This window comes from Achromobacter ruhlandii (assembly GCF_002082135.1).
GTDB lineage: Bacteria > Pseudomonadota > Gammaproteobacteria > Burkholderiales > Burkholderiaceae_B > Achromobacter > Achromobacter ruhlandii.
This window is the reverse complement of sequence record NZ_CP017433.1, coordinates 5,538,869-5,595,306: the sequence shown is the minus strand read 5'-3', so window position 1 is coordinate 5,595,306 and position 56,438 is coordinate 5,538,869. Positions and strand designations below refer to the sequence as shown.

49 protein-coding genes (2 of these 49 running past the window's edge) are annotated in these 56,438 nt (G+C 66.5%); 20 read left to right on the top strand and 29 right to left on the bottom strand.

What is annotated here, in order from left to right; translation table 11 throughout:
• The 3 genes from AruCF_RS25395 to dnaJ form a co-directional block, all read left to right on the top strand.
• Window positions 1-159, top strand: partial view of a thioredoxin family protein gene (locus AruCF_RS25395; RefSeq protein ID WP_049071728.1) — the 3' portion only. The gene continues 246 nt to the left of window position 1, outside the view; 159 of the gene's 405 nt are visible here — the last part of the coding sequence; its start codon lies off the left edge, out of view; its stop codon occupies window positions 157-159.
• Window positions 160-240: 81 nt separating this feature from the next.
• Window positions 241-2,166, top strand: a complete 1,926-nt coding sequence (gene dnaK / locus AruCF_RS25390) for a molecular chaperone DnaK (RefSeq protein WP_049071730.1) — start codon at window positions 241-243, stop codon at window positions 2,164-2,166.
• A 109-nt stretch (window positions 2,167-2,275) separates the two neighbouring features.
• Window positions 2,276-3,403, top strand: coding sequence for a molecular chaperone DnaJ (dnaJ, locus tag AruCF_RS25385; RefSeq protein WP_049071732.1), 1,128 nt, complete (start codon window positions 2,276-2,278; stop codon window positions 3,401-3,403).
• A gap of 127 nt (window positions 3,404-3,530) precedes the next feature.
• Here dnaJ and AruCF_RS25380 read toward each other — a convergent pair whose 3' ends face one another.
• The 5 genes from AruCF_RS25380 to AruCF_RS25360 all read right to left on the bottom strand — a co-directional run bounded on the left by AruCF_RS25380 (window position 3,531) and on the right by AruCF_RS25360 (window position 11,466).
• Window positions 3,531-6,041, bottom strand: a complete 2,511-nt coding sequence (locus tag AruCF_RS25380) for a TonB-dependent siderophore receptor (protein ID WP_053085991.1) — start codon at window positions 6,039-6,041, stop codon at window positions 3,531-3,533.
• 135 nt (window positions 6,042-6,176) lie between these two features.
• Complete coding sequence (locus AruCF_RS25375; RefSeq protein ID WP_049071737.1) at window positions 6,177-7,181, bottom strand: FecR domain-containing protein; 1,005 nt, start codon at window positions 7,179-7,181, stop codon at window positions 6,177-6,179.
• A gap of 14 nt (window positions 7,182-7,195) precedes the next feature.
• On the bottom strand, window positions 7,196-7,708 hold the full coding sequence (locus tag AruCF_RS25370) for a sigma-70 family RNA polymerase sigma factor (protein WP_198512763.1): 513 nt from the start codon (window positions 7,706-7,708) through the stop codon (window positions 7,196-7,198).
• A 327-nt stretch (window positions 7,709-8,035) separates the two neighbouring features.
• A complete protein-coding gene (locus AruCF_RS25365; protein WP_049071739.1) occupies window positions 8,036-8,425 on the bottom strand; it encodes a DUF4148 domain-containing protein in 390 nt (129 codons plus the stop codon).
• Window positions 8,426-8,712: 287 nt separating this feature from the next.
• Complete coding sequence (locus tag AruCF_RS25360; protein WP_049071742.1) at window positions 8,713-11,466, bottom strand: M16 family metallopeptidase; 2,754 nt, start codon at window positions 11,464-11,466, stop codon at window positions 8,713-8,715.
• Between the two features lie 111 nt (window positions 11,467-11,577).
• Between AruCF_RS25360 and AruCF_RS25355 the strand changes: the two genes are divergently transcribed.
• The 3 genes from AruCF_RS25355 to AruCF_RS25345 all read left to right on the top strand — a co-directional run bounded on the left by AruCF_RS25355 (window position 11,578) and on the right by AruCF_RS25345 (window position 13,501).
• Window positions 11,578-12,177: a GNAT family N-acetyltransferase gene (locus AruCF_RS25355; RefSeq protein WP_049071744.1), complete on the top strand. Its 600-nt coding sequence runs from the start codon at window positions 11,578-11,580 to the stop codon at window positions 12,175-12,177.
• A 293-nt stretch (window positions 12,178-12,470) separates the two neighbouring features.
• The gene (locus AruCF_RS25350; RefSeq protein WP_049071745.1) at window positions 12,471-12,851 is read left to right on the top strand and encodes a hypothetical protein; all 381 of its coding nucleotides are present in this window, start codon (window positions 12,471-12,473) and stop codon (window positions 12,849-12,851) included.
• A gap of 92 nt (window positions 12,852-12,943) precedes the next feature.
• The gene (locus tag AruCF_RS25345) at window positions 12,944-13,501 is read left to right on the top strand and encodes a GNAT family N-acetyltransferase (RefSeq protein WP_049071746.1); all 558 of its coding nucleotides are present in this window, start codon (window positions 12,944-12,946) and stop codon (window positions 13,499-13,501) included.
• 40 nt (window positions 13,502-13,541) lie between these two features.
• Here the strand turns inward: AruCF_RS25345 and AruCF_RS25340 are convergent, their stop codons facing one another.
• A complete protein-coding gene (locus AruCF_RS25340) occupies window positions 13,542-14,714 on the bottom strand; it encodes a vWA domain-containing protein (protein ID WP_049071748.1) in 1,173 nt (390 codons plus the stop codon).
• Between the two features lie 19 nt (window positions 14,715-14,733).
• Window positions 14,734-15,615, bottom strand: a complete 882-nt coding sequence (locus tag AruCF_RS25335; RefSeq protein WP_049071749.1) for an AAA family ATPase — start codon at window positions 15,613-15,615, stop codon at window positions 14,734-14,736.
• A 178-nt stretch (window positions 15,616-15,793) separates the two neighbouring features.
• On the opposite strand from AruCF_RS25335, the gene AruCF_RS25330 reads away from it, so the two are divergent.
• Window positions 15,794-16,144: a c-type cytochrome gene (locus AruCF_RS25330; RefSeq protein WP_049071752.1), complete on the top strand. Its 351-nt coding sequence runs from the start codon at window positions 15,794-15,796 to the stop codon at window positions 16,142-16,144.
• Window positions 16,145-16,158: 14 nt separating this feature from the next.
• Window positions 16,159-16,521, top strand: coding sequence for a c-type cytochrome (locus tag AruCF_RS25325; RefSeq protein WP_049071754.1), 363 nt, complete (start codon window positions 16,159-16,161; stop codon window positions 16,519-16,521).
• Window positions 16,522-16,596: 75 nt separating this feature from the next.
• Here the strand turns inward: AruCF_RS25325 and AruCF_RS25320 are convergent, their stop codons facing one another.
• On the bottom strand, window positions 16,597-17,022 hold the full coding sequence (locus AruCF_RS25320; RefSeq protein ID WP_049071755.1) for a DUF1841 family protein: 426 nt from the start codon (window positions 17,020-17,022) through the stop codon (window positions 16,597-16,599).
• A gap of 205 nt (window positions 17,023-17,227) precedes the next feature.
• Between AruCF_RS25320 and icd the strand changes: the two genes are divergently transcribed.
• The 4 genes from icd to AruCF_RS25300 all read left to right on the top strand — a co-directional run bounded on the left by icd (window position 17,228) and on the right by AruCF_RS25300 (window position 22,872).
• Entirely contained in the window at window positions 17,228-18,484 is a 1,257-nt protein-coding gene (icd, locus tag AruCF_RS25315) for an NADP-dependent isocitrate dehydrogenase (RefSeq protein ID WP_049071757.1), read from the top strand.
• A gap of 218 nt (window positions 18,485-18,702) precedes the next feature.
• Window positions 18,703-19,680 (top strand): glycosyltransferase family 9 protein, encoded by a 978-nt coding sequence (locus tag AruCF_RS25310; protein WP_049071758.1) that lies wholly within the window; start codon window positions 18,703-18,705, stop codon window positions 19,678-19,680.
• 131 nt (window positions 19,681-19,811) lie between these two features.
• Window positions 19,812-21,083 carry an O-antigen ligase family protein gene (locus AruCF_RS25305; RefSeq protein ID WP_083036951.1) on the top strand — a complete coding sequence of 424 codons (1,272 nt, stop codon included), beginning with the start codon at window positions 19,812-19,814 and terminating at the stop codon, window positions 21,081-21,083.
• A gap of 244 nt (window positions 21,084-21,327) precedes the next feature.
• On the top strand, window positions 21,328-22,872 hold the full coding sequence (locus AruCF_RS25300; RefSeq protein ID WP_049071761.1) for a methyl-accepting chemotaxis protein: 1,545 nt from the start codon (window positions 21,328-21,330) through the stop codon (window positions 22,870-22,872).
• Here AruCF_RS25300 and dapA read toward each other — a convergent pair.
• The 9 genes from dapA to kdpF all read right to left on the bottom strand — a co-directional run bounded on the left by dapA (window position 22,850) and on the right by kdpF (window position 33,559).
• Window positions 22,850-23,749 (bottom strand): 4-hydroxy-tetrahydrodipicolinate synthase, encoded by a 900-nt coding sequence (dapA, locus tag AruCF_RS25295; protein ID WP_049071763.1) that lies wholly within the window; start codon window positions 23,747-23,749, stop codon window positions 22,850-22,852. The two genes, AruCF_RS25300 and dapA, sit on opposite strands and share 23 nt — an antisense overlap.
• Before the next feature lie 3 nt (window positions 23,750-23,752).
• Window positions 23,753-24,076, bottom strand: coding sequence for a hypothetical protein (locus AruCF_RS25290; protein ID WP_235432742.1), 324 nt, complete (start codon window positions 24,074-24,076; stop codon window positions 23,753-23,755).
• Between the two features lie 141 nt (window positions 24,077-24,217).
• Window positions 24,218-24,979, bottom strand: a complete 762-nt coding sequence (locus tag AruCF_RS25285; protein WP_049071766.1) for a TorF family putative porin — start codon at window positions 24,977-24,979, stop codon at window positions 24,218-24,220.
• A 333-nt stretch (window positions 24,980-25,312) separates the two neighbouring features.
• Window positions 25,313-26,005: a two-component system response regulator KdpE gene (kdpE, locus tag AruCF_RS25280; protein WP_049071769.1), complete on the bottom strand. Its 693-nt coding sequence runs from the start codon at window positions 26,003-26,005 to the stop codon at window positions 25,313-25,315.
• Window positions 26,006-26,014: 9 nt separating this feature from the next.
• Complete coding sequence (locus AruCF_RS25275) at window positions 26,015-28,801, bottom strand: DUF4118 domain-containing protein (protein ID WP_049071771.1); 2,787 nt, start codon at window positions 28,799-28,801, stop codon at window positions 26,015-26,017.
• Between the two features lie 51 nt (window positions 28,802-28,852).
• On the bottom strand, window positions 28,853-29,461 hold the full coding sequence (gene kdpC, locus AruCF_RS25270; protein WP_049071772.1) for a potassium-transporting ATPase subunit KdpC: 609 nt from the start codon (window positions 29,459-29,461) through the stop codon (window positions 28,853-28,855).
• Window positions 29,462-29,491: 30 nt separating this feature from the next.
• Window positions 29,492-31,651, bottom strand: coding sequence for a potassium-transporting ATPase subunit KdpB (gene kdpB / locus AruCF_RS25265; RefSeq protein WP_049071774.1), 2,160 nt, complete (start codon window positions 31,649-31,651; stop codon window positions 29,492-29,494).
• A 22-nt stretch (window positions 31,652-31,673) separates the two neighbouring features.
• Entirely contained in the window at window positions 31,674-33,470 is a 1,797-nt protein-coding gene (gene kdpA / locus AruCF_RS25260; RefSeq protein ID WP_049071775.1) for a potassium-transporting ATPase subunit KdpA, read from the bottom strand.
• Window positions 33,470-33,559 (bottom strand): K(+)-transporting ATPase subunit F, encoded by a 90-nt coding sequence (kdpF, locus tag AruCF_RS25255; protein WP_049071776.1) that lies wholly within the window; start codon window positions 33,557-33,559, stop codon window positions 33,470-33,472. Before kdpF ends, kdpA begins: the two co-directional genes overlap by 1 nt.
• 735 nt (window positions 33,560-34,294) lie before the next feature.
• Here kdpF and AruCF_RS25250 point away from each other — a divergent pair.
• Together AruCF_RS25250 and AruCF_RS25245 are read left to right on the top strand one after the other, a co-directional pair.
• Window positions 34,295-34,570 carry a DUF4212 domain-containing protein gene (locus tag AruCF_RS25250; RefSeq protein ID WP_049071777.1) on the top strand — a complete coding sequence of 92 codons (276 nt, stop codon included), beginning with the start codon at window positions 34,295-34,297 and terminating at the stop codon, window positions 34,568-34,570.
• Complete coding sequence (locus AruCF_RS25245) at window positions 34,570-36,663, top strand: sodium:solute symporter family protein (RefSeq protein ID WP_049071778.1); 2,094 nt, start codon at window positions 34,570-34,572, stop codon at window positions 36,661-36,663. Before AruCF_RS25250 ends, AruCF_RS25245 begins: the two co-directional genes overlap by 1 nt.
• Window positions 36,664-36,730: 67 nt before the next feature.
• Here AruCF_RS25245 and AruCF_RS25240 read toward each other — a convergent pair whose 3' ends face one another.
• Genes AruCF_RS25240 through trxB form a run of 3 tightly spaced genes read right to left on the bottom strand, consistent with a single transcriptional unit; the run spans window position 36,731 to window position 38,689 of the window.
• Window positions 36,731-37,060, bottom strand: coding sequence for a DMT family transporter (locus AruCF_RS25240; RefSeq protein WP_049071779.1), 330 nt, complete (start codon window positions 37,058-37,060; stop codon window positions 36,731-36,733).
• A complete protein-coding gene (locus AruCF_RS25235) occupies window positions 37,057-37,743 on the bottom strand; it encodes a Smr/MutS family protein (protein ID WP_049071782.1) in 687 nt (228 codons plus the stop codon). Before AruCF_RS25235 ends, AruCF_RS25240 begins: the two co-directional genes overlap by 4 nt.
• Window positions 37,730-38,689: a thioredoxin-disulfide reductase gene (gene trxB / locus AruCF_RS25230; RefSeq protein WP_049071784.1), complete on the bottom strand. Its 960-nt coding sequence runs from the start codon at window positions 38,687-38,689 to the stop codon at window positions 37,730-37,732. Before trxB ends, AruCF_RS25235 begins: the two co-directional genes overlap by 14 nt.
• A gap of 42 nt (window positions 38,690-38,731) precedes the next feature.
• On the opposite strand from trxB, the gene AruCF_RS25225 reads away from it, so the two are divergent.
• Together AruCF_RS25225 and lolA are read left to right on the top strand one after the other, a co-directional pair.
• Window positions 38,732-41,110 carry a DNA translocase FtsK gene (locus AruCF_RS25225; RefSeq protein ID WP_104010435.1) on the top strand — a complete coding sequence of 793 codons (2,379 nt, stop codon included), beginning with the start codon at window positions 38,732-38,734 and terminating at the stop codon, window positions 41,108-41,110.
• Entirely contained in the window at window positions 41,110-41,745 is a 636-nt protein-coding gene (gene lolA, locus AruCF_RS25220; RefSeq protein ID WP_049071788.1) for an outer membrane lipoprotein chaperone LolA, read from the top strand. Before AruCF_RS25225 ends, lolA begins: the two co-directional genes overlap by 1 nt.
• 526 nt (window positions 41,746-42,271) lie before the next feature.
• Here lolA and AruCF_RS25215 read toward each other — a convergent pair.
• From AruCF_RS25215 to AruCF_RS25175, 9 genes are all read right to left on the bottom strand, one after another.
• Window positions 42,272-42,706 carry a RidA family protein gene (locus tag AruCF_RS25215; protein WP_049071790.1) on the bottom strand — a complete coding sequence of 145 codons (435 nt, stop codon included), beginning with the start codon at window positions 42,704-42,706 and terminating at the stop codon, window positions 42,272-42,274.
• A gap of 1 nt (window position 42,707) precedes the next feature.
• Entirely contained in the window at window positions 42,708-44,189 is a 1,482-nt protein-coding gene (locus tag AruCF_RS25210; protein WP_049077501.1) for an N-acyl-D-amino-acid deacylase family protein, read from the bottom strand.
• A 14-nt stretch (window positions 44,190-44,203) separates the two neighbouring features.
• Window positions 44,204-45,076, bottom strand: a complete 873-nt coding sequence (locus AruCF_RS25205) for a MurR/RpiR family transcriptional regulator (RefSeq protein ID WP_049071791.1) — start codon at window positions 45,074-45,076, stop codon at window positions 44,204-44,206.
• A gap of 31 nt (window positions 45,077-45,107) precedes the next feature.
• Window positions 45,108-46,109: an ABC transporter ATP-binding protein gene (locus tag AruCF_RS25200; RefSeq protein ID WP_049071793.1), complete on the bottom strand. Its 1,002-nt coding sequence runs from the start codon at window positions 46,107-46,109 to the stop codon at window positions 45,108-45,110.
• On the bottom strand, window positions 46,106-47,113 hold the full coding sequence (locus AruCF_RS25195; RefSeq protein WP_049071794.1) for an ABC transporter ATP-binding protein: 1,008 nt from the start codon (window positions 47,111-47,113) through the stop codon (window positions 46,106-46,108). The genes AruCF_RS25200 and AruCF_RS25195 overlap by 4 nt, the downstream gene beginning before the upstream one ends.
• Window positions 47,114-47,115: 2 nt before the next feature.
• Window positions 47,116-47,985 carry an ABC transporter permease gene (locus tag AruCF_RS25190; protein ID WP_049071796.1) on the bottom strand — a complete coding sequence of 290 codons (870 nt, stop codon included), beginning with the start codon at window positions 47,983-47,985 and terminating at the stop codon, window positions 47,116-47,118.
• 120 nt (window positions 47,986-48,105) lie between these two features.
• Window positions 48,106-49,047, bottom strand: a complete 942-nt coding sequence (locus AruCF_RS25185) for an ABC transporter permease (protein WP_049071797.1) — start codon at window positions 49,045-49,047, stop codon at window positions 48,106-48,108.
• An 85-nt stretch (window positions 49,048-49,132) separates the two neighbouring features.
• The gene (locus AruCF_RS25180) at window positions 49,133-50,692 is read right to left on the bottom strand and encodes an ABC transporter substrate-binding protein (RefSeq protein WP_049071798.1); all 1,560 of its coding nucleotides are present in this window, start codon (window positions 50,690-50,692) and stop codon (window positions 49,133-49,135) included.
• A 149-nt stretch (window positions 50,693-50,841) separates the two neighbouring features.
• Window positions 50,842-52,110, bottom strand: a complete 1,269-nt coding sequence (locus tag AruCF_RS25175) for an amino acid deaminase (protein ID WP_049071799.1) — start codon at window positions 52,108-52,110, stop codon at window positions 50,842-50,844.
• A 231-nt stretch (window positions 52,111-52,341) separates the two neighbouring features.
• Between AruCF_RS25175 and AruCF_RS25170 the strand changes: the two genes are divergently transcribed.
• The 4 genes from AruCF_RS25170 to AruCF_RS25155 form a co-directional block, all read left to right on the top strand.
• Window positions 52,342-53,133 carry a deaminated glutathione amidase gene (locus AruCF_RS25170; protein ID WP_080977323.1) on the top strand — a complete coding sequence of 264 codons (792 nt, stop codon included), beginning with the start codon at window positions 52,342-52,344 and terminating at the stop codon, window positions 53,131-53,133.
• A gap of 135 nt (window positions 53,134-53,268) precedes the next feature.
• Window positions 53,269-54,609, top strand: a complete 1,341-nt coding sequence (locus tag AruCF_RS25165) for a replication-associated recombination protein A (RefSeq protein WP_049071800.1) — start codon at window positions 53,269-53,271, stop codon at window positions 54,607-54,609.
• A gap of 42 nt (window positions 54,610-54,651) precedes the next feature.
• Window positions 54,652-55,998, top strand: a complete 1,347-nt coding sequence (gene serS, locus AruCF_RS25160; protein WP_049071801.1) for a serine--tRNA ligase — start codon at window positions 54,652-54,654, stop codon at window positions 55,996-55,998.
• Between the two features lie 299 nt (window positions 55,999-56,297).
• Window positions 56,298-56,438, top strand: the 5' portion of a protein-coding gene (locus AruCF_RS25155; RefSeq protein WP_080977324.1) for a hypothetical protein. Its footprint extends 108 nt past the window's final position; only the first 141 of its 249 coding nucleotides appear in the window; its start codon is at window positions 56,298-56,300; its stop codon lies beyond the right edge, outside the window.

Sequence of the window (56,438 nt, the reverse complement as noted above, 5' to 3'; positions counted from 1 at the left end):
GGCCGCCGCTTTTCCCTGCATGGCGTCCCCACTTTTGTGCTTTACCGGGCCGGAAAGCGGCTCGGCCGCATCACCGGTTGGCCCGGATTGCCCCAGTTCACGGCGGCCATCCGGCGCCTGCAGGAAACGCCGGCGGAAAATTCCAGCCAGGCGTCTTGAAAAACCCTGCGGGCAGCCCCAGTTATGTGGGGACAGGAAATTTCTCTCCAATTTCATAGATCTATCCAAGGTAACCCGACCATGAGCAAAATTATTGGCATCGACCTGGGCACGACCAACAGCTGCGTGGCTGTCATGGACGGCGGTCAGGTCAAGATCATCGAAAACGCCGAAGGCGCCCGTACCACCCCCTCGATCGTCGCCTACATGGACGACGGCGAGACCCTGGTGGGCGCGCCCGCCAAGCGCCAGGCAGTGACCAACCCCAAGAACACCCTGTACGCGGTGAAGCGCCTGATCGGCCGCAAGTTCGAGGAAAAGGCGGTGCAGAAGGACATCAACCTGATGCCCTACGCCATCGTCAAGGCCGACAACGGCGACGCCTGGGTGGAAGTGCGCGGCAAGAAGATGGCGCCTCCCCAAGTGTCGGCCGACGTGCTGCGCAAGATGAAGAAGACCGCCGAGGACTACCTGGGCGAAGAAGTCACCGAAGCCGTCATCACGGTGCCGGCGTACTTCAACGACAGCCAGCGCCAGGCCACCAAGGACGCCGGCCGCATCGCCGGCCTGGAAGTCAAGCGCATCATCAACGAGCCGACCGCGGCCGCGCTGGCCTTCGGCCTGGACAAGACCGAAAAGGGCGACCGCAAGATCGCCGTCTATGACCTGGGCGGCGGCACGTTCGACGTGTCCATCATCGAAATCGCCGACGTCGATGGCGAAAAGCAGTTCGAAGTGCTGTCGACCAACGGCGACACCTTCCTGGGTGGCGAAGACTTCGACCAGCGCATCATCGACTACATCATCGGCGAGTTCAAGAAGGAACAAGGCGTCGATCTGTCCAAGGACGTGCTGGCCCTGCAGCGCCTGAAGGAGGCCGCCGAAAAGGCCAAGATCGAGCTGTCGTCGGCTCAGCAGACCGAGATCAACCTGCCGTACATCACGGCCGACGCCTCGGGTCCGAAGCACCTGAACCTGAAGATCACGCGCGCCAAGCTGGAAGCGCTGGTCGAGGAACTGATCGAACGCACCATCGAACCCTGCCGCGTGGCCATCAAGGACGCCGGCGTGAAGGTTTCCGACATCGACGACGTGATCCTGGTCGGCGGCATGACCCGCATGCCCAAGGTCCAGGAAAAGGTGAAGGAATTCTTCGGCAAGGATCCGCGCAAGGACGTGAACCCCGACGAAGCCGTCGCCGCTGGCGCCGCCATCCAGGGTTCCGTGCTGTCGGGCGACCGCAAGGACGTGCTGCTGCTGGACGTCACCCCCCTGTCCCTGGGTATTGAAACCCTGGGCGGCGTGATGACCAAGATGATCCAGAAGAACACGACCATCCCGACCCGGTTCTCGCAGACCTTCTCGACCGCTGATGACAACCAGCCGGCCGTGACGATCAAGGTGTTCCAGGGCGAGCGCGAAATCGCCGCGGGCAACAAGGCCCTGGGCGAGTTCAACCTCGAAGGGATCCCGCCGTCGCCGCGCGGCATGCCGCAGATCGAAGTCACGTTCGACATCGATGCCAACGGCATCCTGCACGTGTCGGCCAAGGACAAGGGCACCGGCAAGGAAAACAAGATCACCATCAAGGCCAACTCGGGTCTGTCGGAAGACGAGATTCAGCGCATGGTCAAGGATGCCGAGGCCAACGCCGAGGAAGATCACCGCGTCGCCGAGCTGGCCCAGGCCCGCAACCAGGCCGATGCGCTGGTGCACGCCACCCGCAAGTCGCTGACCGAATACGGCGACAAGCTCGAGGCGTCCGAGAAGGAAAGCATCGAGGCGGCCATCAAGGCGCTGGAAGACACGCTGAAGGACGGCGACAAGGCCGCCATCGACGCCAAGGTCGAAGCCCTGTCGACCGCCTCGCAGAAGCTCGGCGAAAAGATGTACGCCGACATGCAGGCGCAGCAAGCGGCCGGCCAGCAGCAGGCCGCCGACAACGCGAAGCCGGTGGACGACAACGTCGTCGACGCCGACTTCAAGGAAGTCAAGCGCGACCAATAATGGCCGGGCGCTGACCTGCCTCTGCCGCCCGGTAGCCGGAGAAATCCGCCTACCGGGCGAACTCATTCTGTAGCACTGAAAAGAAGGCTCTCCCCCGAGCCCACCGATCATGGCAAAACGCGACTATTACGACGTCCTGGGCGTGGCGAAAAACGCTTCGGACGACGAACTCAAGAAGGCCTATCGAAAGCTGGCCATGAAATACCATCCGGATCGCAATCCGGACAGCAAGGAAGCCGAAGAGAAGTTCAAGGAAGCCAAGGAAGCCTACGAGGTCCTGGGCGATGAACAGAAGCGCGCCGCGTACGACCGCTATGGTCACGCGGGCGTCGATCCCAACGCCGCCGGCATGGGCGGCGGCATGGGCGGCGGGTTCGCCGACGCCTTCGGCGATATCTTCGGCGAGATCTTCGGCGGTGGCGGCGGTGGCCGCCGCGGCGGCGGTCCGCAGGTCTATCGCGGCGCCGACTTGAAGTACGCGCTGGAGATCACGCTGGAGCAGGCCGCGGCCGGCTTCGACACCGAGATCCGCGTGCCCAGTTGGGAAAACTGCGACACCTGCCACGGTTCCGGCGCCAAGCCCGGCACATCGCCCAAGACCTGCCGCACGTGCGGCGGCTCCGGCGCGGTGCGCATGCAGCAGGGTTTCTTCAGCGTGCAGCAGACCTGCCCGACCTGCCATGGCAACGGCAAGGAAATCACCGATCCGTGCACGGCCTGCGATGGCGTCGGCCGCATCCGCCGCAACAAGACCCTGCAGGTCAAGATTCCGGCCGGCATCGACGATGGCATGCGCATCCGCTCCAGCGGCAATGGCGAGCCGGGCATCAACGGCGGCCCGCCGGGCGATCTGTATGTGGAAATCCACATCAAGCAGCACAAGATCTTCCAGCGCGACGGCGACGACCTGCACTGCGAGTTGACCATCCCGTTCACCACGGCGGCGCTGGGCGGCGAACTGCAGGTGCCGACCCTGGGCGGCAAGGCCGAGATCTCGATTCCCGAAGGCACGCAGTCCGGCAAGACCTTCCGCCTGCGCGGCAAGGGCATCCGAGGCGTGCGCGGCAGCTATCCGGGCGACCTGTACTGCCACGTGGTGGTCGAGACGCCGGTGCGCCTGAGCGACGACCAGAAGAACATCCTGCGCCAGTTCGAGGCCTCGCTGAACGACGGGGGCGACCGCCACTCGCCGCAAAGCAAGTCCTGGACCGACCGCGTCAAGGAATTCTTCAGCTGAATCGGCTGAACTGAATCCGCCGCCAGCCGGCGGACCACGGCCCAGGGCCCGGATGCGATCCGGTCCTGGGCCGTTTGCTTTGGCGTCGTACCGATGACGCCCGGCGTTGGCGTCGCGCCGGCGCCGCCTAGAAGTCGCCGCGCAGGGTCAGCATGACATTGCGCGGCTCGCCATAGAAGTTGCCGTTGTTGCTGCCCACACTGGTGTAATACGTCTTGTCGAACAGGTTGTTCAGGTTGACCGAGGCGGCCCAGTGGTTGTTGATCTGGTAGCGGGCGTAGGCGCTCCAGATGGCGTAGCCGGGGCTGTTGACGCGGATCGTGCCGGCGTCGTAGCTGCTGGTCTGGGCATTGACGCCGCCGCCCAGGGTCCAGCGGTGCGCGGCGCCCGCCAGCTTATAGGTGGTCCAGACGCGCAGCATGTGCTTGGGCGTCAGCGAATTCAGCGGCTTGCCCTGGTTGGTCTCGTCTTCCAGATAGCGCGTGGTGTTGAAGGTATAACCGGCGAACAGGTTCCAGCCGCGCAGGATTTCACCGCTGATCTCCGCGTCCACGCCCTGGCTGCGGACCTTGCCGGCCGCGATCGAGCAATACCAGCCGGCGTCGCAATCGGGGCTGCTGCGGTAGTCGGTCTGGGCCCGGTTCTTCTGGTCGACGCGGAACAGCGCGATGGCGGTGTTGATGCGGCCGTCCAGCAGTTCGCCCTTGAGGCCGATTTCGTAGTTGGTGCCCAGCAGGGGATCGAGCGGCCTGCCGCTGCTGGACTTCTCGCTTTGCGGCTTGAAGATATCGGTGTAGCTGGCGTATGCCGTCCATTGCGGGCTCAGGTCATAGAGCAGCCCGGCGTAGGGCGTGAACTTGCCGTTCTCGCGGCTGCCGTAGGTCGAGTTCTCGCTGTAGCGGCTGCCTGTGGTGCGGGTGTCCCAGATCGTGTCGTACCAACTGACGCGCCCGCCCAGCACCAGCTTGAGCGGATCGTCCAACTGCAGGCGGGCGGCGCCGTACACGCCGTACTGCAGGCCGCGGCCGTCGCGGTGCTCGCGGAAGTTGGCGTAGAGCTGGCCCTTGGTCGGCTCCGGAATCGAGCCGGGCCGGTAGTCATAGACGTTGCCGACCCAGTAGTCGTTGATGCTGCCGTAGTCGGTGTTGACATCGTTGCGCGCGTAGTTGGCGCCCAGCACCAGTTCGTGGGTACGGCCGAAGGCGTCGATCTTGCCCAGCAGGTTGGCGTCCACGCCGGTGATGCCGATGTCGGCTTCGGTGATGTCCGCCGCTGTCGCGCTGATGTTCGTGCCGGCGGCGGCCTCGCGGATGGGGCTGTTGAACTTCATGTCGTGGCGTTCGCGCAGGTGGATGGCGGCGACACGACCCTGCCAGTTGTCGTTGAAGCGGTGCGACAGGTCGAAGTAGAACGTCTCGGTGGTGGACTTGCGGCGATTCCAGTCGGCGCCCATGTAGTACGCGCGCGACACGTCCAGGGGCGAGCCGTCGTCATAGGCGGGGAAACCGCGCATGTTGGGGCGGCCGCGGCTGGTTTCGGAACTGAAGCCGATGCTGGCGCGCGTGTCGGGTGTCAGGTCGTATTCGAGGGTGCCGTAGAAGGTCTGGTCGCGATTGTTGGCGTAGTCCACATACGAGCCGCGGGTCTCGTAGTCCACCACTGCGCGGCCGCGCAGGGTGCCGGATTCGTTCAGCGGGCCGCCTCCGTCGACCTGCATGCCATAGTGGTCCCACTGGCCGGCCTTGGCGATGACGCTGAAGCCCGCTTCGGGCAGGGCGCGCTTGCGTACCAGGTTGACCGCGCCGCCCGGTTCGCCGCCGCCTTGGAGCAGGCCGGCCGCGCCGCGCAGCACTTCGACGCGGTCATAGATGGCGGTGCCGCCGCCGAAATTGCTGGCGCGGCCGTACATGCTGCGATCGAGCGGGATGCCGTCGTATTGGTAGGAGGTATTGCGAAAGCCGCGCGAATACACGTACTTGCCGGCCTGGGGGCTTTGCTGCAGGGTGATGCCGGTGGTGTTGGCAAGGGCGTCGTAAATTGAGGTGAGCGACTGTTCGTCCAGCCGTTGGCGCGTCACGACGCTGATGGACTGCGGAATGTCCCTGAGCGATTGCGCGCCTTTGGCGATGCTGGTCGCGCCGCTGGTGTAGGAGCCCGAGCCCTCGGTCGTCACCTCGTGGCTGCCCAGCACCATTACCGGCTCCAGCACCGAGGCGTCGCCTTGCGCGAGCGGCAAGCGGCGCAACAGGTAGCCGCCGGCCGGCGCCGGCACGGCTATCAGGCCCGTGCCGGACAGCAGTTGGCGCAGCCCTTGGTCGATCGGATAGCGGCCTTGCAGGCCGGCGGTGTCGCGGCCCGCTGTCAGTTCGGGATCGGCGGCGACATTGATCTGTGCGGCCCGCCCGAAGGCGCCGAGCGCGACGTCCAGCGAACCCGGCGCGATGGTGAAGGCGATCTCGGCGACGGGCGCGGTTTGCGCCTGGGCTTGCGCCCCCGTCGTCAGCACGGCGGCGCCGGCCATGGTCGGCAGGGCGCGCAATGCCAGGGTCAGCGCGGAAACGAGGAAGGGCTGCGGACGCGCGCGGCGCGCGGGGGATGGGCCGCGCCGGGATGCGCGCGGGTGTTGCGGTGTGGCCATGATGGTCGGAGGTCCTGTCTCGTGGAAGGGCGAAGGGAACGCGTGCGCCTCGCGTCCGTCTACCTGTCTTTCGAACGAGACTGGAAAATCTGCCGGGCGGTTACAAATTTGTTTTCTGCGCGGGCCGGCCGCGGATCAGGCCGGCACCACCGTCACCCAATACCGCGTGCGGTAACGTACCCGCACTCCCAGCACGCGCGCCAGCAGCGCCAGGGCCTCGTCGGTATCGTCCAAACGGAAGGCGCCCGTGACCAGCTTGCCGGCCAGTTCGGACTCGCACTGCACCAGGCCCTGCCGATAACGGCCGAGTTCGGCCAGGAACCGATCCAGTCGCATGCGATTGGCGACCAGCATGCCGTCGGTCCAGGCCGCGGCGGCGGTGTCCAGCGGCGCGACGGTGGATGGGCCGGCCGGGCCGAACAACGCCTGTTCGCCGGCCCGCACCACGCGCTCGACCCCGCCGGCGCGGATCGCCACCGCGCCTTGTTGCACCGCGACCAGGCTCTGGCGGCCGTTGTCGGCATGGTCACGCACGATGAAGCGGGTGCCCAGCGGCACCAGCTCGCCATTGCGGGTAACTACCTTGAAGCCGCGGCCTTCGGGGTCGGGCGCGGTGGTGACCTGGATCTCGCCTTCGCGCAGCAGGATGCGGCGCTCCTGGCGTGTGAACTGGACGTAGAGATTGGTGCCGGTGTTCAAGGCCAGCGCGCTGCCGTCGGACAGGGTGACCTGGCGCTGTTCGCCGACGGCGGTCTGGTAGCGGGCGCCACCGGTCCAAAGCGCCTGCGGATCGCGGCACAGCCACAGCGCCGCGCCGCCGGCGCCGATGCCCGCGAACATCCATTTGAGACTGCGGCGGCGCGCCTGGTCGGCGCCGGCCGCCAGCACCGTTCTGGACGCCGCGCCGGTGGGCGCGCGACTGCCGACCCGGTTGAAATCCCGGCTCATGGCGCTGAGCCGTTGCCAGGCCAGTTCGTGGCTCGGATCGGCCTGACGCCATTGGTCACAGGCGCGGCGGGTGCGCTCGTCGGCATCGCCATGCAATCGCACCAGCCATTCAGCGGCCTGCGCCACCACGCTGGCGTGCACCGCCACGCGCTTGTCGGCCCGCGGTGGGGCAATCAGGGGTTGTGTGCTCATGGTCGGCGCGGCGCTCAGGCGTACATCACCTGGTAGCAGCGCTGCCAGGTTTTGATCATGTCTTTCTGCACTACGTTGACCGACACCCGCAGCGCCCGGGCGATCTGCTCGTACGGCATGCCGTCGAGCTGGGCCATGAGGAAGGCGGCGCGGGCGCGCTGCGGCAGGCCGTCGATCATGGCGCTCAAGGTGTCGAGCGCTTCGAGCACCAGCGCCAGTTCCTCGGGCGAGGGGGAGACGGGTTCGGGCTGCTGGGCCAGCGCATCGAGGTAGGCGCGTTCCAGCGACGCGCGCCGGAACTGGTCGATGGCCAGCCCCTTGGCGATGGTGGTCAGATGCGGGCGCGGCGCCAGCAGGATGGGGCGGATGTCCTGCCGCAGCACCCGTTCGAAGGTGTCGTGAGCCAGGTCCGCCGCGTTGTCGCGGTCGCCGTTGAGTTTGCGGCGCAGGAACGACAGCAGCCAGCCATGGTGATCACGGTAGAGGTCCGTGATGGGATCCGGCGGGGCGATGGGGAGGCAACTCAAGGCGGACTCATTTATTTGCTAATGAGAATTATTATATTGAATTGCGACAATCACGCATCCGCATCGCCATCGGACGGACGAAAAAAACCGCGGCTTGCGCCGCGGTTTCACTGCAGGTACTACAACTTCTTGCTTCAGACTTCGTACTGCTAACCGTACTGCTAACTACAGGTGCTGCCTCTTCCAAAACAGACTTCGTACTGCTGACTACGGATGCTGCTGACTACAGGTACTGCTACTTCCACTGCTAGGTCCGCCGCTGTAACCTGAAAAAACCGACCCCGAGCCATGATGCCACCCGAGGCCGGCCGGGCTACAGCAAGCAGCTCACCGGGTGATCGGCGGGTATTCGAGTTCGCCGAACGTGTATTGGCCGCTGGCCTTGGCCTGGGCAAGTTCCTGCTGGACTTCGGCGCGCGACTTGACGCCGGCCGCGGCCGCCTTGACGGGCGGGTACTGCAGTTCGCCGAAGGTGTATTCGCCGCTGGTCTTGGCTTGTTGCAACTGGGCCTGCACTTCCTGCGAGCTCAGGCTGGTGGCCTGGGGCAGGGCGGGCGGGTAGTCCAGTTCGCCAAAGGTGTATTGGCCGCTGACCTTGGCCTGTTGCAGTTCGGTCGCCACCTGGGCGCTCGACTTGGCTTGCTCGACACCGGCGGCTTGCGCGCCGGCGCCAGCCAGGGCTAGGGAAATCAGAAGGGTAGTCGTCAGGGTTTTCATAATGACCTCCAATGTTGTTGGACGGGGCCGAATCCGGCGGCCCTCCGTCGTGGTTCGTTGTTTGTTCCCGATGACTGAATTGTGCGCGTCATCCCACCTGGGATAAACCCGTATATCCTGAAAACATCTTTCCAAATGGATGGGTAATAAATATTTGGATAAGAAATTTCCCCGTCTATGGCATGGTTATGCGGTTGCTCCGTCCCCACGATGGGTGCGCGATGCGCTTGGCGGCAAAAAAAAGCCCCTGCCTGGGCAGGGGCTGGGGATGCCAGGAAGACGTAGCGTCAGGGCGTCTTTTTCTTGAAGTCGCCGGCGACCGCGGTGCTGAAGCCGTCGGGGCGCAGGTACTTGCGCAAGGCGGCGTTGACCGTGTCGGGCGTGAGCGCGCTGATCTTCTTGTCCATCTCGGCCGACCATTCGAAGGTGCGGCCGCGCTGCAGGTAGTCGAGCCAGGTGCCGGCCAGCACGTCATCCTGGGCGCGGGCCAGGTTGCGGTAGTTCAGCAGCGCGGTGATACCGTCGGAAATTTCCTTGTCGCTGAAGCCGTCCTTGAGCACGCGGGCCAGTTCCTCGCCGATGGCCTTTTCCAGGCGCTCGCGGTTCTGCGGCGCGTAGATGGCGTACATGGTCCAGCTGGCGCTGGGCTCGAACGACGAGACCGACAGCGAGCTGCGCACGTTGTAGGACAGGCCTTCAGTCTCACGCACGCGGTTCCACAGGCGCGAGGTTTCCGAGGCGCCGAACAGGTAGTTGGCCAGGTACAGCGCCGGATAGTCGGCGTCGCTGTCCTGCAACTTCAGGGGCATGCGCGAGATGTAGAACGCATTGGCCTTGTCCGGGGTCTCGATGTCGAACTGCTTGGCGGGGATGTCGCGGTACGGATTGCCGACACGGGTGTAGGCGGGGGCGCGCTTCCAGCCGGCCAAGCCGTCCTTGACGGCCTTTTCGACGGCTTCGGGTTCGAAATCGCCCACGGCCGAATATTCGATCTTGCCGGCGCCATAGAACTTGGCGTGGAACTTGACCAGCGCATCGCGGTTCAGCGCGCGGACGCCGGCCAGCGATTCCTCGAACGTCGGCACGTAACGCAGGTCATCGGCGGGCCACGGATTGTCCTGGCGGGCCAGGGCGCGTCCGGCCAGGGCCTGCGGTTCGGTCATGGCGTTCTGGATCGAGGTTTCGAGCTGGCGCTGGTATTCCTCGAGCTGTTCCTTGGGGAAGTTGGCGTTGCGCACGATGTCCAGCGCCAGGCGGGTCAGTTCGGGCAGGTTCTCGCGCTTGGTCGACATGGCGATCTTGAGCGTGGTGCCGCCACCGCTGAAGCCGAGTTCGGCCTGCAGCTTGTCGAGGCGGTCCTGGATGTCCTGGCGCGACAGCTTGGCGGTGCCGCGCGTCAGCAGGTCGGCCACGGCGCTGGAATTCACGCGCTGGCCGAGCAGGTCTTTCTCGTTGCCGAACTGGATCAGCATCTGCGCCTGCACGCGGTTGCCGCGCGTGGCCTTGGGCAGCAGCGCCAACTGCACCGGTCCGTTGGGCAGGTCGAGCGTCTTGCGCTGGGTCAGGCGGTCGATGTTCTGCGGGGTGGGATCGAAAGCGGACGCGGCCTTGAAGTCGGGATCGCCCTTGTAGTCCTTGAACACCGCCGTCAGATCGACGCGCTGGGTCTGCGGCGCGCGCACCGGTTTGTCGGTCGGGATGTAGCGGCCTTCGATGCGGTTGCTTTGCACCAGGTAGGTGGTGGCGGCCTGCTGCACCTCGGCCAGCGTGGCCTTGCGGGCGCGGTCGCGCTGCAGGAAGAACAGGCGCCAGTCGCCGGCGGCGATGGCCTCGGAGAGCGCCACGCCGACCTGTTCGGGATCGCTGTAGGTCTGCTCCCAGGAGGTCAGCCATTTGCTGCGTGCGCGGTCCAGTTCCTGCTGGGTGAAGGGCTTCTTGCCGAGATCTTCCAGCGTGCCGGTCAGCGCCTTCATGGCGGCATCCTGGTTCTTGCCCGGGGTCAACTGGGCGGCGAACATGGCCAGGCCCGGATCCAGGTTTTCCATGGTGAAGCCGAACACGCCCGAGGCCAGCTTGGTCGGCACTAGCGCGTGGTAGAGGCGGCCCGACGGCGTATCGGCCAGGATGGTGGTGGCCAGGTCGAACGGCACGAAGTCGGGGCTGCCGGCGGCCGGGATGTGGTACATCGCGGCGACCAGCGGCGTGCCGCCGGTGCGGCGCAACGTGACGGCGCGTTCGCCGTCCTGGGCCGGCTCGACGGTGTATTCCGGCGGCAGCTTGCGTTCGGGCTTGGGCAGCTTGCCCAGCGTGGCCTCGATGTCGGCCAGCGTGGCCTGCGGATCGAACTTGCCGGCCACGATCAGCACCGCGTTATCGGGCTGGTAGTACTCGTGATAGAAGGCGCGCAGCTGGCCGATGTCGACGTTCTCGACGTCGGAGCGGGCGCCGATGGTGTTCTTGCCGTAACTGTGCCATTGGAACGCGGCCGCCTGCATCTTCTGCATGAGGATGCGGAAGGGGCTGTTCTCGCCGCTTTCCATCTCGTTGCGCACGACGGTCATTTCGGAGTCGAGGTCTTCCTTGGCGATCAGGGAATTGACCATGGCATCGGCCTGCCAGCCCAGATACCACTTGAGGGTGTCGGGGTTGGCGGCGAAGCTGGCGAAATAGTTGGTGCGGTCGCTGGAGGTCGAGCCGTTGGCCTGCAGGCCGCGGCGCGAGAATTCGCCCATGGCGTTGCGGGTGGTGGAGGTGCCCTTGAACAGCATGTGTTCGAGCAGGTGGGCCATGCCGGTCTGGCCGTAGTTCTCGTTGCGCGAGCCGACCAGATAGGTCATGTTGACCGTGGTCGAGGGCTTGGATTCGTCGGGAACCAGCAGGACGCGCAGGCCGTTGCTGAGTCGGTATTCGGTGATGCCTTCAATCGAGGCGGCCTCCGTGACGCCGGCCGGCAGGCTGGCGGCTCCGGCCTGGAAGGCCAGGAAGGATGAGAACAGCAGCGCGCCCAGCGGGCGCGGCAGCTTCGATATGGACAGGCGCATGGCGGACTATTCCTTTGGCATGGCAGAATCCGTTGGAGTGTATACGGTGTGAATGGTTCAGGGGCCCGCCCCTGGCGCGCCGGCCTGTCGTTCCGTCTGGAAAAAACGCGCATGTCGCTATCCCTTGAAATTGAGACTCCTCGCCTGGTGCTGCGGCAGTGGCTGGCGGCCGACCGCAAGCCGTTCGCGGCCATGAATACCGATGCGCGCGTGACGCGTTACCTGTTGCCGCTGACCGCGCCGGAAAGCGACGCGCTGGCCGACCGGCTGGCCGCCGGCATCGATGAATACGGCTGGGGCTTCTGGGCCGTCGAGGCGCCGGGCGTCGCGTCGTTCATCGGGTTCGTCGGCATCAAGGCGCTGGCGCCGACGCTGCCGTTCGCGCCCGGCGTGGAAATCGGCTGGCGCCTGGCGGCGCCCTACTGGGGCAGGGGCTATGCCAGCGAGGCCGCGCAGGCGGCGTTGCGGGTGGGGTTCGAGCAGGTTGGCGTGCCCGAGATCGTGGCGTTCACGGTGCCGGAAAACGAGCCATCGCGCGCGGTGATGCGACGCCTGGGCATGCGCGAAGATGCACAGCGCTTCGAGCATCCGGCGGTGCCGGACGGCCATCCCTTGAAGACGCATGTGCTGTACCGGCTGGCGCGAGAAGCCTGGAGTGCGCAGAAAAATGGTGACGCAGGCGCTGGCAGGGAGCCGTTTGCCGCTGCATAAGCGTCGGCAGGCCTCGTCATGCCGGGATGTTGCGATGCAGCATCCTGGCGTGGCGCGGCCGATTTGAGATCGGGACGGGCGCGGGTGTAAGCTTTGCGGAACGTAGTTGCTGTTGTCGACGGGATGCGCGACAGCCGTCTACAGGTTTCCCGTCCAACGCCAGCCGCCGCCCCGCCGGGCCGCATCGGCAGCATGCCGGAACGCGCGCCCCCGCTCCGCGGGCGACGACGGTGCTTGTTGTTCGCGCCTTCGCCGCCGGCATCCTGCCGGCGCATCTTTCGGAGGAACGACCCATGCTGACCGAGATCGTCACGCGTGCCTTGTCCCAATTGACCGGCAGCCCCATGAGCGGCGACCGCATCAAAGGGCAGTTTCAGTACGCTTATGCCAGTGATGACGGCCAATTCGTGGCCATACTGACCCATGACATGACCACCTACGTGGTGGACCTGAGCACGCAGCGCTATTTCGCCGAGTGCGGAGGGTCGCCGCGAGGCTTCGCCGGGCACGTGCTCGAGATGGAGGGCGCCGAGGCGCGCCAGCATCCGTGGCCCGCGGCCAATGACCTGTTCGACCTGGACATGGATGCGGACGAATTGTCCTGGCGCCAGTGTCCCGGGATGCGCAGCATGGCCGACAGTGCCAACCGATCTGTGGAGAGCCGCGCCGCCTGAGAGTGGCCAGAAGCGGCAGTCCCCTCACTGAACCGGCGAGATCGCCGGTTTTTTTTATCTTGTGATCGGGGCGGCTCGCTACAATCCGACGCATGACTTCCCACGCTGATACCCGCGCCCCGGACGGCGCCATCCTGGTCGACTGCACGCACGAACGCCATGCCGACCAGATCCTGGCCATCTTCAACGAGGCCATTGCCACCTCGACCGCGCTGTATGACTACAAGCCGCGTCCGCGCGAGGCGATGCTGGGCTGGTTCCAGGCCAAGGCCACCGGAGGCTTTCCCGTGGTGGGGTTCGAGAACGCGGCGGGCGAGCTGATGGCGTTCGCCAGCTACGGCACGTTCCGCGCCTGGCCGGCCTACAAGTATTCGGTCGAGCATTCCGTGTATGTCGACGGCCGCTTCCGCGGGCGGGGCTTGGGCGAGGCGCTGATGCGCGTGTTGATCGAACGCGCCCGCGCCAACCAGGTGCACCTGATGATCGGCGGCATCGACGCGGCCAACCAGGGCAGCATCAAGCTGCATGAGAAGCTGGGATTCGTGCATGCCGGCACCATCCGCGAGGCTGGCTTCAAGTTCGGCCGCTGGCTCGACCTGGCGTTCTACCAGTTGACCCTGGACACGCCGGCGCGGCCGGTGGATGGCTGAGGGCTTTGCCGGGACCGCGCCGCGGCGCCCGGCGGTCGCACTACTTCGACAGCACCCGCATCGCCTGTTCCAGTCCGGCGACCGTCACGGGGTACATACGGTCCTGCATGATGTCGCGCATCAGCGCGATCGACTGGCGGTACTGCCACGACGCGGTGGGCTCGGGATTGAGCCACACGGACTTGGGCCAGGCATCCAGCAGCCGGCGCATCCACTGTGCGCCGGGTTCCTTGTTGTAGTGCTCGACCGAGCCGCCCGGTTGCAGGATCTCGTAGGGGCTCATGGTGGCGTCGCCGACGATGATCAGGCGCCAGTCGGGGTTGTACTTGCGCAGCACGTCCCAGGTGTCGAAACGTTCGTTCTGGCGCCGGCGGTTGCTCTGCCACAGGCTTTCGTACGGGCAGTTGTGGAAGTAGTAGACCTCGAGATTGCGGAACTCGCTGCGGGCCGCGGAGAACAGTTCCTCGACGCGGCCGATGTGGTCGTCCATGCTGCCGCCGACGTCCAGCAGCATCAGCACCTTGACGGTGTTGTGGCGCTCCGGGACCATGCGCAGGTCCAGGTGGCCGGCATTGCGCGCGGTGCTGGCGATGGTATCGTCCAGGTCCAGTTCGAGTTCGGCGCCTTCGCGCGCGAAACGCCGCAGGCGGCGCAGCGCGACCTTGAAATTGCGCGTGCCCAGCTCGACCTGATCGTCGTAGTCCTTGAACTGGCGCATGTCCCAGACCTTGACCGCGCTGCGGTTGCCGGCCGACTGGCCGCCGACGCGGATGCCTTCTGGGTGGTAGCCGCCGTTGCCGAAGGGCGAGGTGCCGCCGGTGCCGATCCACTTGCTGCCGCCGGCGTGGCGTTCCTTCTGCTCTTCCAGGCGTTCCTTGAAGAGCTCCATCAGCTTGTCCCAGCCGTGCTTCTCGATGGCGGCCTTTTCCTCCGGCGACAGGCTCTTCTCGAACTGCTTGATGAGCCAGTCCAGCGGGATGTCCTTGCCGGCCGGCAGCGCGGCCTCGATGCCCTTGTAGTAGGCGCCGAAGGCCTTGTCGTAGCGGTCGTAGAGCGATTCGTCCTTGACCAGCGCGGTGCGCGCCAGGAAGTAGAAGTCGTCCAGCGTGGGCGTCATGACGTCCTGGCGCAGCGCATCCACCAGCGTCAGGTATTCCTGCACCGAGACTGGCAGCTTGTGTGCCCGCAGGTGGTAGAAGAAGTCGATCAGCATGATGGCCGCGAGGAGGGCGTCAGCGGCGCTGGGCGCCGCGGGTCATGGCGGCGAGTCGTTCCAGCAGGTGCACGTCCTGCTCGTTCTTGAGCAGGGCGCCAGCCATCAGCGGCACCGCCGTGGCGGTGTGCGCGTCGATCTGCGCCGCGCTGACGTCCTCGGCCAGCAGCAGGCGCAGCCAGTCCAGCAGTTCGGAGGTCGACGGTTTCTTCTTCAGGCCGGGCGCGTCGCGCAGGCTGAAGAAGGTGTCGAGCGCCGCGCGCAGCACGTCCTGCTTGAGTTCGGGGAAATGCACCGCGACGATGTCGCGCATGGTCTCGCGGTCGGGGAAACGGATGTAGTGGAAGAAGCAGCGGCGCAGGAAGGCGTCGGGCAGGTCCTTCTCGTTGTTGGAGGTGATGATGACCAGCGGCCGGTGGCGCGCGGCGATGGTCTGGCGCGTTTCGTACACATGGAATTCCATGCGGTCGAGTTCGCGCAGCAGGTCGTTGGGGAATTCGATGTCGGCCTTGTCGATTTCGTCGATCAGCAGCACCACCGGCTGCTCGGCGTCGAAGGCCTGCCACAGCGTGCCCTGCACGATGTAGTTGCGGATGTCGCGGACCTTTTCGTCGCCGAGCTGCGAGTCGCGCAGGCGCGACACCGCGTCGTATTCGTAAAGACCCTGATGCGCCTTGGTGGTGGACTTGATGTGCCATTGCAGCAAGGGACGGCCCAGCGCGCGCGCCACTTCCTCGGCCAGCATGGTCTTGCCGGTGCCGGGTTCGCCCTTGATCAGCAGCGGGCGCTGCAGTGTCAGGGCGGCGTTGACGGCGAGCTTGAGGTCATCGGTGGCGACGTATCGGTCGGTGCCATCGAAGCGTGTTTGCGGTGCGGAAGGAGCGGTCTGGGCAGCGGACATGGATCGGCGGACTTCTCGGGGTTGATGGGGATCAAGGCCATTTTCGGGTATTAATCCTAGACAATTATCGTACAATCAGGCGGTTTTGCAGCTGGGTTCGACCCGCAACGTGTTTGCCGGGGGCCTTTCCGTGTGAGCAGGCCCTAGTCCTCAAGCCATACCAAGAAGAGCCATCCCAATGAAGTTGCGATTCTCTCTGAAGTACACGGTTTCCCTGCTGACCCTGGCCTCCTGTGCGATCGCCGGCCAGGCGGCCGCCGCGGACGCGGCGCCGGTCGGCAACGTCCAGAATGCCCGCGACAAGGTCTCCATGTGCATCGGTTGCCACGGCATCGAAGGCTACAAGGCGACCTTTCCCGAGCTTTACCACGTCCCGATGATTGCCGGCCAGAACGCCAAATACATCGAAACCGCCCTCAACGAGTACAAGAAAGGCGCGCGCAGCCATCCCACGATGGACGCCATCGCCGGCAGCCTGTCCGATCAGGACATCGCCGATCTGGCCGCGTACTACTCGAATCTGAAATGACAGGGGGCAATCACATGAACCGCATCATGCTTGCCCTCGCGGGCGCGACGTTGGCCATTTCGGGCGCGGCTGCCCAGGCCCAGGACCTGATGGCCGGCAAGGCTGTCTTCGAGAAATTCAACTGCGCATCGTGCCATGGCGCCGACGCCAAGACGGCGGTCGATCCGGCCTACCCGACGCTGGCCGGCCAGCACGCCGACTATCTGGTACATGCGCTCAAGGCCTACCGCCGCGGCGCCTCGGGCAGCGCGGCCACGGCCAACGTGCGCAAGAACCCCATCATGGGCGCTTTCGCCACCCAATTGTCGGACCAGGACATCAGCAACGTCGCGGCCTGGCTGGCATCGTTGCCCAGCGACCTGGGCGTGCGCAAATAGCGCTGTTTGCCCCGCATGCAAAAAACCCTCGGTTCGCCGAGGGTTTTTCCTTGGGCGCTCGCGTCGCGCGGCCGGCTATCGTTCGGCGCGCTGGCGGATCAGGTCGATGTAGGTGTCGCTGTCCAGCGGCGTGCCCAGGCGCTGGGCTTCCCATACCACCCGTCCCAGGCATTCCATGATCTCGTGCGCGGCCTGATGCGCGTCGCTGCGCGCCACCAGGCGCTGGTACGCGTTGCGGATGCCCGGCGGGTGATCGATGGACAACTGCTCGGCGATGGCCAGGTGCATCGACAGGTGCAGGAACGGATTGGTGCGACCCTTTTCCACCGCGTATTCGGTGGTCATGGCCTCGGGGTTTTCGAGGTCGCCATGGTATTCCGGATGCTCGATGACCCAGTCCAGGGCCATGGCCTCCAGTGGGGTCAGGACCTCGTTGGCGCGGTGCTTGCGCCAGGTTTCGATGAAGAATTCGCGAACCTGGTCGCGGGATGGGTTGAACATTGTCAGACGGGGGCCATGCGGGCTGGAGAGGGCTTTATTTTACCGCCCGCCGGCGCCGCGCCCGCCCGGCGGCCCCAATGCGATATAGAATTGGTTGCTATCCGCTATCCAGTGCGCGTTTCGCCGGGGCCACGCGGCCCGCGGCGCTCACGCCGGCCGATGCGGCGCGCGTGCAGAAAAACCACCCGGAGCAAATGGAGCATTCATGTCCTATCAACATATCAAGGTGCCCGCTGGGGGCCAGAAGATCACGGTCAACGCTGATTTCTCGCTGAACGTGCCGGATCAGCCCATCGTGCCCTATATCGAGGGCGACGGCACGGGCGCGGACATCACCCCCGTGATGATCAAGGTCGTCGATGCCGCGGTGCAAAAGGCCTACGGCGGCAAGCGCAAGATCCACTGGATGGAAGTCTATGCCGGCGAGAAGGCCACCAAGGTCTACGGTCCGGACGTGTGGCTGCCCGACGAGACCCTGGAGGTCGTCAAGGATTACGTGGTGTCGATCAAGGGCCCGCTGACCACCCCGGTCGGCGGCGGCATCCGGTCGCTGAACGTGGCGCTGCGTCAACAGCTGGATCTGTACGTCTGCCTGCGCCCGGTGGCCTATTTCAAGGGCGTGCCCTCGCCGGTGCGCGAGCCCGAAAAGACCAACATGGTGATCTTCCGCGAGAACTCGGAAGACATCTACGCGGGTATCGAATACATGGCCGAGAGCGAGCAGGCCAAGGAACTGATCCAGTTCCTGCAGACCAAGCTCGGGGTCAAGAAGATTCGTTTCCCCAACACCTCGTCCATCGGCATCAAGCCGGTGTCGCGCGAAGGCACCGAGCGCCTGGTGCGCAAGGCGGCGCAATACGTCATCGACAACGACCGTACCTCGCTGACCCTGGTGCACAAGGGCAACATCATGAAGTTCACGGAAGGCGGCTTCCGCGATTGGGGCTATGCGCTGTTGCAGAAGGAGTTCGGCGCGCAGCTGATCGACGGCGGGCCGTGGTGCAAATTCAAGAATCCCAAGACCGGCCGCGAGATCATCGTCAAGGACGTCATCGCCGACGCCTTCCTGCAGCAGATCCTGCTGCGTCCGGCGGAATACGACGTGATCGCCACATTGAACCTGAATGGCGACTACATCTCCGATGCGCTGGCCGCGCAAGTTGGCGGCATTGGCATCGCCCCGGGCGCCAACCTGTCGGACTCGGTCGCCATGTTCGAGGCCACCCATGGCACGGCGCCGAAGTACGCGGGCAAGGACTACGTGAATCCGGGTTCGGAAATCCTGTCGGCCGAGATGATGCTGCGCCACATGGGCTGGACCGAGGCCGCCGACCTGATCATCTCCAGCATGGAGAAGTCGATCCTGTCCAAGAAGGTGACGTATGACTTTGCCCGCCTGCTCGAAGGCGCGACGCAGGTGTCATGCTCGGGCTTTGGCCAGGTCATGATTGAAAATATGTAATTTGGAATCAGATTGGTCCGTTTAAGTCACCAAAACCCGCAGGCTGCAAGGCTTTGCGGGTTTTTTGGTGAAATTCTTTTCGGATGTCGGTAATCTGGAAAAAGACCCTACGAAATGATGGAGCCGCAGGCGCACAAGAATTAATTTGTGACTATTGTGACAGTATAATTCGAGCGTTTGTAATACGGTATTCCCTTTAGTCTGCGTATTTTCACGATATGGCTCAACCCGCTTCCGATATGCCGCCCTATCACGCCTCGGACTGTGTCCGAGGCCTGCGCGATGCCAAGCGGATCGCAATGCTGATGGCGCCCAGGTTGGGCGATACGTTGCTGATGATGGCCATGGCGCATAATCTGGCGGTGCATGGGCGCGAGGTGACCGTTTTCGGCGATTTCGCCTACAGCCTGCGTAGTTGGCTGCCGGGTATGGATATCAGGCCCTCGCTGCCCCAGGAGCAGGCGTCGGTCGTATTGGCGGACTATGACTGCGCGGCGCAGATGCATGTCGGCTGGCCGTATGCCTTGCATGACCATGCGACGTCCTATTTCTATTACGACGCACATGTCGTGATTACCGGGAAAGGATTCGTCAAGTTAAATCAGATCAGCGATTATTGCCGTGACGCATTGGCGTTGCCCTTGTCGGGCACTGACATCGGACTGCGGCCGCCTGTCTCGGGACGCCACCGCATTCATGAAAAACGTGTGGCTGTGCATCCATCCTCCACGGGGGCGCAGCGCTGCTGGGCGCCACGGCATTTCGTCGAACTGGGCCTGAGGCTACAGCGCCAGGGATACGAGCCGGTCTTCATCCTGGCGCCACACGAACGGGCCGAATGGACCTGCCTGATCGACGCGGGCCTGGCTATCCAGCAGTCCCCGTCGCTGGCGGACGTTGCAGCCTTCATCCACGAGTGTGGTTGGTTCATTGGTAATGAGTCTGGTATCGGGCATCTGGCGTCCTGCGTGGGGGTGCCAACGCTTACCCTCACCGGGAGGCCCACCCGCACGAAGGCATGGCGGCCGGGGTGGTCGATGTCGCGCATTGCCTATCCCGTCTATATCCCCGGGGGCCGCTGGAGGGACCGGCTGTGGCGAGAATGGCTACGTCCTGGTAGTGTCATGGCGGCTTTCGAAGGGTTGACGCGGGATTACAAGAAGTCCTTGGGTGCGGCGAAACCCGTCCGCTTTTAGTCCGCAAAGCTGGTCCGTTGCGCCGGAATCATCCATTATCTCGACGCCGGCGCGCCATTTCCGCTGGCGCGCCGGCCAATCCTCTTTCCTCAACATCGACCGGTCCTTGCCGCGGCCGAACAGAACTCATCATGCCTATTTCTTGTTTGCGCAGCGTTGTCGCCTTGGCGCTGCTGATTCCCGCCCTGGCGCTGACCAGTGCCGTGGGCGGGACGATCATCATCTACTTGACGGCGTTGATCGCCCTGACGACGATGGCCTTCAATCTCATACGGAAATGGGAGCCATTTTCCCTGAAGGAAATCACACCTATAGCCGTGGTGCTGGTCTTGCCGATGGCGGCCATGTGCATCAGCAGCACCTATCTAGGCGTTTGGAGTTCATCGGAGATTGAAAAACTGCTGCGCTTCGCCCTGGCGGTGCCGGTGTGCTGGGTGCTGATGAGGGCGCCGCGCCAATGGTTGCAGCAGATTCAATGGAGCCTGCTGGTCGCCGCCTTTGCCGGCTCGTTGATGTTGATCTACATCATCCACGCGCCCGGATTGGGGCGTGGGGCGGTGTCTGATTTCGGCGGACGCTATAACGCCGTGGCATTTGCCGACTTGACGATTTTCTTCGGGCTGGCCTCCCTACTGACCCTGCGCTGGAATCTTTCGCCCTGGCCGCGGCTGGAGTCCGCGGCAAAAATCGCCGTGATGCCGATCTGCCTGTATGGTGTCTGGGTTTCGCAGACGCGTAGCAGCTGGTTGCTCCTGCCCGTGTTCGGTCTGGTGTATCTGTTGACGAATCGCCAGTGGGTGCTGCGAACCAAGATGTTGTTCCTGTCGGGATTCGTCGTGGTGATTGCGGCGGTGGCGGCGGTTTCCTGGTATTCGACGGAAAGTCGCTGGAGAGGGGGGGTCTCGGATCTGAACAGCTATGAACAACAGGATCGCGACACCTCCGTCGGCATCCGCATTCAGCTGTGGAAGGCTTCCTGGATGATGTTCAAGGAAAGCCCACTGCTGGGCGTCGGTGTATCCAATTTTCGGCCCGAGCTGGCCAAGCTGCAGAAGCAGGGCGTGGTAACCGAGCTGGTCTCCATCGATTATGGCGAACCGCACAACGACATGTTGAGTGCGCTGGCGGGGTATGGTGTATTGGGACTTCTGTCCATCCTCGCGCTGTACCTGATCCCCGCCGCCATCTTCTGGCGCCGTTCCGCCAGCGACGATCCGGTGGTGCATGTCGGATCGCAGATTGGCCTGCTGTTCTGCCTGGGCTATTTCGTCTTCAGCATGTCGGAAATGATGTTTCGCAACATGCGCAGCGTGCCGATCTATGCGTTGACGGTGGTGGTGTTGTATGCGTTGACGTCGGCTCGCACCGGGCTTGCGCAACAGCGCCTGGCAGCGCGACGCTAGTGGCCCGCGGCCGCTTTTGCAAGCGGCTTGACGCTATGAAAAGCAAGGTCTGCATGGCCTTGCTTTTTTTTGCGTGCACGTTGCGCGGCAAAAGCTTGAAGGGTTTGACGTAGATCAAGCCGGCTTGGCCTCGTCGGTGAAAACCCTGCCACTCCCTCGTATTCTGATCGGACGCAAAGATAAATCGTCACATTTCGCCGTCTTTGGTTGCGGGCGCGGAAGGATACCGGGAAAGAGGGGGCCTATGAAGAATTCAAGTTTGCGCAGGGAGCTGCTGTGGTTCGTGCTGGCTATCGGGGTCGCGGTGCTGGCGCTGGGAGGCTGGGACGCCTGGGAGCGGCGGACCGAGATGCTGGATGGGCGCAAGACGGAACTGCGCCACGTGCTGGACCTGGCCGCCGGCATTGTGCGCAACGGCAAGCAGCGCGCCATCGACGAGGGGCTGTCGGCCGAGCAGGCCAAGCGCAATGTGGCGCAGCGGCTGGCGCAACTGCGCTACGGCGCGGACGGCTACGTCGGCGTGTTCGACGATGGCTATGCGCTGCTGGTGCATCCCGATGCCAAGCTTTTGGGGACCAACGTGCGCGCGGTCAAGGATAGCGGCGGATTGCCCATCTTCGAGAATCTGCACGAGCGCGGCAGAGAGGGCGGCGGCTTCGTCGAATACCTGTTTCCGCGGCCGGGCGCGGAGGAGTCCCTGCCCAAGATCAGCTATGCCGTCTACGACGCGGAATGGGGCTGGCTGATGTTCACCGGGCTGTATGTGGACGACGTCGATGCGGCCTTCAGCGCCACGCTGTGGCGCCAGGGCGGCGTGACGGTGCTGCTGCTGGCGGCGCTGCTGGCGGTGGCGTTGCGATTCTTCCGCTCGCACATCATCGGTCCCTTGGACGAGGCCGTGGCGGTCTGTGAACGGGTGGCGCAAGGGGACCTGTCCAGCGTCATCTCGCGCCACCATCGGGGCGAGATCGGCCGGCTGTTCGGCGCCATGGCAACGATGCAAGAGCGGCTGGACGTGGCGGTGCGCAGCATCGTGCACGCCACCGGTTCGATCGCGGCGGCTTCGCGCCAAATCGCAGCGGGCAGCATGGACCTGCACGATCGTACCGAGAAGCAGGCAGCCGCGCTGGAGCAGACCGCGGCCAGTGTCGAGCAGATCACCGCCACCGCCAAGCAGAGCGCCGATCACGTGCGTGAAGTGAGTGCGCTGGCGGGCGAGTCGGCGCAACTGGCGCGCCAGGGCAGCGAAGAGACCCAGCATGCGATCGATGCGATGCGCGAGATATCGCGCAGTTCGCAACGGATCGACGAGATCATTCGCCTGATCGATGAGATCGCCTTCCAGACCAATATCCTGGCGCTCAATGCCGCCGTGGAAGCGGCGCGCGCCGGCGAGCAGGGGCGCGGGTTCGCGGTGGTGGCGGGCGAGGTACGGGCGCTGGCGCAGCGTTCGGCCACCGCGGCCAAGGAGATCAAGACGCTGATCGAGGCCTCGTCGGGTTCGGTCGAACGCGGCAGCCAGCGTGTGGAGCAGGCCAGCGCCACTATGGGCAGCGTGCTGCAATCGGCGGCGACCAGCGCGCCGCTGATGGGCGAGATCGCCACCGCGTCGGCCGAGCAGAGTGTCGGCATCGAGCAGATCAATCAGGCGGTGACACACCTGGACAGCGTGACACAGCAGAACGCCGCGCTGGTCGAGGAGTTCGCGGCGTCGGCGTCCACGCTGCACGATCAGGCCGACGACCTGGCGCGCGCGGTGGCCGTGTTCAAGCTGTCTGCAGCCTATTAGGTGATCCCTGCACCACGCTCATGGCCCGTTGCAGGCGCGGGGTCAGCTCGCGGCTGGCGCTGGTCATGGGCAGGCGCAGCTCGTCGGCGATCAGGCCTTGCAGCGCCAGCGCGCGCTTGATTGGCGCCGGGTTGGGTTCGGCGAACAGCAGGCGGATCAGGCCGCGCAGGGGCTCGAACAGTTCGCGCGCGGCTTCGGCGTGGCCATCGCGCGCCAGCTGCATGACTTCGACGAAGCGTTCCGGAAACAGGTGCGCGGCCGCGGGAATGGCGCCGAGGCCGCCGGCCAGGAAATGGTCGAGCAGCGCCATGTCCTCGCCGCAGAGCGCCGCCAGGTGGCCGCGCGCGTTAAGCGCCATCAACACCGGGGGATTGCATTCCTTGACGGCGCGGAAGTTGGGCAGCAGCGCCAACGATTCCATGGTTTCGACCGTCATGGTGACGCCGGTCCGCTTGGGGATGTTGTAGAGGATGATGGGGCGCTCGGTGGCCCAGGCGATCTGCCGGTAGTGCCACAGAATGCCCTGTTGCGACGGGCCCAGGTAGTACGGCGGCGGTACCAGATAGCCCGCGGGCGCGTACTTGTCCAGGCGGCGGATGGCGGCTGCCACGCCGCGCGTGTCGACGCCGCCCGCGCCGAACACCAGCGGCAGGGCGTGCGGATCACGGCGGATGGCCTCGATCATCTCGATCTTCTCGGGGATGGAGAGCAGGTTGCCTTCGCCAGTGGAACCGAACAGCACCAGGCCGGCGATGCCCGCGTTGCGGTAGTAGCGCGCCAGCGCCTGGGCGGCTTCGCAATCGACGTAGCCGCCGCGCATCGGCGTGACCATCGGCAGCCAGAGGCCTTCGAAAGCGGGAGTGAGCGGGGTATCCATGGCTTATTGCACCGTGATGGCGGCCGCGGGGCGCAGCGGGCCGAATTCGGCCTGGGGCAGGCCGCACATCACCGCGTGCATCAGGGCGTCGACCTGGTTGCGGTCGCAATGCAGCTGCAGGATGCTCTGGCCATGGGCGTGATCCACCGATAGCACGTACACGCCAATGCGTTCGCCCAGCTCACGGTGCAGGGCCAGCCGGACCTTCAAGGCGTCCAGCGTGTCGATCCTGATGGTCAGGGAGACCATGTGCGCGGGTTGTGGCGCCTGGACCGAAGCGGGGCGTTCAAACGAGGCGTGCGTGCTGCGTTCTTGGAGGGGAATCATGGCGGTCGGGGGGCGCAGCCGTGAGGGCGGGCTCGCGCGTATCCGGTTGGTTGATGACGATTCCACTATAGAAAGCGGGCCGTAAAACCTGCCGATAAATGCGGGCGAGACGCGTAAAAAGCGCGTCAACGCCCGGGCGTTTCAGAAGGTCTTGGTCAGCGACAGCAGGCCGGTGGCGCGGCCCATGTAGCGGCCGCGGCTGTTGGTGTAGACGGCGCGGTCGGCGTTGGTGTCGATATAGGCGATCGAGATCGCCAGGCCCTGCCCGAAGTCCTTGGTCAAGCCCAGTTTCCAGTCGGTGTAGGCGCCGTCGGTGACGTTGCGGACCGTCTGGCGGCCGACATGGGCGTTGAGCGTCAGGCCCCAGACCCCGGTGTCGAAATTGCCGCTCAGGTCGAAGTACTGGCTGTACTTGCTGTCGGCGAAGCCGAACAGGTTGGTCATCGCGATCGAGTACTTGAACAGGACCGGGCCGTAGCCCAGGCCGGCATACAGCTCGGTGGTGTCGGGGCTGGTGTAGCCCGACGGGTAGTCGCCGGGGTAGTAGTACTGCAGCACGCCCAGGTCGAACGGCACGTTCGGCGCCAGGTTGCCCTTGTAGCCGCCGTAGAAGTCCATTTCCACCGGCGCCGAGACCTTGCTGTTGCTGTCGTTGAGCCAGCTGATGCTGGAGTTCCAGTTGCCCAGGTACAGGCCGCTGGCGTGCGTGAAATCGAAGCCGCCCTGGATTGCGGGCTGGTTGTTGGTCTGCATCAGGCCGCGGTAGCGGTACTGGCTGGCCAGGGTGACGTTGGCGGTCAGCGAGTACTCGGGGGCCGGCTCACCGGCGGCGGGCGCATCGGCGGCGTGCACGGGGGCGGCAAGGGCGAACAGCGCGAGCGCGGCCAGGGTGTTGCGGGACATGGAATTCTCCTGTGTTGGACGGGATCGCCACAATAGGAGAAGCGGCATAAACGGCGAGACAAGAGTGGCGCGATCCGCGTAAAGGGCGCGTCAATAGCGCGGATTGTCGCGCCTGTCCGGGCGCCGCACGGCAGTACCACGCAAGGCAGTACAACGCACGGCAATGCAACGCAAGGCAGCACAGCGCAGGGCGATACAACGCAAGACAATACAACGCTGGGTAATGCAACGCTGGGCAATGCGACGCTGGGCAATACGACGCCGGTCAATACAACGCCGGTCAATACAACCCATCGCTCCGCCTGGTTCAGCGCCTGCGCGGGGCGCGAGACGTCAGCCCGCGAAGCGGTAGCCCACGCCGATCTCGGTCAGCAGGTAGACCGGTTGCGCCGGATCGGCCTCGAGCTTCTGCCGCAGGTGGCCCATGTAGATCCGCAGGTAGTGGTTGCTTTCCACGTGCGACGGGCCCCAGACCTCGCGCAGCAGTTCGCGGTGGGTCATGACCTTGCCACGATGGGCCAGCAGCGCGGCCAGCAGGCGGTATTCCATGGCGGTAAGGTGCACGTGCTGGCCGCCGCGCTCGACCACGCGCTTGGCGAAGTCCACGCGCACCTCGCCGAAGCTGATCTCGGCGGCGCTGCCGGCGCCACCGCGGGCATGGCGCCGCAGCAGCACGCGCAGCCGCGCCAGCAGTTCGCTGACGCCGAACGGCTTGGTCAGGTAGTCGTCGGCGCCGGCGTCCAGCGCGGCCACCTTGTCGGCCTCGGCGGTGCGCGCCGACAGCACCAGCACCGGTACTTCGGTCCAGCCGCGCAGTTCGCGGATCAGGGTCATGCCGTCCTCGTCCGGCAGGCCCAGGTCCAGCACCACGGCGTCGGGCTGGCGGGTGCCGGCCTCGATCAGGCCACGCTTGACAGTGTCGGCTTCGAACACGGCGCAGCCTTCGCTCTCCAGGGCCTGGCGCACGAAGCGGCGGATATTGGCGTCGTCCTCGATGATCAGGACAGTAGGTTGAAAGTCGAACATGCGTTGGGCTCAGGCGGGCTCGGGTTGGATCGGGGGCGGCGTGCCCAGTGGCAGCGTGAAGACGAATTGAGCGCCGCTGGGCTGGCCTGGCGCGTGTTCGACCCAGATGCGGCCATGGTGCGCGCTGACGATGGCTTCGCACACGGCCAAGCCGAGGCCGACGCCGGGGGTGGCGGATTCGCGTTCGCCGCGGGTGAATTTCTCGAAGATGCGGCGCTCGGCGCCGGGCGCGACGCCGGGGCCGTTGTCGCACACCGCGACGCGCAGCTCGCCGTCCTGCGCCACGGCATGCAGGCGGATGACGCTGCCGGCCGGGGTGTACTTGGCGGCATTCTCCAGCAGGTTGCACAGCACCCGCTCGATCAGCACGCCATCGCATTCGACCAGCGGCAACCCGGACAGGCTGTCGACCGTGACCTGATGCGCCGCCAGCGCTTCGCGCATGGCGGCCAGCGAGGCGCCGACCAGCTCCTCGATCGACTGCCACTCCAGCCGCAGCGGCGTGTCGCGGCTCTGCAGCCGCGCCATGTCGAGCAGGTTGGCGACCAGCGCGTGCATGCGCTGTGCCTGGTCGCGCATGGCGCGGATGGTGTCCTGGATGTCGGCCGGCAATGCGTCCTGGCGCCGCATCAGCGTGTCGGTCATGCCGACCAGGCTGGTGAGCGGCGTGCGCAGGTCGTGCGAAACCGCGGCCAGCAGCGAGTTGCGCAGTTTTTCGGATTCCATGCTGACCAGCGCCTGCTGCGCCACTTCGACATAATGCAGGCGCTCCAGGGCGATGGCGATGAGCGTGGCGTAGGCCTCGATCTGGCGGCGCGAGTCGGGCTGCGAGAACAGGCTGCGGCGCGGCGCCGCCAGCGCCAGTACGCCGCGGGTGCGCATCGGCGCCTTCAGCGGCAGGTACAGCAGGTCGCTGTTGGACAGCGTGGCGGTGCCGGCGCCGGCCGGCTGGCCGTGGTCGTAGACCCACTGGGCCAGCGCCGACTCCAGCGGCGGCATGTCGTCGGCGGCGGGCGAGGCTAGCTTGAGGCGGTCGTCCAGGCCCAGGATGTAGAGCGCGCAGCGCGAGCCGAAAGTGGCGTGCACGAAGGCGCCGGCGGACGCGACGATCTGCTCGGGCAAGAGCGCCGATGACAGCTCGCGCGCGAACTCGTACAGGCTGCGGGCGTCGGCCTCGCGTTTGACGGAGGCCTGAGCCTGCAAACGCAGGCCGGCGGTGAGCTGGCCGATCAACAGGCCCACGGCCAGCAGCACGCCGAAGGTCAGCAGGTACTGCACGTCCGACACGGCGAACGAGGCCAGCGGCTGCACGAAGAAGAAGTCGAACAGCCCCACGCTGACGACCGAGGCCAGCGCGGCCGGGCCGCGGCCATGGCGCAGCGCCACCGCCACCACCGCCAGCAGGAACAGCATGACGATGTTGGTCTGGTGCAGCGCCGGGAACGCCAGCGCCGACAGCGCGGTGGCCACTGCGCAATAGCAGAGGGCCCAGGCATAGCCGGCGAGCGCCAGCGGGCCGCGTTCGTCGGCCGCCTGGCGACCGCGGCGGCCGAGCGTCAGCGGATCGCGGCCCGGCACGCTGGCGGCGGGCAGGGGCGGGGCGCCCAGGCGGATGATGTCGATCTCGGGGCAGCCGGCGGCCAGCATGTCGGCGAAGCTGTGACGGCGCCACAGCCAGCCGGGGCTGATGGCCGCCGTCAACAGGGCCGACAGCGACAGCCGCAGGCGCTGCAGGCCGCTGGCGCGGGTGCGGCCGACGATGGCCTTGGTGATGTTGTGGCGGCGCACGTAGCGCACCACGGCGTCGACCATGTCGCCGCCAGCCAGGGTTTCGCAACGCGCGCCGAGCGAGTCGGCCAGCGCCAGGCTGCGTTGCAGCCGTTCCTGCTCGGCCTGCGGCGGCGGCGCGGCGCGCGGCACGTCGATGGTGACCACGTGCAGGTCACACTCCAGCTGCTGGCTGAGGCGGTGGGCGCTGCGGATGACGTATTCGGCGTCGGCGTCGGGGCCGATGCAGGCCACCACCGCTTCGCGCGTGCGCCACACCGGCTCGATGGCGCGGTCGCGGCGATAGGCCTGGACGTCGTCGTCGACGTGGTCGGCGGTGCGGCGCAGCGCCAGCTCGCGCAGCGCGATCAGGTTGCCCTTGCGGAAGAAGTTGCGGGTGGCGTGGCGCGCCTGCTCGGGCAGGTAGACCTTGCCTTCCTTCAGGCGGCGCAGCAGTTCGTCGGCCGACAGGTCGACCAGGATGACTTCGTCGGCGGCGTCGAAGACCTCGTCGGGCACGGTTTCCCAGACCCGCACGCCGGTGATGCTGCCGACGGCCTCGTTGAGGCTGTCCAGGTGCTGCACGTTGAGCGTGGTCCAGGCGTCGATGCCGGCCGCCAGCAGTTCGTGAATGTCCTGCCAGCGCTTGGCGTGGCGCGAACCGGGCGCGTTGGAGTGGGCCAGTTCGTCGACCAGCACCAGATCGGGATGCGCCCGCAGCGCGCCATCCAGGTCGAATTCCTTGAGCGCGTGGCCGCGGTAGGCGACCTCTTTGAGCGGCAGGACCGCCAGGCCTTCGAGCAGGGCGGCGGTTTCGCGGCGGCCGTGTGTTTCGACGATGCCGGCCAGCACGCGGGCGCCCTGCGCGGCATGGGCTCGGGCGGCCACCAGCATGGCGTAGGTCTTGCCGACGCCGGCGGACGAGCCGAAGTAGACCCGCAACTTGCCGCGCACCGCCTGGCGCGCGGCAGCGTCGAGGTCTTTCAAGAGCGCGTCCGGATCGGGACGCTCGCCAGCATTGTCAGCCATGAACGCGCAGGTGAAGTGGGGGAACGGCTGGCAATACTATACGCCGGCGTGTCATTTCACCGGCGCCAGCTGGTCCAGCGCCAGATTGAGCTTGAGCACGTTGACCACGGGGTCGCCAAGCACGCCCAGCCAGGGCTTGCTGGTGTTGGCCGCGATCAGCGCGTCGACCTTGTCGCGCGGCAGCTGGCGGGCGCGGGCCACGCGCGCGGCCTGGTAGGCCGCGGCGGCTGGACTGATGTGCGGATCAAGGCCGCTGCCCGAGGCAGTGATGAGGTCCACCGGCACCGGGGTGGGATTGTCGGGGTCGGCCGCCTTGAGGGCGGCGATGCGCGCCTGCACGGCCTCGGCCAGCGCCGGATTGCGCGGGCCCAGGTTCGAGCCGCCGGAGTTGGCGGCGTTGTACGGCATCGGCGAGGTGGCCGACGGCCGGCCCCAGAAGTACTGCGGCGCGCTGAACGACTGGCCGATCCATTCCGAGCCGACCACCTTGTCGCCCTGGCGGATCAGCGAACCCGACGCTTCATGCGGGAACACGGCGGCGGCGATGCCGGTGGTCAGGAAGGGGTAGGCCAGGCCGGTCACCAGCGACAGGGCGGCGAACACGACCAGCGCGGGGCGCAGGATGCCGCCTTGGCGCGGCAGGGGAAGAGCTTGTTTCATGAGGGGTTCCTTTCCAGTGACGAGCGCGGGTCAGACCCAGCCCAGGGCGGCCAGCACCATGTCGACCAGCTTGATGCCGGCGAACGGCACCAGCAGGCCGCCCAGTCCGTAGATCAGCAGATTGCGGCGCAGCAGGACCGAGGCGCCCAGCGGACGGTAGCGCACGCCCTTGAGCGCCAGCGGGATCAGCACGATGATGATGAGCGCATTGAAGATCACGGCCGACAGGATGGCCGAGGCCGGCGTGGCCAGGCCCATGATGTTCAGCACGTTCAACTGCGGGTACACCGTGGCGAACGCCGCCGGGATGATGGCGAAGTACTTGGCCACGTCGTTGGCGATGCTGAACGTGGTGAGCGCGCCGCGCGTCATCAGCATCTGCTTGCCGATCTCGACGATCTCGATGAGCTTGGTGGGATTGGAGTCCAGGTCCACCATGTTGCCCGCTTCCTTGGCGGCCTGGGTGCCCGAGTTCATCGCGACCGCAACGTCGGCCTGTGCCAGCGCCGGCGCGTCGTTGGTGCCGTCGCCGGTCATCGCCACCAGGCGGCCTTCGCCCTGGTAGGCGCGGATCAGCTTGAGCTTGGCTTCCGGCGTGGCTTCCGCGAGGAAGTCGTCGACGCCCGCTTCGGCGGCGATGGACGCGGCGGTGAGCTTGTTGTCGCCGGTGATCATCACCGTCTTGATGCCCATGCGGCGCAGCTCGGCGAAGCGCGACTGGATGTCGGGCTTGACGATGTCCTTGAGCTCGACCACGCCCAGCGCGCGGTTGCCGTCGCTGACCATCAGCGGCGTGCTGCCGCGGCGCGCCACGTCCTCGGCCAGGCGCAGCACCTGTTCGGGCACGATGGCGTCCTGCTCGGCCAGCCAGGCGCGCACCGCGTCGACCGCGCCCTTGCGGATCATGCGGTCTTTCAGGTTGACGCCGCTCATGCGGGTCTGCGCGGTGAAGGGCACGTACTCGGCATCGGCGGCGCGCACGGCCGGCGCGTGGATGGCCTTGTCGGCCAGCGCCACGATGCTGCGGCCTTCGGGCGTTTCGTCGGCCAGCGAGGCCAGGCGCGCCGCGTCCGCCAGTTCGCTCGGCGATACGCCGGGCGCGGGCAGGAAGGTCGAGGCCTGGCGGTTGCCGAAGGTGATGGTGCCGGTCTTGTCCAGCAGCAGCACGTCGACATCGCCGGCGGCTTCCACCGCGCGGCCCGAGGTGGCGATGACATTGGCGCCCATCATGCGGCTCATGCCCGCCACGCCGATGGCCGACAGCAGCCCGCCGATGGTGGTGGGGATCAGGCACACCAGCAGCGCCACCAGCACCGTGACGGTGACGGCGCTGCCGCCGCCAGCGGCCGTGACCGAGTAGATCGAGAACGGCATCAGCGTCGCGACCACCAGCAGGAACACCACCGTCAGGCCGACCAGCAGGATCGTCAGCGCCAGTTCGTTGGGGGTCTTCTGGCGCTTGGCGCCTTCGACCATGGCGATCATGCGGTCCAGGAAACTCTCGCCCGGATCGGCGGCGATGCGCACGAAGATCCAGTCGGACAGCACCCGCGTGCCGCCGGTGACGGACGAGAAGTCGCCGCCCGATTCGCGGATGACCGGCGCCGATTCGCCGGTGATGGCGCTTTCATCGACCGACGCGACGCCGGCGATGACCTGGCCGTCGCCCGGGATGGTTTCGCCGGCTTCCACCAGCACCACGTCATTGCGGCGCAGCAGCCCGGAGGCCTGCTTGACGGCCTGGTTGCGCCACTGTGCGGGTTCGGCGCGGGCGGCATCCTCGTCGCGGAAACCCTTGAGCAGGCGCGCATCGATGGTGGTGCGCAGGCCGCGCAGGGTCGCGGCCTGCTGCTTGCCGCGGCCCTCGGCCAGCGCTTCGGCGAAGTTGGCGAACAGCACCGTGAACCAGAGCCACACCGAGATCGCGAGGATGAAGCCCGCGGGCGCCTCGGCCTGGCCGCGCAGCGCCATGATCCACAGGATGGTGGTCAGGATGCTGCCCACGTAGACCACGAACATCACGGGGTTCTTGAGCTGCGCGGCGGGCGAGAGCTTGCGCAGGCTGTCCAGCAGCGCGGGGCCGACCAGCGCCCCCGACCACATGCCGAACTTGCGTTCGAGCGGCGCGGCCGACGGCGCGCGGGCGGCGCCGCCGCCGGCGCCTTGGGTTGGCATATCAATCTTGGCCATTTTCTTTCCTAGCCTGTTGCATTCAGGGTTGCAGGTGTTCCGCGACCGGGCCCAGGGCCAGCGCGGGCACATAAGTCAGGGCGCCCACCAGCAGCACCGCGCCGATCAGCAGCACCACGAAGAGGGGGCCGGTGGTCGGCATGCTGCCGGGCCCGGCGGGCAGGCGGCGCTTGGCCGCCAGCGAGCCGGCCATCGCCAGCACCGCGACGATGATGGCGAAGCGGCCGAACCACATGGCGATGCCCAGCAGCACGTTGTAGAAGGGCGTGTTGGCGGACAGGCCGGCGAAGGCGCTGCCGTTGTTGTTGGCGGCCGAGGACAGTCCGTACAGGATCTCGGAGAAGCCGTGGATGCCTGGGTTCAGCACGCCGGCCTGGCCGGCCGTCACCGACACCGCCAGCGCGGTGCCGCCGAGCACCAGCAGCGGCGTCGCCAGGATGACGATAGAGACCATCTTCATGTCGTAGGCCTCGATCTTCTTGCCCAGGTACTCGGGGGTGCGGCCGATCATCAGCCCGGCGATGAAGACGCCGAGGATGGCGAACGCCAGCATGCCGTAGAGGCCGGAGCCGACCCCGCCGTAGACCACTTCGCCCAGCTGCATCAGCAGCATTGGCGACAGTCCGCCCATGGCGCTGAGCGAATCGTGCATGCCGTTGACCGCGCCGCAGGAGGCCGCCGTGGTGATGGTGGCGAACAGCGAGGTGGCGGCGATGCCGAAGCGGGTCTCCTTGCCTTCCATGTTACCGCCCGGCGAGAGCGCGCTCATGGCGCTGTCGACGCCGGTCTGGGCCGTCATCGGATTGGGCTGCTGCTCGAAATAGGCGGTGCTCAGGGCGAACACGGCGAACAGCAGCGTCATGGCCGCCAGGATGGCGATGCCCTGGCGCCGGTTGCCGACCATCTCGCCGAAGCTGAAGCACAGCGCCGCCGGGATCGCCAGGATCGCCAGCATCTCCAGGAAGTTCGACAGGGCCGTCGGGTTTTCATAGGGATGCGCGGAGTTGGCGTTGAAGAAGCCGCCGCCGTTGGTGCCCAGCAGCTTGATCGCTTCCTGCGAGGCGACCGGGCCCATGGCCAGCGTCTGCGTCTGGGTGACGGCGGGGTCGGTCACGGGCTGGCCCTTGGCATCGAGCACCGGCTGACCCTGGGCGTCCACGCGCGGTTGGTCATAGTGCAGGGCTTCGACCGTCTGCACGTCCTGGTAGGGGCTGAAGTTCTGGATCACGCCCTGGCTGACCAGTGCCAGCGCCAGCACCAGGGACAGGGGCAGCAGCACGTACAACGTGCTGCGCACCATGTCGGCCCAGAAGTTGCCCACCGTGGCCGAGCAATGGCGCGCCAGCCCGCGGATCAGCGCGAACAGCACCGCGATGCCGGTGGCGGCCGAGACGAAGTTCTGCACCGTCAGCGCCAGCATCTGCGTCAGGTAGCTCATCGTCGATTCGCCGCCGTAGCCCTGCCAGTTGGTGTTGGTGACGAAGCTGATGGCGGTGTTGAGCGAGGAATCGGGCGAGACGGCGCCCATGCCGGCCGGGTTCAGCGGCAGCAGGCCCTGCAGGCGTTGCAGCGCGTAGACCGCCACGATGCCCAGGATGTTGAAGGCAAGCACGGCCAGCGCATAGCGCTTCCAGCCCATTTCGGCTTGCGGGTCGATGCCCGCCAGCCGGTAGATGCCACGTTCCAGCGGGCGGCCCCAGGCGGTCAGCCGGGATTGCCCGTTTTCCATGGCGATGCGGATGTAGCGTCCCAGGAAGGGCGCGATCGCGAGCAGGACCGCCAGGTACACGACCAGCAGTCCGATGAATTCGGCAGTCATCAGAACTTCTCCGGTTTGAACAGGGCGACCAGCAGGTATACGAACAGCAGCGCGGACGTGATGTCGCTCAGCCAGTAGAGCCAGCTCATGATTGCTCTCCCGAGGACAAGGCTTCGCAGAACGAGACCAGGGCGTAGGTCAGCCCGGTCACGACGGCGAAGATCGCGATATAGATGGCATCCACGTTTTTCCTCCCGGGAGCGGGGCTCCCTTCGAACGACGGGCCCGGGCGGCAAAAGGGGATGCGGACCGCGCGGGCGAAGTGACCAATCAGGACACCGGCAGGTTACGGAGCGGGGGGTAAAAACGGGGTATAGCTTTGGCGCAGGGGTGTAAACGGAACGTAAAGACGCGCTGGCATCATCCGGTCTACGCATGCGCCGCGATGGCGCGGCGCGGGTGCCCGGAAGCGGGCGGCGCGGCGGGGAGTTGAGGCAGGCTCAAAATCGGGGCCGCCGGCAGCGTCCGGAAGGCGGGCTGGGGTGGAAAAAATCCCAATATTTAGAACGGAGACGCCAAAATGCACTACTGTGGTGCATGGAATATGTAAATGAATGCGCCGAATTAGGGCATTCCCCTAGTGTGACATTCCCGCATCTGGTGCAGAATCTCTTCCCATGCAGGTGAGGAGACAAAGCCCTGCATGGGCAATTACCGGCGGCACCGGTACATAAAAAAGTAGCAGTACTCAAGAAAAGCAAAACGCACAACGGCTGGCACCAGGCAGTGCCGGCCGTTGTCGCATAAAAAGCCCGCATTTCATCCAGCCAGGGTTTTCAAGCGCCGCGTTTCGCGATATTCCTCAGGTTTCGCTCACGCCAGCTATGCCGGAATCCCGCGTTTCCCCCGAGCCCATCCCGTCCCGCTATTGGCGCCGCAATGTGCGCCTGATCGTCGTGCTGGCGGTCGTTTGGGCGGCGCTGACATTCATTCCATCCTATTTCGCCCGCGACCTGTCGTTCGACTTCATCGGCTGGCCCTTCTCGTTCTGGATGGCGGCCTATGGCGCGCCTTTGGCCTACCTCGTCATCATCTGCATCTACGCCCGGATCATGAACCGCGCCGACCAACGCGGGGACGAGGCCAAGGAGAGCCGCTGATGCCGTTCGGCGGAGACACCCCGCAGGAATTCCGGATCCGGCTGCGCCGTATCTACGTGCTGTATACGGCCGGCTTCGCACTGATGATCCTGCTGATGGCGCTGGCCGAGATCCTGGGCCTGCCGCGCAACTGGATCGGCTACGTGTTCCTGCTGGTGACCGTGAGCCTGTACGCGGGCATCGGTATTGTCTGCCGCACCTCCGATCAGGTTGAATACTACGTCGCCGGCCGGCGGGTGCCGGCCATCTACAACGGCATGGCGACCGCGGCCGACTGGATGTCGGTGGCCTCGTTCATCGGCGTCGCCGGCACGCTCTACCTGACCGGCTATGGCGGGTTGGCCTACATCATGGGCTGGACTGGCGGCTATGTGCTGGTGGCGATGCTGCTGGCGCCTTATCTGCGCCGTTTCGGCCAATACACCATTCCCGATTTCATGGGCGCGCGCTATGGCGGCAACCTGCCGCGGCTGGCGGGCGTGGCCTGCGCCATCCTCTGTTCGTTCACCTATCTCGTGGCGCAGATCTACGGCGTCGGCATCATCACCACGCGCATGACCGGCATTTCGTTCGAGCTGGGCATCTTCGTGGCGCTGGGCGGCATGCTGGTCTGTTCGTTCCTGGGCGGCATGCGCGCCGTCACGTGGACCCAGGTGGGGCAGTACATCATCCTGGTCATCGCCTACCTGGTGCCGGTGGTCTGGCTGTCGATCAAGCACACCGACATGCCGGTGCCGCAACTGTCGGCCGGCGTGGTGCTGCAGGAGGTGACGGAAAAAGAGGTCTACCTGAAGAACGATCCGGCCGAGATCGAGGTGCGCCGCCTGTGGCAGGAACGGGCCGACGAGATGGCGCAGCGGGTGCGCGACCTGCCGGAATCCTGGGCGCTGGAAAAGGACAAGCTGCGCAGCCGCCTGGCGCAGCTCAACGCCAGTGACGCGCCGATGGTCGAGATCCGCTCGGTCGAGCGCGAACTGGCGGCGTTTCCCCCCACGGTGGAAGAGGCCCGCGTTGCCTGGTCGCAGGCCAAGGCCACCTTCGAGGCGCGCGCCGCGCCGCTGACCCCGCATGCCGAACCGTTCCCGTCCGCCGATCCCGAGGAACGGCGCAACATGCGCATCAATTTCCTGGCGCTGGTGCTGTGCCTGATGCTGGGCACGGCGGGCATGCCGCACATCCTGATGCGGTCATACACCACCTCGTCGGTGATCGAGGCGCGCCGGTCGGTGTGCTGGTCGCTATTGTTCATCCTGCTGCTGTATTTCATGGCGCCAGCGCTGGCGTTGCTGGTGAAGTACGAGGTCTATACGCAGGTGGTGGGGTCGAATTTCCTCAGCCTGCCGAACTGGGTCCATGCCTGGAGCGCGGTCGACAGCAACCTGCTGGACGTCACCGACATCAACCGCGATGGCGTGGTGCAGCTCAGCGAGATCAGCATTGGCGCGGATGTGGTGGTGCTGGCCATGCCTGAAATAGGCGGGCTGCCCTATGTGATTTCCGGGCTGGTGGCGGCGGGCGGCCTGGCGGCCGCGCTATCGACCGCCGATGGCCTGCTGCTGACCCTGTCCAATTCGCTGTCGCACGACATGTGGTATCGGATGGTGTCGCCGCGCATGTCGGCGGCGCGGCGGGTGATGGTATCCAAGATCCTCCTGCTGGTGGTGGCGTTTGGCGCGGCCTGGGTGGCGGCGCGCAAGCCGGCGGATATTCTCTTCATGGTGTCGGCGGCGTTCTCGTTCGCGGCCTCGTCGTTCTTCCCGGCGCTGGTGATGGGCGTGTTCTGGCGCCGCGCCAACAAATGGGGCGCCACGCTCGGCATGGCGGCGGGCCTGCTGGCGACCTTCGCCTACATGACGCACACGCATCCGTGGCTGCGCGAGTGGGTGCTGGGGATCTCGCGGACCCAGCCGGTGGACCTGTGGTGGGGCATCCAGCCGATCGCGGCCGGCGTGTTCGGCGCGCCGGTGGCGTTCCTGACGATCGTCGTGGTGTCGCTGCTGACGCCGCCGCCCGACCGCGCCACGCTGGCGCTGGTGGACTACCTGCGCCATCCGGGCGCGCCGAAGCCGCCGGCGGAGAACGGCACGGCCTGAGGCGGATGGGGGAGAGGGCGGCCCTGACGAGCAGGAGGTACGGCCCCGGGCTTGCGCCCGGGACGGCTTAGTGCGACACGGACTTCGAGAAGACGTTCATGACCACCACGCCGGCGATGATCAGGCCGATGCCGATCAGCGCCGGGGTGTCCAGGTGCTGCTTGAAGAACAGCGCGCCCACGATGGAGATCAGCACAATGCCCACGCCCGACCAGATGGCGTAGGCGATGCCGACCGGCACCTCGCGCAGCGTCAGCGACAGGAAGTAGAACGAGATCATGTAGCCGAACACCGTCACCACCGAGGGCGCCAGCCGCGAAAAGCCGTCGGAGCTTTTCAGGGCGCTGGTGGCGAAGATCTCGGCGACGATGGCGATGCCCAGGTAGAGCCACTTCATTTGCGCGGCCCCTCGGATTGGCGCAGCAGCACCAGCAGGGCGCCGGCGCCGCCTTCGCGCTCGGGCGCCTCGGAGAATGCCAGCACCTCGTTCTTCTGCACCAGCCAGGTGCGGGCCTTGTCTTTCAGCACCGGTTCCAGGCCCTGCGAGCCATAGCCCTTGCCATGCACGATGCGCACGCAGCGGATGCCGTGTTCCTGGCACTCGTCCAGGAACGACAGCATGGCGTGGCGCGCCTGCTCCACGCGCAGGCCGTGCAGGTCGAGCTCGGCGCCCGCCCGCCACTGGCCGCGGCGCAGGTTGCGCGCCGTATCGGGCGCGGCGTCGCCGCGCACGAAGGCGGTGCCGCCTTCGGATAGCAGGTGCGTGATTTCGCCACCGTCCGAGACGCCGGCATCGGCGCGCGTGGCGGTCTCGCCCAAGGCGTTGGCGCGGCGCAGGGCCGGGGCCGGCTGCGGCACAGGCTTGTGCTCGGCGCGCGCGACCTGCCTGATCGGCTTGACCGTCTGCATGCTGCGCCGGAATGCGGCCATGTCGTCGGCCGGATCGGTGTCCGCGCCGGGCGCCGGCGCGGTTTTCTTCAGCGCCGCCACGCGCTGGGCGAGGGCGGCGCGTTCCTGCTCGGCCTGCAGGTCTTTCTTGAGGCGTTTCAGGTCGGCCGCGCCGACCTTATTGCCCCGCATTCTCCAGCCACCGTTGTGCGTCCAGGGCGGCCATGCAGCCCGTGCCGGCGCTGGTGATGGCCTGGCGATAGACGTGGTCCTGCACGTCGCCGGCGGCGAACACGCCCGGGACCGAGGTCATGGTGGCCATGCCGGACAGGCCGCTCTTGGTGACGATGTAGCCGTCCTTCATGTCGAGCTGACCCTGGAAGATCTCGGTGTTGGGCTGGTGGCCGATGGCGATGAAGGCGCCGGTGGCCTTCAGGTCTTCGGTGGCGCCGGTGTCGACGTGGCGCACGCGCACGCCGGTGACGCCGCTGTCGTCGCCCAGCACTTCTTCCAGCGTATGGAACAGCTTCAGTTCCATGTTGCCGTTTTCGACCTTGCTCATCAGCTTGTCGACCAGGATCGGCTCGGCGCGGAACTTGTCGCGGCGGTGGATCAGGGTGACCTTGCGGCAGATGTTGGACAGGTACAGGGCTTCCTCGACGGCGGTGTTGCCGCCGCCGACCACGACCACGTCCTGGTTGCGGTAGAAGAAGCCGTCGCAGGTGGCGCAGCCGGACACGCCGCGGCCCATGAAGGCCTCTTCGGACGGCAGGCCCAGGTACTTGGCCGAGGCGCCGGTGGCGATGATCAGGGCGTCGCAGGTGTAGACCTTGCCGGTGTCGCCGGTCAGGGTGAACGGGCGCTTGGACAGGTCGACCTTGGCGATGTGGTCGAACAGCATTTCGGTGTTGAAGCGCTCGGCGTGCTTCTGGAAGCGCTGCATCAGGTCCGGACCCTGCACGCCGTCGGCGTCGGCCGGCCAGTTGTCGACGTCCGTGGTGGTCATCAGCTGGCCGCCTTGGGCCAAACCTGTAACAAGGACGGGGCTCAGATTGGCGCGTGCCGCATAGACGGCCGCCGTGTAACCGGCGGGGCCGGATCCGAGTATCAAAACTTTAGCGTGCGTAGGCGTGGACATGGGCGGGTATCTTTAGGTTAACGCCCAATTATAATGAGCCGCATGCCGCGTATCTCGACTGCTTCTCCGCGCGCTTCGCGCAACACCCGCAACGGGCCCTCGCCACTGCAGACGCGTATCTCCGCGTTGCTGCGCGAAGCCCGCTGGATCCTCTTCGCCGCCCTGGCGGCCTGGCTCACCCTGGTGCTGGCCACCTGGAGCGCCGCCGACCCGGGCTGGTCGCATTCCGTCCCCGCCGGCGTCATCCACAACAAGGGCGGGACCCTGGGCGCCTACCTGGCGGACATCCTGCTGTACCTGTTCGGTTTCTCCGCCTGGTGGTGGGTGATCCTGCTGCTGCACCGCGTGCGGGCGGGTTACCGCCGCCTTGCCAGCCATCTTCGTGTTACCAATGGTAAGCAGCCTGAGGTGTTGCCTCGGGTCCACTGGGAAGAGGGCATCGGTTTCTTCCTGCTGCTGGTCGGCTCGCTGGGCATGGAAGCCCTGCGCCTGGCCAGCCGCGGTACCCACCTGCCGGGCGCCTCGGAAAGCGCCAGCGGCGCTGGCGGCGTCATCGGCCACACCCTGGCCGACCTGATGGGCCGCAGCATCGGCTTCACCGGCAGCACGCTGGCCTTTTTGGTGATGCTGGCGATCGGCCTGAGCCTGTTCTTCTCGTTCTCGTGGCTGACCGTGGCCGAGCGCGTCGGCAGCTGGATCGAAGGCCTGGTGCGCCGGGTGCGCAATTCCTACGCCGCGCGCGAAGACCGCAAGGTCGGCGAGGTGGCCAAGGCCGTGCGCACCGAGCAGGTGGTGGCCAAGCAGGAAAAACTGGTGCATGAACAGCCGGTGCGCATCGAGCCGGCGATCACCGTGGTGCCCAAGTCCGAGCGCGTCGAGAAGGAAAAGCAGCAGTCGCTGTTCTTCGCGCCGCCGCCGGGCGGCGAGGGCGACCTGCCGGCCATCAGCCTGCTGGATCCGCCGCTGGCCAACCAGGAAACCGTGTCGGCCGAGACCATCGAGTTCACTTCGCGACTGATCGAAAAGAAGCTGGCCGACTTCGGCGTGTCCGTCACCGTGGTGGCGGCGCAGGCCGGTCCGGTCATCACGCGTTACGAAATCGAGCCGGCCACCGGCGTCAAGGGCAGCCAGATCGTCAATCTGGCCAAGGACCTGGCGCGCGCGCTCAGCCTGGTCAGCATCCGGGTGGTGGAAACCATTCCCGGCAAGAACCTGATGGGCCTGGAATTGCCCAACCCGCGGCGCCAGGTGGTCAAGCTGTCCGAGATCCTGGGCTCGCAGACCTACCACGCCAGCCATTCTGTGGTGACCATGGCGCTGGGCAAGGACATTGCCGGCAATCCGGTGGTGGCCGACCTGGCCAAGATGCCGCACCTGCTGGTGGCGGGCACCACCGGGTCGGGCAAGTCGGTCGGGATCAACGCCATGATCCTGTCGCTACTGTACAAGGCCGACGCCTCGCACACGCGCCTGATCCTGATCGATCCGAAGATGCTCGAAATGAGCGTCTACGAAGGCATTCCGCACCTGCTGGCGCCGGTGGTCACGGACATGCGCCATGCCGCCAACGCGCTGAACTGGTGCGTCGGCGAAATGGAGAAGCGCTACCGCCTGATGAGCAAGATGGGCGTGCGCAACCTGGCCGGCTACAACACCAAGATCCGCGACGCCATCAAGCGCGAGGAGCCGATCCCGAACCCGTTCTCGCTGACGCCGGACCAGCCGGAGCCGCTGTCGCCGCTGCCCACCATCGTGGTGGTCATCGACGAGCTGGCCGACCTGATGATGGTGGTGGGCAAGAAGATCGAAGAACTGATCGCCCGCCTGGCGCAGAAGGCGCGCGCTGCCGGCATCCACCTGATCCTGGCGACGCAGCGTCCCAGCGTGGATGTCATCACCGGGCTGATCAAGGCCAACATTCCGACCCGCATCGCGTTCCAGGTGTCGTCCAAGATCGACTCGCGCACCATTCTCGACCAGATGGGCGCGGAGACCCTGCTGGGCCAGGGCGACATGCTCTACATGCCGCCGGGCACCGGTCTGCCGGTGCGTGTGCACGGCGCCTTCGTCAGCGACGATGAAGTGCACCGCGTGGTCGAAAGCCTGAAGGCGCAGGGCGAGCCGAATTATGTCGAGGGCCTGCTGGAAGGCGGGCTGGACGGCGACGGCGGCGAAGGCGCCAGCAGCGTCACCGGCATCGGCGGCGACGCCGAGTCGGACCCGATGTACGACCAGGCCTGCGAGGTGGTGCTCAAGCATCGCCGCGCCTCGATCTCGCTGGTGCAGCGCCATCTGCGCATTGGTTACAACCGTGCGGCGCGGTTACTGGAACAGATGGAGCAATCGGGTATCGTGTCGGCGATGCAGTCCAATGGCAACCGGGAGATCCTGGTGCCCGCCGCCGCTCGAGAGGAAGCATGATGAAGACGTTTCGTGGCCTGGCCGCCGGCCTGGCCCTGTGCATGGCCCCGGCGTTGGCGCCGACCGCGGCCGTTGCCGCCACGGCGCAGGAACAGTTGCGCGCGTTCGTGAGCACGGTGACGGCGGCGACTGGCTCTTTTTCGCAGTACACCGTCAGCACGCAGGGGCGCACGCAGCCTGCGCAGACGGGGGTGTTCTCGTTCCAGCGGCCGGGCAAGTTCAAGTGGTCGGTGCAGAAGCCCTATGAGCAATTGGTGATTTCCGACGGCAAGCAGGTCTTCCAGTTCGATCCGGACCTGGCGCAGGTGACCGAGCGCAAGGTGGACGCCGCCATCGGGACGTCGCCGGCGGCGATTCTGTTCGGGTCGGGGTCGTTGGAGCAGTCGTTCGATGTGTCGGCGCTGCCGTCCAAGGATGGCATCGATTGGCTGCGGGCGAAGCCGCGCACGGCGGATGCGGGGTTCTCCCGGGTGGATATCGGCATGAAGGACAATCTGCCGGTGCGGGTTGAGCTGCTGGATTCGTTCGGGCAGACGACGCGGGTGGATCTTTCCGGGATCGTTCCCAATCCCAAGCTTGGGGAGGGGGAGTTTCGGTTTGTGGCGCCTAAGGGTGTGGATGTTGTCAAGATGTAGGGAGTCCGGCGGCGTCTGTGCTGAGTTGCTGTTGGGTTCTTGATTATTTCTTTGTTGGTCGGTGCGGTGCTTGCTTCGTAGGCCGCCCGTCACGGGGCGCGCAGGCGGTGAGCGCGCCAACGATTGCGGTCCGGAGCGTTCGCTCCGGACTTGCCTAGGCGGCCCCCCCCTTCCTCATCTTCGTCCAGGCCTTCGGCCTTCCCTTCAGATTCCGTCGGGCGCATCGACGGCGCGCTCACCGCCTGCGCGCCCCGCGCCGGGCTACCAGTTTCGAGAAATGACGCGCTGCTGGACCTTGGGGCATGGGAGAGGTTTGCGTTGCCCGCAAAAAAACGGCCGCGCGGGCGGTCGTTTTTTGCATACGTGGTGGCTTGCGTCGTGATGTTGATCGCTGCGCGCTTGCGGCGCGCTTGCGGCGCGGTGTGGGCGGTGTACTTGAGGCGCGCAGCGGCTGGCTTGGGTCAGGAGGGGCGCCCGGCCGCCCGGCCGTCCGAAGGTCGGGCAGTCCCCTTTGGGGGCAGCTAGCTCACGCAGTGAGCGCGGCGTGGGGGCGTTTGTACGCTACACAATCAATTTCTACTTTCGCATTCACCATCAGCGGCGACTGCACGCAGGCGCGGGCGGGGGGATTGTTGCCGAAGTATTCCTTGAAGACCTTGTTGAACGAGGGGAAGTCGCGGGCGTCGTCGAGCCAGACGCCGCAGCGCACGACGTGTTCGGGGCCGTAGCCGGCTTCCTTGAGGATGGCGAGGACCTGCTGGATGGCCTTGTGTGACTGGGCGACGGTGCCGCCTTCGATGACTTCGCCGTTTTCCATCGGGACCTGGCCCGAGACGTAGAGCCAGCCGTCGGCGGCGACGGCGCGGGCGAAGGGCATGTGGGAGCCGCCTTGGCCGGTGCCGCCGGCGACGCCGTAGCGGGTGATGCCGTTGTTGTCGGGAGTGGGGGTGGTGCTGCTCATGTCAGGGCTCCTGGAGGGCGGGGGTGGAGGCGGCGAAGCTGGCGCGCAGGTCGCCGTTGCGGGGCAGCCAGCGGCCGGCGCGGTCGCCGGTGGGTTGGCCGTTGCGGTAGGACAGGACGCCGTTGACCCAGACGGCCTCGATGCCGGCGGCGGTCTGGACGGGGGCGGCGAAGGTGGCGCGGTCGATGACGGTGGCGGGGTCGAACAGGACCAGGTCGGCGTGAAAGCCTTCGCGCACCAGGCCGCGTTCGGCCAGGCCAAAGCGGGCGGCGGACAGGCCGGTCATCTTGTGAACGGCTTCGGGCAGCGGGAACAGGCCGACGTCGCGGCTGTAGTGGCCCAGCACGCGCGGGAAGGCGCCCCACAGGCGCGGATGCGGCATGGGGTCGTTGGGCAGGCCGTCGGAGCCGACCATGGTGAGCCGGTTCGACAGCACGCGGCGCACGTCGTCCTCATGCATGTTGTGGTAGACGGCGCCGGCCGGTTGCAGGCGCTTCGCCGCTTCCAGCAGCGTCACGTTCCAGTCGGCGGCGATGGCGGACAGTTTGCGGCGGGCCTGTTCCGGGTGCGGCACGGACCAGGTGATGTCGATGTCGAATTCGTCGGTGACCTGCTTGAGGTCGAGCGTGGACGAGCTGGCCGAGTACGGATAGCAGTCGCAGCCCACGTGCTGCATGCGGCCGGCGTTCTCCAGCTTGAACAGCACTTCCTTGGTGCGGCCCCAGTTGCCGGCGCCGGCGCATTTCAGGTGCGACACCACCACCGGCACGCGGGCGTGCAGGGCGATGTCGAAGGCTTCCTGCATCGCTTCCAGGATGGCGGCGAATTCCGAGCGCAGGTGGGTGGTGTAGAGCGCGCCGAATTCGTCCAGGACTTCGGCCAGCAGCTTGACCTCGGCGGTGTCGGCCTCGATCGCCGAGCCGTAGGCCAGGCCGGTGCTCAGGCCGATGGCGCCGTGGGCCAGGGCTTCGCGCAACTGCTCGCGCATGGCCATCACTTCGTCGCGCGTGGCGCTGCGGTCGAGGCGGTCCATGTGGTTGTTGCGCAGGGCCGTGTGGCCGACCAGCGCGGCGACGTTCACGGCGGGCTGCGCGGCCTCGATGGCGCGGGTGTAGTCGGCGAAGGTCGGGTAGGCGAAGTCGTCGCGCTGGCCCAGCAGGTTCATCGGGTCGGGCGGCTCGCCACGCAGCGAGACGGGCGAGGCGCTGATGCCGCAGTTGCCCACCACCACGGTGGTCACGCCCTGCGACAGCTTGGGCAGCATGCCGGGCGTGCGGATGACGTTGGTGTCATCGTGGGTGTGGACGTCGATGAAGCCGGGCGCGAGCGCCAGGCCCGCGCCGTTGATGATCTGCCCCGCCGGCTGGCCGGACAGGTCGCCGATGGCCGCGATGCGGCCGCCGGCGAGCGCCACGTCGGCGGTGTATTCGGCGCCGCCCGAGCCGTCGAGCACGCGGACATTGCCGATGAGGGTGTCGTACATCTTGGTTTCCAAATTCAATCGCCCAGCGGCAGCCGGTTGGGGCCGCCGCGATGTTCGTCCAGCGCCAGCTTGATGCGGCGCAGGCGTTCGCGGTTTTCTTCCTGGTTCAGCATGGCCAGCTCGGTCGACAGCAGGTCGATCGCCAGCATCATGGCGTAGCGCGAGGCCGAGGGCTTGTAGATGAAGTCGGTTTCGTCGGTGCGGATCGGCAGTACCACGTCGGCCAGCTTGGCCAGTTCCGAGGTGGCGTCGGTGACGGCGACGATGCGGGCGCGGTACTGCTTGACGATGCGCGCCGCGCCGACGATTTCGGGCGTCAGGCCGGAGGCCGACAGGATCACCACGGCGTCGCGCTCGTCGAGCGTGGCGGCCACCATGCGCAGCAGCACGGCGTCGCTGTAGACCGCGATCGGGTAGCCCAGTCGCACCAGGCGCGACTGCACTTCCTGCGCCAGCACGGCCGAGGCGCCGCCCATGCCGAACACGTAGACCATGCGGGCGCCGTCGACGATGGCGGCGGCCGCCTCGAACAGCGGCTCGGTGAAGGTCGGCAGGTGGGCGCGCAGGGTGCTTTCGATGTCGGCATAGATGCGCGCGTAGAACGTGCTTTCCTCGGCCGGCGTGCTCTGGTCCAGGAAGCGGCTGCCCACGGTGCTGGCCTGGGCCAGCTTCATCTTCAGGTCGCGGGTGTCGTCGCAGCCGACGGTGCGGGCGAAGCGCGAGATGGTGGCGATGCTGACGCCGGCCTTGGCTGCCAGCTGGTCCACGGTGGCGCTGGCGCTCCAGATGATGTTGTCCAGGATGGCGTCGGCGACCTTGCGCTCGGTCACGCTCAGGTCGTCCCGGCGGCTGCGGATCTGGAAGACGATGTCGCGGATGATGTTCATGTGGTGTTCCTGGGTCGGGGCGGGCGAGGCGCTACGCGGCCAGTTCGGCGTCGCCGAGGCGCGAACAGGCCGCGAAGTGGCCCGGTCCGACGTTGACGTCGCGCGCCTCGGTCGTGGCGCAGGCATCGATGGCGTGCGGGCAGCGGGTGCGGAAGACGCAACCCGACGGCGGGTTGACCGGGCTGGGAATGTCGCCCTTGAGCAGGATACGCGAACGCGGCGCGCGCGGATCCGGCACCGGCGCGGCCGACAGCAGCGCGCGGGTATAGGGATGGCGCGGCCGCGCGTAGACCTCGCTGGTCGGGCCGCGTTCCATGACGCGGCCCAGGTACATCACCACCACCTCGTCGCACAGGTAGTCGACCACGGCCAGGTCGTGCGCCACGAACAGCATGGTCAGGCCCAGGTCGCGCTGCAGGTCCTGCAGCAGGTTCAGCACCTGCGCCTGCACCGACACGTCCAGCGCCGAGACCGGTTCGTCGGCCACGATGAAGTCGGGCTCGACCGCCAGGGCGCGGGCGATGCCGATGCGCTGGCGCTGGCCGCCCGAGAACTCGTGTGGATAACGGCGGCTGTGATCGGCGTTCAGGCCGACGCGTTCGAGCAGTTCGCCGATGCGGGCCGCGCGGCGGTGCTGCGCGAGTCGATGGGTGTCGAGCGCTTCGCCCAGGATCTCGGCCACCGTCATGCGCGGGTTGAGGCTGGCGTAGGGGTCCTGGAACACGATCTGCATGCGGCGGCGCCACGGCAGCATTTCTTTCTCGGACAGTTTGGTGATGTCCTGGCCGTCGAACAGCAGGCGGCCGGCGGTGGGCGCGAACAGGCGCAGCAGGGCGCGGCCGGTGGTGGTCTTGCCGGAACCGGACTCGCCCACCAGACCGACGATGGTGTTGCGCGGCACGTCGAAGCTGACGCCGTCCACCGCCCGCACCACCGGCGCGTTGCGCGCCTGCGAGGTGGGGAAGTGGACCTTCAGGTCCTCGATGCGCACCAGCGGTTCGGCGGCGCGCGCGGGTTGGGGGCTTGCGGTCATAGCGGGGTCACCTTGATGCAGCGGGCGCGGTGCTGGTCCTGCACCGCCACCAGTTCGGGCACGTCGCGACGGCAGTTGTCGTCGGCCAGCGCGCAGCGCGGCGCGAAAGTGCAGCCGGCCGGCAGCGACAGCACGCTCGGCACGTTGCCCGGGATGGCGCGCAGGCGCTCGCCCGAGGCCAGCAGCGCGGCGGTCGGCAGACAGGACAGCAGGCCTCGCGTGTATGGATGGGTGGGCTTTTCGAACAGGTCGTAGACGCCGGCGTCCTCGACCACGCGGCCGGCGTACATCACCGCCACGCGATGCGCGATCTCGGCCACCACGCCCAGGTTGTGGGTGATGAACAGGATGCTCATGTTCATCTCGGCCTGCAGTCGGCGCAGCAGGTCCAGGATCTGGGCCTGCACCGTCACGTCCAGCGCGGTGGTCGGCTCGTCGGCGATCAGCACGGCCGGGTTGCAGGCCAGCGCCAGGGCGATCATGACGCGTTGGCGCATGCCGCCGGACATCTGGTGCGGATACTCGTTGACGCGCCGGTCGGCCGCCGGGATCTCGACGCGGTCGAGCATGTCGCGGGCGCGCTTCATGGCCGCCGCGCGCGATCCGCCCTCGTGCTGCAGCACGGCTTCGGCGATCTGGTCGCCCACCGTGTACAGCGGATTCAAGCTCGTCATCGGCTCCTGGAAGATCATGGCGATCTCGGCGCCGCGGATGCGGCGCAGCGTGGCCGGCGAGGCGTGGGCCAGGTCGTGCTCCTGCCCGCGGCGGTCGCGGAAGCGGATCTGGCCCGCCTCGATGCGGCCGGCCGGCTTGGGCAGCAGGCCCATGATGGACAGGCTGGTGACGGATTTGCCTGAGCCGGATTCGCCGACGATGGCCAGCGTTTCGCCGCGGGCCAGGTCGAAGGTGACGCCGTCCACCGATTTGGCGATGCCGTCGCGGCTGTGGAACCAGGTTTTCAAGCCTTCCACCGACAGCACGACGTCGCGGGTGCTTGCGGTCATGATTACAGCTCCTTGCGCAGGCGCGGGTCGAGCACGTCGCGCAGGCCGTCGCCGACCAGTTGCAGCGACAGCACCGACAGGACAATGGCGATGCCGGGGAAGATCATGATCCAGTCGGCCGAGCCCATGTACTGCTGGCCGGCGTTGATCATGGTGCCCCAGGTGGGAATGTCGGGCGAGACGCCCACGCCCAGGAACGACAGGCCGGCTTCGGCCAGGATCGCGTAGGCGAAGATGAAGGTGCCTTGCACCAGGATCGGCGACAGCAGGTTGCGCAGCACGTGCACCGTGACGATGCGCCAGGTCGACACGCCCAGCGCGCGGGCGGCCTCGACGAACGGCAGTTCGCGGATCACTAGCGTCGAGGCGCGCACGATGCGGGCCAGGCGCGGCGTGTAGACGATGCCCAGCGCGATCACCACGTTCACCAGCGACGGCCCCAGCGCGGCCACCAGCGAGATCGCCAGCAGGATGTCGGGAAACGCCATCATGGCGTCGATCAGGCGCGACACGAACTTGTCGGCCGAGCGGAAGAAGCCGGCGATCAGGCCCAGCGCGATGCCCAGCACGCTGGATACGATCACCACCGAGAAGCCCACCATCAGCGACAGCCGGCCGCCGTAGATGACGCGGCTGAACACGTCGCGGCCAAAGTCGTCGGTGCCGAACCAGTGCGCGGCGCCGGGCGCCTTGAGGCGGTTCATGATGGACAGTTTGAACGGGTCATAGGGGCTGACCCACGGCGCCAGCAGCGCCGCGGCCACCAGCACGATCAGCACGATCAGGCTGATCAGCACGGTCTTGCGAGCCACCAGCAGGCGCAACACCTGCCAGCGGTCCGCGCCGGCGTTAACGGTAGTCGGATTAGTCATTTCGGTCGTTTCGTTCGCAACACTTCCAAGCGGGGCCGCCGTGGAGCCGGCTCTGCCGGGCCGCCCGTGGCGCGCCCTTGATGGGGAGGCGCCGAAGGCGCGTCGGGGATGGGTTCATCATCAGTAGCGGACGCGCGGATCGACCAGCAGGTACAGCAGATCGATGAACAGGTTGATGAGCACGTAGATGGCCGCGATGATCAGCAACGCGCCCTGGATGACGGGATAGTCGCGCCGCAGCACGGCCGACACCACCAGGCTGCCCACGCCGGGCAGGCCGAACACGGTCTCGGTGACGACGGCGCCGCTGATCAGCAGGGCGGTGGTCAGGCCCAGCACCGTCAGGATCGGGATCAGCGCATTGCGCACGGCGTGCTTGAGGATCACGCGGCTTTCCGGCAGGCCCTTGGCGCGGGCGGTGCGCACGTAGTCGTCGCGCAGCACGTCCAGCATGCTGGCGCGGATGAAGCGGGTGATCAGCGCCGAGTTCACCAGCCCCAGCACCACCGCCGGCAGCACCAGGTGCGACAGCCGCGTCGCGAACGAGGCGTCCGGGCCGCCGTACCCCGACACCGGCAGCCAGCCCAGCTTGACCGAGAACACCTGCATCAGCAGCAGGCCGAGCCAGAAGCTCGGCACGCTGGAGGTGAACATCGAGAACGACAGCACCGACTGGTCCAGCGCGGTGCCGCGCTTGACCGCCGACAGGATGCCGACCGGCAATGCGATCAGCGTGGCGATGCACAGCGACATCAGCGTCAGCAGCAGGGTCGGTTCGGCGCGGTCGGCCAAGGCCGCCAGCACCGGCTTGTTCATGAAGATGGATTGGCCCAGGTCGCCCTGGACCAGCTTGCCCAGCCACGACACGTACTGCACGGCCAGCGGCTGGTCGAGCCCTAGCTGGTGCTCCAGCGCGGCGATGTCGGCCTGGCTGGCCTGGGGGCCGAGCATCACGGCGGCCGGATTGCCGGGCGTGACGCGGATGATGACGAACACGATGGTCGCGACGATGAACATCACGGCCACCAGCCCGACCAGCCGGTTCAAGAGATAACGCAACACAGTGGCATCCTAAGGATCGGCGCGCCGATGCCGGCGCTGTGGTTCAGGCGGGGCGGGCCCTGAGCGGACCGCCCCGCGGCCTGGCTTACTTCTGCGCTTTCCAGGCGTTCCAGAAGAACGGCCACGGCGCCGGCTTGACGCCTTGCAGCGACGGCGAACGGGCCGCCTGCGCATTGAAGTCGCCGACCTTCACGAACGGCACTTCGTCATACACGGCCTGCTGCACGTCGGCCCAGCGCTTGACGCGTTCTTCCTGGGTGCGGGCCTGGTTGAAGGCATCCATCACCTGCGCGCGGCGCGGCGTGTCCCACCAGCCCGGCGCGTCCTTGGACGGGAAGTCGATCAACGCGGGTTCGGGCAGGAACACGCTATGGGTGATGAAGATGTCCCACACGGCCGGGTCCTGGCGGCGCTGCGTCAGCGTGGCCCAGTCGACCACCTGCATGTCGACGGTGAAGCCGGCGGCCTTGAGGTATTCCGCGGCCACCAGCGCCATCTTGTAGTGGAACTCGTACTGCTGGCTGGTCAGGATGCGGATCTTCTTGTCGGCCACGTTGGCGCTGTCCAGCAGCTTCTTGGCCGCGGCGGCGTCGCCCTTGTTGTAGACCTTGCCGCCCAGCGACGTGGCCCACGGGTAGCCTTCCGGATACAGGTCGCCGTTGAGCTTGTAGAAGTCCTTGTTGCCGAACGCGGCGAACAGCATGTCCTCTTCGTTCAGCGCCAGTTGCACCGCCTGGCGCACCGCCAGGTTGGACATGATGCCCTGCTTGGTGTTGAGCACCAGGCGCGGCCAGCCGAAGGGCTTGAGCATGATCGGGTCGGAGCGGCCGCCCTTGAGCTTGTCCAGCGCTTCCACCGGCAGCGAGTCGACGTAGTCGAACTGGCCCGCGGCGGCGGCTTCGGACCGGGTGTTGGCGTTGGCGACCGGCACGAAGCGGATCTCGTCCAGGTATTGCTTGCGGGCGCCGCCGTAGCCGTCGGGCTCGCCTTCGCGCTGCTTGTAGCCCTCGAAGCGGGTCAGCTGGATGTACTGGTCCGGCACGCGCGCCTTGAGCTGGTAGGGGCCGGTGCCGACGATCTCGGTAAGCACCGGGGCGATCTTGCCCTTGGGCATGATCACGGCGGCGGCGTTGTTCATGGCCAGCAGCGCGGTCAGCGGCGCATACGGCTGCTTGAGCGTGATGCGGATGGTGTTGGCGTCGGGCGCCTCGATGTTGGCGATGACCTTGGCGGCCATCTTGCCGCGCGTGGCGGTCTCGGTCCAGCGCTTGAGCGAGGCCAGCACGTCCGACGAATCCATCTTGGAGCCGTCATGGAAGGTGATGCCCTGGCGCAGCGCGATGGTGTAGACCAGGCCGTCCGGCGTCACCTCGGGCATCTTGTCGGCCAGCAGCGGCGTCAGGTTCCACTTGGCGTCGAAGGTGTACAGCGTTTCGAAGAAGTGCTGCGTCAGGATGCCGACCAGGTCGGCGGTGCTGCTCATCGGGTCGAGCGTGGGCGGCTCGCCGATGGTGGCGACGGAAATCGTGCCTCCCTTGACCGGCGTGGCACAGAGGGCGGGGGACGACAATGCGGTCAAGCCAATTGCGCCGGCCACGAGCAGGCTTTTCAGCCCGCCGCCTTGCCGGGAGGTACGGAAGTTCATGATTCTCTCTCCAGAGGGTCAAAAACAGGTTGTCGCGTGATTCAGGGAAAGGCCGGTAAGGCGCCGGATGCCCGAGTTCGTTCTTGCCCCCCGGGCGCGGGGCTTGTCGGTAGCGCAACGGAGCGCGCGGCCGCGCCGCGCGCAAAGGCTCAGAAAAAGGTGTCCGCGACGTCGATGACGCGGTACTGCTCGTCCACCAGCAGCACCTGGCGCCACTTGTCGAACGTCAGGCAGGGGTGGGAGATGTCGAAGGCGATCATGTCGCCAACCTGGATGTCGTCGTTCTCGCCGATTTGCATGAACGCGTGCTGGTCCATCATGGCGGTGAGCTTCCATTGGGACGGCGCGGCGCCAGGCGCGCTTTGCCCGGGGCGGAAATGCAGCGAAGGCGTCGGCAGGCCGGCGTCGAAGGCGGCGTCGCGCTTGCCCATGGCCACGATGGCGCGGCCAGGCTCGGGCAATGACTGTACGTAGGCCCAGACCTGCAGCGCGGGTTGCAGTCCCGGCTCCATCTTGTGGGCGACGGGATTGTTGGCATTGATGCGCTCGGCGGCCGAGCGGTAGACGCCGACGTCGTGCGACAGGTAGCAACCGGGGCGCAGCACGACTTCCAACGGCGCGCCGATGTCCAGTTGCGAGAATTCCTCGGCCACCACGTCGAACCAGGCCGAGCCGGCGCCGGAGATCAGGGCGGGGCCGTGCTTGCGCAGGCGGCCGGCGGTCGCCAGGCCGCGCAGCGCGTCGGTGGCGCGGCGCAGGAAGGCGCGGATCGCGCTTTCCTCCTGCAGCACGCCTTCATAGACTTCGATGCCGGCCAGCGCCAGGCCGGGCCAGCGGCCGATTTCCTCGACCACGGCCTGCAATTGCGCGTCATCGCGCACGCCGGTGCGCCCGCCCGTCGGGCCCAGTTCGATCAGGACCGGCAGCACCAGGCCCTGCTCGCCGAAATAGCGGCCCAGCTGGGCGGCGTTGGCGGCCGAGTCGACGATGCAGAAATAGGTGAACGCCGGATCGCGCAGCAGCTTGGCGATCAGCGCCATGTTGGCGCGGCCGACCAGCTGGTTGGCCATCAGCACCCGGCGGATGCCGTGGTTGTAGGCCGCCACCACCTGCGGCGCCGTGGCCAGGGTGATGCCCCAGGCGCCGTTGTCGATCTGGCGCTGGAACAGCGCCGGACTCATGGTGGTCTTGCCGTGCGGCGCCAGCTTGACGCTGTAGGCTTCCATGAAGCGCTGCATCCATTGCAGGTTGTGGCGCACGCGGGCCTCGTACAGCACCGCCACCGGCAGGCTGACGTCCTCGGCCAGCAGGTTCCAGTGCAGCGCCGCCACGTCGGCGTTGGTACAGGAGGCGGGGAACGCGCCCAGGCCCTTGCCGTTGACGTCCAGGGGGGCTGCGGTGATCGAGGATTGGGGCATGGCGGGGCGCTCGTGGCTGGAAAATATTTACGTCAAATCTGTTTTTTTCATTATCGTGAAAGAAATTTACAAGCGGGAGTTGGGAGTTACCCGTAGTCGGCGCCGGTCGTGGCGGCCGCCGGCCGCCGCCCGCCAGGCGATTCGGCAGGCGGCTGCCGAATCGCGGCCATTGGCGCGACAATAGGAAATCCGCGGCGCTGCCTGTTTGCCGCCCTCACACAAGGAAGATTCATGCTGAAAGTCGCTTTGGGCCAGTTCGCCGTCAGCCGCGTCTGGGAAGAAAACGCCCAGGTGTGCGTCGATCTCATGGCGCGCGCCCGGGATGGCGGGGCCGGCCTGCTGGTGCTGCCCGAGGGCATCCTGGCGCGTGACATCACCGATCCGCAAATCGTGCTGAAGGCCGCCCAGCCGCTGGACGGCCCCTTCATGACGCGGCTGCTCGAGGCCAGCCGCGGCTCCTCGCTGGCCACCATGATGTGCGTGCACGTGCCGACCGGCGACGGCCGGGTGTGGAACACCCTGGTCACGCTGCAGGACGGCCGCATCGTGTCGCAGTACCGCAAGCTGCACCTGTACGACGCCTTCACCATGAAGGAATCCACCAACGTCACGCCCGGCAACGACATTCCGCCGCTGCTGGAGATCGGTGGGCTGAAGGTCGGCCTCATGACCTGCTACGACGTGCGCTTCCCGGAACTGGCCCGGCGCCTGGCGCTGGACGGCGCCGACCTGCTGGCGCTGCCGGCGGCCTGGGTGCGCGGCCCGTTGAAGGAAAAGCACTGGGAAGTGCTGGTGACGGCGCGCGCGCTGGAAAACACCTGCTACGTCGTCGCCACCGGCGAGTGCGGCGAACGCAATATCGGCTGCAGCATGGTGGTGGATCCGCTGGGCGTGGTCACGGCGCAGGCCGGCGAGGCGCCGGCGCTGGTGTTCGCCGACATCGATCCCGAGCGCCTGGCGCACGCCCGCAAGGTGCTGCCGGTGCTGGCCAACCGCCGTTTCGGGACGCCGGAACTGGCCTGAAGCAGCGGTTTTGCGCGGGGCCGCCGGGCAGGGCGCCGCGCGCCGTTTCCCGGCTGGGCCGCCCGGGGCGCGGGGCGGCCGGACATGTTGTAATACTGGCTTGATTTCCTTGCCGTCTTCCCTCATCTGCTGCCAATGAGCAACGATCTCTTCGCGGCCGATCCCGCCCATCGGCCTTACGTGCCCCTGGCTGAACGCCTGCGCCCGCGCACGCTGGCCGACGTCGTCGGCCAGTCGCACCTGCTGGGGCCGGACAAGCCGCTGCGCGTGGCGTTCGAGTCGGGCCGTCCGCATTCCATGATCTTCTGGGGCCCGCCGGGCGTCGGCAAGACCACGCTGGCGCGGCTCATGGCCGACGGCTTCGATGCCCAGTTCATCGCCATTTCCGCCGTGCTGGGCGGCGTCAAGGACATCCGCGATGCCGTCACCGTGGCGCAGGTGGCGCAGGGCCAGGGCCGCCGCACCATTCTGTTCGTGGACGAGGTGCACCGTTTCAACAAGGCGCAGCAGGACGCGTTCCTGCCCTACGTTGAAAGCGGGTTGTTCACCTTCATCGGCGCGACCACCGAGAACCCCTCGTTCGAGGTCAACTCGGCGCTGCTGTCGCGCGCCCGCGTCTATGTGCTGCAATCGCTCACGCCCGAGGAACTGCAGCAACTGGTCGACCGCGCCATCACCGCGTTCAACGACGGCCACGAAGAGGGCGCGCGCATCCACATCGATGCCGATGCGCGCGAACAGCTGGCGGCCTGGGCCGACGGCGACGCGCGCCGGCTGATCAGCGCGGTCGAGGTGGTGGCCGAATCGGCCCAGGCCGCCGGCCGCGACACGGTCGACGCGGCCTGGCTGGAGATATCGCTGTCGCAGAACCTGCGGCGCTTCGACAAGGGCGGCGACGCCTTCTATGACCAAATCAGCGCGCTGCACAAGTCGGTGCGCGGCTCCAACCCCGACGCCGCGCTGTACTGGTTCTGCCGCATGATCGACGGCGGCGCGGATCCCAAGTACCTGTCGCGCCGGCTGGTGCGCATGGCGGTCGAGGACATCGGCCTGGCCGACCCGCGCGCCACCGACCTGGCGGTCAACGGCGCCGACATCTATGAACGGCTGGGTTCGCCCGAGGGCGAGCTGGCGCTGGCCCAGGCGGTGGTCTACATGGCCTGCGCGGCCAAGTCCAACGCCGTCTACAACGCCTACAACCAGGCGCGCAAGTTCGCCGCCGAGCACGGCAGCGCGCCGGTCCCGATCCACCTGCGCAACGCGCCCACCAAGCTGATGAAGCAACTGGGGCACGGCAAGGCCTACCGCTACGCCCACGACGAGCCGCATGGCTACGCCGCGGACGAGCAATATTTCCCCGATGGGCTCAAGCCTTCCTTCTACCGGCCGACCGATCGCGGCCTGGAGGCTAAAATCCAGCAGAAGTTGGCATTCCTGCGCGAGCTGGACGCGCAGGAACGCGCCAAGAAACGGTAACGGGCGCCGCCCGTTGCTTCCCGCAATCTCACCGACATCACCATGCTAGACCCGATACTGCTGCGCAAAGACCTGCAAACCGTCGTAGACCGCCTCAAGAGCCGTGGCGTGTCCTTCGACACGGAACGGTTCAACGAGCTGGAGTCTCGCCGCAAGGCGGTCCAGACCGAAACCGAATCCCTGCAAGCCCGCCGCAACGCGCTGGCCAAGCAGATCGGTCAGCTCAAGGCCAAGGGCGAGGACGCCAGCGCCGTCATGGCCGAATCGCAGGCCGTGCCCGAGCGCCTGAAGCAGCTGGAAGAAGAGCTGGCCGCCCTGCAGCAGCCGCTCAACGAGCTGCTCATGTCGGTGCCGAACCTGCCGCACGCCAGCGTGCCGCTGGGCGAATCCGCCGACGACAACGTCGAAGTGCGCCGCTGGCTGCCGGCCGCCGCGGGTGCCGATGGCAACCCGCCCGCGCTGCCGTTCGAACCCCGCGACCACGTCGCGCTGGGCGAACCCCTGGGCCTGGATTTCGACACCGCCGCCAAGCTGTCGGGCGCGCGCTTCTCGTTCATGCGCGGCCCCATTGCCCGCCTGCACCGCGCGCTGGCGCAGTTCATGCTCGACCTGCAGACCGGCACGCACGGCTACACCGAGTGCTACACCCCGTACATCGTCAATGCCTCGACGCTGTACGGCACCGGCCAGCTGCCCAAGTTCAAGGACGACATGTTTGCCGTGTCCAAGGGCGGCGGCGACGACGATCCCAAGGTCGACGAGCACGGCAAGCCGTTCGTGCGCGAAGACCAGTACCTGATCTCCACCTCGGAAATCACCCTGACCAGCGTGGTGCGCGACACCATCCAGGCGGCCGCCGACCTGCCGCTCAAGCTCACCGCCCACACGCCGTGCTTCCGTTCCGAAGCCGGCAGCGGCGGCCGCGACACGCGCGGCATGATCCGCCAGCACCAGTTCGACAAGGTTGAAATGGTGCAGGTTACGCAGCCCGACCAGTCCTACGAAGCGCTGGAGGACATGGTCGGCCACGCCGAGCGCGTGCTCCAGCTGCTGGGGCTGCCGTACCGCGTGATGCTGCTGTGCACCGGTGACATGGGCTTTGGCTCGGCCAAGACCTACGATCTGGAAGTCTGGCTGCCGGCGCAGAACACCTGGCGCGAGATTTCGTCGGTGTCCAACTGCGAAACGTTCCAGGCCCGCCGCATGCAGGCGCGTTTCCGCAACGCGCAGGGCAAGCCGGAATACGTGCATACCCTGAATGGCTCCGGCCTGGCCGTGGGCCGTGCCCTGGTGGCGGTGCTGGAAAACCACCAGCAGGCCGACGGCAGCATCCTGGTTCCGCAGGCGCTGCAACCTTACATGGGCGGCCTGACGGTATTGCAGCCCTGACGCCCGGCTGAGCGACCCTGCATAAAAAACGGAGCCCGCGGGCTCCGTTTTTTATTGCCGCTCGGCGTGGGCACGCCACTTGCTGAGTGATGCAAGTCGGCCACATGGTGGATGGGGCGGAAAACGCGGCCTATTTATGATCGAGACATATTCTTGTCGTCTCGATGGATTATGTTGACGACGCCAGTACTTGATTTTGATGTGAGCAATTGTGTATTTTCAATAAAAGGGCCGGATAGTTCGGCACAATACACCTGCGTTCTACACGCTTCATTCACATAAATAACAAGGAGTTGTCCATGACTTCAAGAATGATTGGAGATTTTCGTGTGAGATGCTCTGTGGCTCAAGATGACGAGCAGGGCTACCGTGTGCAGATATGGACCCGCCGGGTAGGCGGAACCGCGCCGGAAAAATGCTGGACGGTGCCCGGACAGGCG

What these genes read in the sequence shown, in the direction of transcription:
- AruCF_RS25375 (WP_049071737.1), bottom strand. Translation starts at nt 7,181, where the DNA reads ATGAGCACACAACCCCTGATTGCCCCACCGCGGGCCGACAAGCGCGTG.
- AruCF_RS25240 (WP_049071779.1), bottom strand. Translation starts at nt 37,060, where the DNA reads ATGAAGTGGCTCTACCTGGGCATCGCCATCGTCGCCGAGATCTTCGCC.
- AruCF_RS25215 (WP_049071790.1), bottom strand. Translation starts at nt 42,706, where the DNA reads ATGAGCAGCACCACCCCCACTCCCGACAACAACGGCATCACCCGCTAC.
- kdpB (WP_049071774.1), bottom strand. Translation starts at nt 31,651, where the DNA reads ATGGCCAAGATTGATATGCCAACCCAAGGCGCCGGCGGCGGCGCCGCC.
- dnaK (WP_049071730.1), top strand. Translation starts at nt 241, where the DNA reads ATGAGCAAAATTATTGGCATCGACCTGGGCACGACCAACAGCTGCGTG.
- AruCF_RS25175 (WP_049071799.1), bottom strand. Translation starts at nt 52,110, where the DNA reads ATGCCCCAATCCTCGATCACCGCAGCCCCCCTGGACGTCAACGGCAAG.
- lolA (WP_049071788.1), top strand. Translation starts at nt 41,110, where the DNA reads ATGAAGACGTTTCGTGGCCTGGCCGCCGGCCTGGCCCTGTGCATGGCC.
- dapA (WP_049071763.1), bottom strand. Translation starts at nt 23,749, where the DNA reads ATGGATACCCCGCTCACTCCCGCTTTCGAAGGCCTCTGGCTGCCGATG.
- AruCF_RS25170 (WP_080977323.1), top strand. Translation starts at nt 52,342, where the DNA reads ATGCTGAAAGTCGCTTTGGGCCAGTTCGCCGTCAGCCGCGTCTGGGAA.
- trxB (WP_049071784.1), bottom strand. Translation starts at nt 38,689, where the DNA reads ATGTCCACGCCTACGCACGCTAAAGTTTTGATACTCGGATCCGGCCCC.
- AruCF_RS25200 (WP_049071793.1), bottom strand. Translation starts at nt 46,109, where the DNA reads ATGACCGCAAGCCCCCAACCCGCGCGCGCCGCCGAACCGCTGGTGCGC.
- AruCF_RS25235 (WP_049071782.1), bottom strand. Translation starts at nt 37,743, where the DNA reads ATGCGGGGCAATAAGGTCGGCGCGGCCGACCTGAAACGCCTCAAGAAA.
- AruCF_RS25300 (WP_049071761.1), top strand. Translation starts at nt 21,328, where the DNA reads ATGAAGAATTCAAGTTTGCGCAGGGAGCTGCTGTGGTTCGTGCTGGCT.
- dnaJ (WP_049071732.1), top strand. Translation starts at nt 2,276, where the DNA reads ATGGCAAAACGCGACTATTACGACGTCCTGGGCGTGGCGAAAAACGCT.
- AruCF_RS25290 (WP_235432742.1), bottom strand. Translation starts at nt 24,076, where the DNA reads ATGATTCCCCTCCAAGAACGCAGCACGCACGCCTCGTTTGAACGCCCC.
- AruCF_RS25275 (WP_049071771.1), bottom strand. Translation starts at nt 28,801, where the DNA reads ATGGCTGACAATGCTGGCGAGCGTCCCGATCCGGACGCGCTCTTGAAA.
- AruCF_RS25330 (WP_049071752.1), top strand. Translation starts at nt 15,794, where the DNA reads ATGAAGTTGCGATTCTCTCTGAAGTACACGGTTTCCCTGCTGACCCTG.
- AruCF_RS25190 (WP_049071796.1), bottom strand. Translation starts at nt 47,985, where the DNA reads ATGACTAATCCGACTACCGTTAACGCCGGCGCGGACCGCTGGCAGGTG.
- AruCF_RS25305 (WP_083036951.1), top strand. Translation starts at nt 19,812, where the DNA reads ATGCCTATTTCTTGTTTGCGCAGCGTTGTCGCCTTGGCGCTGCTGATT.
- AruCF_RS25380 (WP_053085991.1), bottom strand. Translation starts at nt 6,041, where the DNA reads ATGGCCACACCGCAACACCCGCGCGCATCCCGGCGCGGCCCATCCCCC.
- AruCF_RS25320 (WP_049071755.1), bottom strand. Translation starts at nt 17,022, where the DNA reads ATGTTCAACCCATCCCGCGACCAGGTTCGCGAATTCTTCATCGAAACC.
- AruCF_RS25345 (WP_049071746.1), top strand. Translation starts at nt 12,944, where the DNA reads ATGACTTCCCACGCTGATACCCGCGCCCCGGACGGCGCCATCCTGGTC.
- serS (WP_049071801.1), top strand. Translation starts at nt 54,652, where the DNA reads ATGCTAGACCCGATACTGCTGCGCAAAGACCTGCAAACCGTCGTAGAC.
- AruCF_RS25245 (WP_049071778.1), top strand. Translation starts at nt 34,570, where the DNA reads ATGCCGTTCGGCGGAGACACCCCGCAGGAATTCCGGATCCGGCTGCGC.
- AruCF_RS25250 (WP_049071777.1), top strand. Translation starts at nt 34,295, where the DNA reads ATGCCGGAATCCCGCGTTTCCCCCGAGCCCATCCCGTCCCGCTATTGG.
- kdpC (WP_049071772.1), bottom strand. Translation starts at nt 29,461, where the DNA reads ATGAAACAAGCTCTTCCCCTGCCGCGCCAAGGCGGCATCCTGCGCCCC.
- AruCF_RS25195 (WP_049071794.1), bottom strand. Translation starts at nt 47,113, where the DNA reads ATGACCGCAAGCACCCGCGACGTCGTGCTGTCGGTGGAAGGCTTGAAA.
- AruCF_RS25325 (WP_049071754.1), top strand. Translation starts at nt 16,159, where the DNA reads ATGAACCGCATCATGCTTGCCCTCGCGGGCGCGACGTTGGCCATTTCG.
- AruCF_RS25165 (WP_049071800.1), top strand. Translation starts at nt 53,269, where the DNA reads ATGAGCAACGATCTCTTCGCGGCCGATCCCGCCCATCGGCCTTACGTG.
- AruCF_RS25340 (WP_049071748.1), bottom strand. Translation starts at nt 14,714, where the DNA reads ATGCTGATCGACTTCTTCTACCACCTGCGGGCACACAAGCTGCCAGTC.
- AruCF_RS25180 (WP_049071798.1), bottom strand. Translation starts at nt 50,692, where the DNA reads ATGAACTTCCGTACCTCCCGGCAAGGCGGCGGGCTGAAAAGCCTGCTC.
- AruCF_RS25360 (WP_049071742.1), bottom strand. Translation starts at nt 11,466, where the DNA reads ATGCGCCTGTCCATATCGAAGCTGCCGCGCCCGCTGGGCGCGCTGCTG.
- icd (WP_049071757.1), top strand. Translation starts at nt 17,228, where the DNA reads ATGTCCTATCAACATATCAAGGTGCCCGCTGGGGGCCAGAAGATCACG.
- AruCF_RS25225 (WP_104010435.1), top strand. Translation starts at nt 38,732, where the DNA reads ATGCCGCGTATCTCGACTGCTTCTCCGCGCGCTTCGCGCAACACCCGC.
- AruCF_RS25350 (WP_049071745.1), top strand. Translation starts at nt 12,471, where the DNA reads ATGCTGACCGAGATCGTCACGCGTGCCTTGTCCCAATTGACCGGCAGC.
- AruCF_RS25335 (WP_049071749.1), bottom strand. Translation starts at nt 15,615, where the DNA reads ATGTCCGCTGCCCAGACCGCTCCTTCCGCACCGCAAACACGCTTCGAT.
- kdpE (WP_049071769.1), bottom strand. Translation starts at nt 26,005, where the DNA reads ATGTTCGACTTTCAACCTACTGTCCTGATCATCGAGGACGACGCCAAT.
- kdpF (WP_049071776.1), bottom strand. Translation starts at nt 33,559, where the DNA reads ATGAGCTGGCTCTACTGGCTGAGCGACATCACGTCCGCGCTGCTGTTC.
- kdpA (WP_049071775.1), bottom strand. Translation starts at nt 33,470, where the DNA reads ATGACTGCCGAATTCATCGGACTGCTGGTCGTGTACCTGGCGGTCCTG.
- AruCF_RS25355 (WP_049071744.1), top strand. Translation starts at nt 11,578, where the DNA reads ATGTCGCTATCCCTTGAAATTGAGACTCCTCGCCTGGTGCTGCGGCAG.
- AruCF_RS25285 (WP_049071766.1), bottom strand. Translation starts at nt 24,979, where the DNA reads ATGTCCCGCAACACCCTGGCCGCGCTCGCGCTGTTCGCCCTTGCCGCC.
- AruCF_RS25205 (WP_049071791.1), bottom strand. Translation starts at nt 45,076, where the DNA reads ATGAACATCATCCGCGACATCGTCTTCCAGATCCGCAGCCGCCGGGAC.
- AruCF_RS25365 (WP_049071739.1), bottom strand. Translation starts at nt 8,425, where the DNA reads ATGAAAACCCTGACGACTACCCTTCTGATTTCCCTAGCCCTGGCTGGC.
- AruCF_RS25210 (WP_049077501.1), bottom strand. Translation starts at nt 44,189, where the DNA reads ATGTACGACACCCTCATCGGCAATGTCCGCGTGCTCGACGGCTCGGGC.
- AruCF_RS25310 (WP_049071758.1), top strand. Translation starts at nt 18,703, where the DNA reads ATGGCTCAACCCGCTTCCGATATGCCGCCCTATCACGCCTCGGACTGT.